This is a genomic window from Prevotella sp. LMAG:51 (genome assembly GCF_008680225.1).
In the GTDB taxonomy this organism is placed as follows: domain Bacteria; phylum Bacteroidota; class Bacteroidia; order Bacteroidales; family Bacteroidaceae; genus Prevotella; species Prevotella pectinovora.
The window spans coordinates 1-57,671 of record NZ_NALQ01000005.1; the positions used below are offsets into that span (position 1 = coordinate 1).

Sequence of the window (57,671 nt, forward strand, 5' to 3'; positions counted from 1 at the left end):
GGATAAAGGAGTTCTGGGTAGAACGAAACCTATCAATTTCTGAAGGTGATACCGAATGATTTTCGGAGGCATTCTGAACAGAGACAAAACGAACTTTCCTTCGGGAAAGGTCATTATAAAGATATTATACAATGGAGAGTTTGATCCTGGCTCAGGATGAACGCTAGCTACAGGCTTAACACATGCAAGTCGCGGGGTAACATCTGGTAGAGCTTGCTCTTCCAGGATGACGACCGGCGCACGGGTGAGTAACGCGTATCCAACCTGGCCCATACCACGGGATAGCCCGTCGAAAGGCGGATTAATACCGTATGCTGTCATTAAGAGGCATTTTTTGATGACGAAAGGACTGGCGGTATGGGATGGGGATGCGTCTGATTAGCTTGTTGGCGGGGTAACGGCCCACCAAGGCGACGATCAGTAGGGGTTCTGAGAGGAAGGTCCCCCACATTGGAACTGAGACACGGTCCAAACTCCTACGGGAGGCAGCAGTGAGGAATATTGGTCAATGGGCGCAAGCCTGAACCAGCCAAGTAGCGTGAGGGAAGACTGCCCTACGGGTTGTAAACCTCTTTTGTTTGGAATAAAGTGCGGGACGCGTCCCGCATTGCATGTACCATTTGAATAAGGACCGGCTAATTCCGTGCCAGCAGCCGCGGTAATACGGAAGGTCCGGGCGTTATCCGGATTTATTGGGTTTAAAGGGAGCGCAGGCCGTGGGTTAAGCGTGTCGTGAAATTCCGTCGCTCAACGGCGGACGTGCGGCGCGAACTGGTCCACTTGAGTACGCGGGACGTTGGCGGAATTCGTGGTGTAGCGGTGAAATGCTTAGATATCACGAAGAACTCCGATTGCGAAGGCAGCTGACGGTAGCGCAACTGACGCTGAGGCTCGAAAGTGCGGGTATCGAACAGGATTAGATACCCTGGTAGTCCGCACGGTAAACGATGGATGCCCGCTATTCGCCCACCTGGGCGAGTGGCCAAGCGAAAGCGTTAAGCATCCCACCTGGGGAGTACGCCGGCAACGGTGAAACTCAAAGGAATTGACGGGGGCCCGCACAAGCGGAGGAACATGTGGTTTAATTCGATGATACGCGAGGAACCTTACCCGGGCTTGAATTGCAGAGGAAGGATTTAGAGATAATGACGCCCTTCGGGGCCTCTGTGAAGGTGCTGCATGGTTGTCGTCAGCTCGTGCCGTGAGGTGTCGGCTTAAGTGCCATAACGAGCGCAACCCCTCTCCGTAGTTGCCATCGGGTGATGCCGGGCACTCTGCGGACACTGCCACCGTAAGGTGTGAGGAAGGTGGGGATGACGTCAAATCAGCACGGCCCTTACGTCCGGGGCTACACACGTGTTACAATGGGGCATACAGAGCGCCGGCGGCCGGCAACGTCCGTCCAATCGCGAAAGTGTCCCCCAGTTCGGACTGGGGTCTGCAACCCGACCCCACGAAGCTGGATTCGCTAGTAATCGCGCATCAGCCATGGCGCGGTGAATACGTTCCCGGGCCTTGTACACACCGCCCGTCAAGCCATGAAAGCCGGGGGCGCCTGAAGTCCGTGACCGCAAGGGTCGGCCTAGGGCGAAACCGGTGATTGGGGCTAAGTCGTAACAAGGTAGCCGTACCGGAAGGTGCGGCTGGAACACCTCCTTTCTGGAGATGCCTTCTGAAAAGGTGCACCTGTGATTAGAGGATACGGAAGTAAGTCTTTCCAAAAATCTTCTTGTACTCACGAACTCCTGTTTTTCAAGAATAAAGAGAGACAAGGGAAACTGGGCGGAGAAGTCCATACACCTGACCAACCTGACAGTCCTATAGCTCAGTTGGTTAGAGCGCCACACTGATAATGTGGAGGTCGGCAGTTCAAGTCTGCCTGGGACTACGTAAGAGGCGAAACGAAATGAGCCTCACTCTCCTGTATTGTTCTTCAATGTAATTTGGGGGATTAGCTCAGCTGGCTAGAGCACCTGCTTTGCAAGCAGGGGGTCAACGGTTCGAATCCGTTATTCTCCACGATTCGTGAGAATTCTGAATATTCTCAACGAAAACGATCTTTGACATGTTGTTACAGACAAAACTGTAGAAAAGAAAATTTCAATACAGCTGAAAGTATGGGCTAGGTCCCTTGTGAGTATTTATATTCACATTGGGACACAGGCGAAAGTAAGAAAGGGCGTATGGCGGATGCCTAGGCTCACGGAGGCGATGAAGGACGTGATAAGCTGCGACAAGCCCTGGGGAGGTGCAAATGACCGTTGATCCAGGGATTTCCGAATGGGACAACCCGGCAGTCTGAAGGACTGTCATCCGGACAAAAGTCTGGAGGCGAACGGAGGGAACTGAAACATCTTAGTACCTCCAGGAAGAGAAAATAAACAATGATTCCCCCAGTAGTGGCGAGCGACCGGGGAAGAGCCCAAACCGGTGTTGTCAAGGCAACGCCGGGGTTGTAGGACCGCGCTGTGGTACTTTTATCGTGAACAGAATGGACTGGAAAGTCCGGCCGTAGAGGGTGAAAGCCCCGTACGTGAAGCGAGCGAAGGCCTAGCGGTATCCTGAGTAAGGCGGGACACGAGGAATCCTGCCCGAATCCGCCGGGACCATCCGGCAAGGCTAAATACTCCCGTGAGACCGATAGTGTACCAGTACCGTGAGGGAAAGGTGAAAAGCACTTCGACGAGAAGAGTGAAAGAGATCCTGAAACCATGCGCCTACAAGCGGTCGGAGCATCCATGTGATGTGACGGCGTGCCTTTTGCATAATGAACCTACGAGTTGCCGTCGCCAGCGAGGTTAAGTCCCATGAGGGACGAAGCCGTAGTGGAAGCGAGCCTGAAGAGGGCGTCAAGTTGGCGGAGGCAGACGCGAAACCAAGTGATCTACACTTGTCCAGGTTGAAGTCCCGGTAACACGGGATGGAGGACCGCACCAATAAGCGTTGAAAAGCTTCTGGATGAGGTGAGTGTAGGAGTGAAAGGCCAATCAAACTTGGAGATAGCTCGTACTCCCCGAAAGGCATTTAGGTGCCGCGTGGGAAGGTCAGCGTGAGAGGTAGAGCGACCGATAGGTCAAGAGGGCTTCACCGCCTATCGAGACCTGACGAACTCCGAATGCTCACGCTTAGTATTCCTGCAGTAAGGGGGCGGGTGCTAAGGTCCGTCCCCGAGAGGAGAAGAATCCGGACCGCCGTCTAAGGTCCCGAAGTTCTGTCTGAGTTAGTCTAACGAAGTGTGGTCCCTGAGACAGCCAGGATGTTGGCTTGGAAGCAGCCATTCATTCAAAGAGTGCGTAACAGCTCACTGGTCGAGGGTCCGTGCATGGATAATAATCGGGTATAAGACAGGCACCGAAGGCGCGGGATAGCAAATAATAAAAGTATCGGTAGGGGAGCATTCCATCGGCGTAGAATGCAGTAGGTGACTACTGCTGGAGCCTATGGAAAAGCAAATGTAGGTATAAGTAACGATTAGGAGGGCGAGAACCCCTCCCGCCGAACGACTAAGGTTTCCCAGGCAATGCCATTCATCCTGGGGTCAGTCGGGTCCTAAGGCTAAGCCGAGCGGCGAGGCCGATGGCAGACACGGTCAACATTCCGTGACTACCGCCATCAGTGATGTCCAGACGGAGCAGTGACACCTCCGCGCCCTGACGGAATAGGGCGTTGAAGGGCGTAGGCTATGATGATGCCAGGCAAATCCGGCGTTTGAGCTGAAACCTGAAAGTACGGGGTCCCCTTCGGGGGAACCTGACAGCGAGGGTAAGCATACTCCCGAGAAAATGGGCTAAACTCATGTTGGCGGTACCCGTACCGGAAACCGACACAGGTAGTTGGGTAGAACATACTAAGGCGTTGAGAGATTCATGGCTAAGGAACTAGGCAAACTGACCCCGTAACTTCGGGATAAGGGGTCCTCACCTCCGGGTGAGGCGCAGAGAATAGGTCCAGGCAACTGTTTAACAAAAACACAGGGCTGTGCGAACTCGAAAGATGAAGTATACAGCCTGACACCTGCCCGGTGCCGGAAGGTTAAGAGGAGATGTCACCGCAAGGGAAGCATTGAATTGAAGCCCCGGTAAACGGCGGCCGTAACTATAACGGTCCTAAGGTAGCGAAATTCCTTGTCGGGTAAGTTCCGACCTGCACGAATGGTGTAATGATCCGGACGCTGTCTCGGCCATGAGCTCAGTGAAATTGTAGTATCGGTGAAGATGCCGATTACCCGCGATGGGACGAAAAGACCCCGTGAACCTTTACTACAGCTTAGCATTGACCTTGGTCATCCGATGTGTAGGATAGGCCGGAGGCTTCGAAGCGGCGTCGCCAGGCGTTGTGGAGCCATCCTTGAAATACGGCCCTTTGGCTGTCTGAGGTCTAACGCGGAGAGTCGCGGACACTGCTTGGTGGGTAGTTTGACTGGGGTGGTCGCCTCCAAAAGCGTAACGGAGGCTTCCAAAGGTGCCCTCGGGCCGTTTGGTAAGCGGCCTTCAAGAGTGCAATGGCAAAAGGGCGCTTGACTGGGAGGGAGACATCCCGAGCAGGCAGGAAACTGGGGCATAGTGATCCGGCGGATGTGTATGGAAACTCCGTCGCTCAAAGGATAAAAGGTACTCCGGGGATAACAGGCTGATCCCCCCCAAGAGCTCATATCGACGGGGTGGTTTGGCACCTCGATGTCGGCTCGTCACATCCTGGGGCTGGAGAAGGTCCCAAGGGTTGGGCTGTTCGCCCATTAAAGTGGCACGCGAGCTGGGTTCAGAACGTCGTGAGACAGTTCGGTCTCTATCTATCGTGGGCGCAGGAGTTTTGAGTGGTGCTGTCACTAGTACGAGAGGACCGTGACGGACAGACCTCCGGTGTACCGGTTGTGCCGCCAGGCGCACCGCCGGGTATCCGCGTCTGGATCGGATAAGCGCTGAAAGCATCTAAGTGCGAAGCTTTCCACGAGATTAGAACTCCATTGAGGGTCGTCGCAGACGACGACGTTGATAGGGCGCAGGTGTAAAGACGGCGACGTCAAAGCCGAGCGCTACTAATTGCCCGAGAGCTTTCGCTTTCAGGCACACACTTTCAGTTGTATTGCAACTGTCAATTCTACAGGACAAGAAGTCTGTAACATTACGCATGTCCCCCATATCAGGTGGCGACAGCGGCGGGGTTCCACCTCTTCCCATTCCGAACAGAGAAGTTAAGCCCGCTTGCGCCGATGGTACTGCAATGCAATGTGGGAGAGTAGGTAACCGCCTTTTTTCACTTTAAAGCTTGAATCCTCCGGAAGAGCAATCCTCCGGAGGATTTTTTTTGCGTCTGTACGCATCAGGGTCTTCCTTGGTCCTCATGCAGCTTTATGTCTGTTTTCATCAGGCGATAATTGAATTGTCCGGACAATTACCCGATGGTTTTTGCATGCAGAAACAGACGGAAGTGACTGAATTATAGACACTTCCGAATATGGGACCAGATGGTTGACGGTTTTTGGGAAAATGTGGGTTAAATACCAGAATTGTACACGTGTCATAAGACTGATCACTTCCTTGTCTTGTTTTTATATCTCCATTTAACCTGAAACGGTCATTAGGCCGTTCAATGGTAGTATTTTATAACTGCTTGCTGTCTTTTGATTTTTATACTGTGTCCTTAAAAATGTCTTTGCAAATATTTGTATTGCAATAAATAGTAGTTATTTCCGTTACTATGATATGCAATGGACAGATAGAATAAGGCAAGTTAAGATCATTCTCGTGTTGGCGGCTATTGTAATAGCGGTAACATCCCTGATAATCTCAAATATCTTTGTAAAGGACCTCGCCAAGGAGGAACGCAACAAGATGGAAATTTGGGCGGACGCAATGCGCTCGTTCAATATGGCCGACGAGACCACAGATTTGGGGCTTGTACTGAAAGTGATGAACGACAACAATACCATTCCCGTTATCGTGCTTGATAATAAGGGACTGGTGCAGATATGCAGAAACGTTGATGTAGGCAACCGTTCTGAGAAGGACAGTGTTGCGTATGTGTCGCATTTGGGAAAGCGTCTTTATGACGCTGGCAGATTCATCAGAATCTCTATGGATGATGCTAATAAGAAGGCTTATGTGGATGTATGCTATGATGATTCCACGATACTGAAACGTTTGGCGTATTATCCTTATGTGCAGCTTGGAGTAGTGCTTATATTTGTTGTAGTGGCTATATTCGCTTTGCTGACATCAAAGAAAGCAGAACAAAACAAGGTGTGGGTCGGTTTGTCAAAGGAGACCGCACATCAGCTGGGTACACCGATATCCAGTCTTATGGCCTGGATAGAGATACTGAAGGAGAATTATCCTGATGATGACCTTATCCCGGAGATGGACAAGGATGTGAAGCGCTTGCAGCTCATTGCCGACCGCTTCTCCAAGATTGGCTCATTGCCAGAACCTGTGCCGTCGAGTCTCAGTGATGTGGTAGACCATGTAATCGACTATATGGACCGACGGACATCATCCAAGGTTCTTATGACAAAGAAATTCCCTCAGAATGATATTATCGTGAATCTCAATGCTTCTCTTTTTGAGTGGGTAATAGAGAACCTCTGCAAGAATGCCGTTGACGCCATGGAAGGCGAGGGGCATATCACTATCGAGGTCTTGGATTTGCCCGGCAAGGCAGTTATCGAAGTTACTGACGATGGCAAGGGTATAAGGAAGAAAGACATAAGCAGCGTGTTCAAGCCCGGTTTCACGACAAAGAAACGTGGGTGGGGCTTAGGTCTGTCTCTTGCCAAGAGAATCGTTGAGGAATATCATCATGGCCGCATCTTCGTTAAACGCAGTGAAGTGGGAGTTGGCACGACGTTCAGGATTGAGATAAAAAAATAAATAATTTTTCCTGATCATACTTTTAAGTTCGGTTGTTTTTGAGTGAGGGTATTCTAAAAGGTTGCCGAAGAACAGTAAATACAATCGTGGCGACAAACAGTTGTTATTGTCATATACTTATATCAAGGTTCACAAGTTAGTGGTCCACTAACTTGTGAACCCCGATATTTTTGTTTATATTTGCAAAGTATTTACATAATACTTAGCTGCACTCGGCAAATTGAGAGTAAACTCTCTTTGCGCTCGTTTGCAAAGTATTTACATAATACTTAGCTGCACTCGGCAAATTGAGAGTAAACTCTCTTTGCGCTCGTTTGCAAAGTATTTACATAATACTTAGCTGCACTCGGCAAATTGAGAGTAAACTCTCTTTGCGCTCGTTTGCAAAGTATTTACATCGTCAATATAAGTATTTGGGATATGGAAAAAGCATTTGTTTACGGAATGTCGGTAGAGGGCAATAACTTCACCGACCGCATAAAGGAAGCCAAGCGCATAAAGCTTGATTTTGAAAACGGCATAAACGTCATCCTCATCTCGCCAAGGCGAATGGGAAAGACCTCACTGGTAAAGAAGGTAATGTCGGAAATGGACGTTCCGCAGGTGAAAACAGTGTATATGGATATATACGACTGTCGTAGCGAGTATGATTTCTACAACCGCTTTGCTTCGGCAATACTGAAATCCACGGGCAACAGGGCGGAGCAGATATTGGAAAACATAAAGCGATTCCTTGTCCGCCTTTCGCCCAAGTTCTCCTTCAGTCCTGAGCCAAATTCGGAGTTCTCATTATCGCTTGGAATAACGCCGAAGGACTATACTCCCGAAGAGATACTCAATCTTCCGGAACTCATTGCACGCGAAAAAGGCTTCCGGATAGTTGTATGTATCGATGAGTTCCAGCAGGTAGGCGAATTTCCAGGCAGCATAGAAGTGCAGAAGCGTATGCGCGGTGTATGGCAGCATCAGCAGAATGTGTCCTATTGTCTGTTTGGCAGCAAGAAACACCTGATGATGAATATCTTTCAAAGTAAGCGGATGCCATTCTACATGTTCGGCGAGATGATATACCTTGACTGTATCCCCACGGAGTATTGGGTGCCGTTCATCTGCTCCCGCTTTGAGAAATACGGAAAACGAATCTCTGACATTTACGCATCCAGGATATGTGAGTGCGTCGGAAACTATTCATCCTACGTACAGCAGTTGGCGTGGAATGTGATGGCAGAGACGGATACGGAAGTGACAGAAGAAACATTTCATCGGGGCGTTGATGCTCTGCTGGAACAATGCAACAGCCTGTTTGTGCAGCAGACGGAATCACTCACAACCTACCAGCTCAACTTCATCCGTCTGCTTTGCAGCGGCATCCACAATGGCTTCTCATCAAAGAAAGTTGACGATATTTATCCAATTGGAACGAAATCGAATGTGGAGCGCATTAAGAAAGCTCTTTTCGAAAAGGAAATCATCACCCAGACCAAGGAGGGAGTGTTTCTTGCCGACCATGTTTTCGAGGTGTGGTTCAAAAGGGAGTTAATGTAACTATTTAGGTAATTCATCATAAATATAGATTGAAAAAGCGGTACAAGAGAAGTGCAGCAGCCTAGCACCGATAGTGCAGCATAGGTATACTGACAGTATCACATAGCTATACCAGCGGTATATCGCCGCTTCACTATATGACGAGACATTATTAGCTGACGATGCGTTATCAGAAGAAAGCCCCGAAACCTATTCACAAGGTTCCGGGGCTTTCTCTATCGATTATTTATAACCTCAAAATGTGGATTCTCACCTCACGCCTACCTTAACGGTCTTGCCATTGGTGGTGCGTATGATGTTGACACCCTTCTGGAGAGTGTTCAGTTTCTGTCCGCTGATGTTGTAGCGACCTGCTACGTTGCTGCTAGAATCCTCAACGCCATTGATGCCGTCAACGATGTCGAACGGTATGTTCAAGAACTGTATCTTGCCCTTCTGTGTGGCGCTTACCACAACGTTGAAACTGTTGTAGTAGCCCTTCTTCACAGTCAGTCTGCCGTCGGCAGAGAGAGTCACGTTCTGTGCCAGTTCCTCGCTCAGAGCGTCGGCAAATGCGTAAGAAACCGTAGCCGAAGCATCATCGAACGTGAAGAACTCGCTGAGATCAATCTCGTCGCCAGCCACCTGAACCGGAGCCTCCGCAATGACACGCTCACCGTTGAAGTCATCCATACAGAAGTAAGCCGATGTATTCAATCCGAATGAACCAGTGTCAGAGCCAGAGAGGGATACAGAGATGGTTTTCACTTTGCCGAGCGGACGAAGGTCAACCCACTGCCATGTGTCGAGATAGTAGCGGTCAGCCTCCTTCGAAGCACGATAGTCAGCAAGATAGCAGTCCACTGTAGATGTAGAACCGTCAGCCCTGGTGCCAGTGAATGTCGCTATGAGATAGTCACCCTCTTCAAACTTGTGTGCCACTCCGTTGCCGTTCTTTATGCAGTCAAGAGCCCACGCGTTGTTGGTGATATAGAATCCGTTTATCACGTCACCCTCATCAGGCTTGTTGAGCACAGTTATTGTGCCCTTGTCGAATACCACCGCATAATTCTCCGACTCATCATATCCATGGCCAACAACAGAGTTATACTGGTCAGGAGTAGCGCTTGTGAACGTCGTTGCCGTACGGTTAGAATAAGCGAATCCCTGCCATGAGTTCCAGTCGAGGCTGTAGTTGTTGCTGAACTGATAAGAACCGCTCACGAACGAACCGTCGAGCTGGTTGTCGCCATATATGCCCACCATCGGTGTGCCCTTAGAGTCAGGACCGTTCCAGTAGCTCTCGCTGTTGAGATACAGGTTCTCGAATGTTGCCACCACGGCATCACCGGTCACTGCCACACGGCAAGTGTCAGAAGCCTGCTTTCCGTTTGCATCCGTCACGGTCACATAATACATGTCGCACTCCACAGGAGCATATTCCACCACAGAAATACCGAAGTCATCGAGAGAAGCCGTTGCTATCTCCTGAAGCATTCCGTTTGTCCAGGAAATGCTGAAAGGAGCCGTTCCCTCTGTCACGTTAACCTTGAGAGAAGCCTTCTGTCCGGACTCCACACTCTCAGTAGCCTCTGCAGTTGCCTTCACGTTAGGAATCTCCTTTATGACCTCACCGCCAGCGATGAACTTGCTTGAGGCATACACATCGCTTGACACGCCGTTGATGTTTGTCATCAGTGAGTAGATGACATACTCCTTGTCCTTCTCCAGACCCTCAACTGTAATCTTTGTCTCATCGTTCTTGTATGCGGTGATTACATTCTCAGAAGTCGTAATCTCGTCAACGGTAGGAGCATCCTCAGCTCCATCCTTGACCATATATTGAACGGTACCAGTCTGACTGAATCTCACCTTCATGTCGGCCGATGTGTCAGTGATGTTGTTGATTATCGGATAACCCTCAACCATCACCGGAGCTTCCGTGTTGGCATCAAACTCATAAGCACCGATTGTAGGAGTCTCGCCGTTACGTGCCTTGCCAGTGATGTCAGTCTCCACATAAGCCAGAGGCAGTGCCTTCATCAGATTGCCAGCCTTAGAGAGTTCCAGAGTGTTCTCGCCGTCGATGAAGTTCGCAGCCTCGTTCACTCCGTTCTCCTCGTTGCATATAGCCTGCCATGCCTCGTATGAAGCAACATCCTCTTTGTGACGTGCAAACACCTCACCGGTAGTGAAGCCGGCATTGTTGGCATAAGAAGCCTTTGTCATGTAGTCGGCATTGTTGTAGCTGTATACATAACCGCCGGCATTGTTCATCAGAACGTTGTTCACAACCTTCAAGTTCTCGGCAGTACTGCTGCTGATTACCATAGCCGAAGACTTGGCTTCACCCAACATGTTTACGCTGTTGTTGGCGATGTTCACGTTGGATGCATTGTTGCCGACCTTGATACCGTAGCTCTTTTCGCTGTTGCTAACCACGATGACCTCGTTGTTCACGATATTCACCGGAACCTCTTCGCTTCCCGTCATCTGTCTCAGCGTGATGGCCAGAGCAGAGTTGTTGGTGTTGAGATGGAACTTGTTTCCGCTGATTTCGAAGCTCTCGTCATACAGGTCTCTCACCTGTGCGTCGATACCGTCAAACTCCTTCGTTGTGGCGTTGTTTTCTATGCGGTTGTTGCGAATCTTCGTTCCCAACTCGTCAGACACATACAGAGACTTGGAACCCTGGTTGCGCAGGATATTGTTCTCTATCACTCCGCCTACTTCCTTAGGCAGAGCCACATAGCTTGTTCCGCCCATTCTCACACCGATGTATCCACCCTCGAGCAGACAGTTCTTCACTGTGAGATAGTCGTTGTTCTGGTAAGCCAGGTTCTTTGTATAGGTATATATCAGGTTGATGTCCTCTGAATAAGTCACCGTCATGTCTGCATGGATATAGCAGTTGTCGATAGTCACGTGGCGGCTCTGGTTCTTGATGTGTATCACACCAGGGAAATTGGTGTCTGTCGTTGTCACCTCCACACCGCGCAGCGTGAACCAGTCAGCGCCGGCAATGGTGAACGTACCAAATTCATTGAACATCTTGTCGTCAGAATATTGCGGCTCGTTATACAAGTCGTAATATATCTTCACGTCGTGCCAGTCGCCGCTTTCGCTCTGCAGCGTCACGGTATTGTTCTCCGAAGCTCCCGGAATCTCAGGCACCGTCACGTTCTCGTTGTATATACCACGCTTGATGTTGATGGTCACAGGTCCGTCGATACCGTCCTTCAGAGAGTTCACGGCAGCCTGTATCGTGCCGTAGTCAGCGCCCGCGCCCACTGTTATTGTGCCGCTCACGCCCTTTACCACCTTGGTGGAAGCCGCTGCCGCCTCTTCAACGTTTGTTGTCGTCTCGTTTGCCGTGATGCTCTCCAGCTGGGCACATGCCGTTGCCTCAGGAGCAGCCTCAGTGCTGATGTCGCCGGCGAGCCAGAAGTAGTAAGTGCCAGGCAGCGTGATCTTGTAAGAACCATTGATGGAAAGCTGACCGCCCTCCTGCTTGCCGAAGAGGTCTACAGGTGCGAACTCGGCGCTTGTTCCTGTAGCATAGATTTTTGCATTGGTGAGGGCATTGTCTGCCTGATCGATGGCAGCGAGGTTGAATTTCTGTATGTCCAGAACGTTGAGGTCGCCGTCAGCAACCACCTCAATCTTCTGCAGCAGCGTCTCGGCACCCTTCATCGTAGTTTCAGGAGCCACGGCGGTAGTCGTTACAGAAGCCACGCTGATAGGCTGTTTCTCGTATGCCGTCACCTCGATTGCGAAACCAGCCTTTGAGTATTTCGTCACGAATTTTACGGTCACCTTGCCGTCCTCGGCATCAGAGAGGAAATAAGTCGGTTTGTCATACATGCTGTATTTGGCATCCTCCTTTTCCTTCACCTCTCCGCCATGATATACATAGAACTTGTCCTGTGCCGTCACAGTCCACTCCTTGAATGTGAGCTTCACGCTCTGTCCAGGAGTCTTAGGAGCGAATGTCACAGTTCCTTCGAAGTCCTTCGAATAATCACCGTCCACACCGCCATCGTCGTAGAACAAGAGAGGAGCGCCCTCGTTGATGAGAATCTCACCATTGTCGCCCGCCATCATGTTGTATATGTTCTTTATCATTACCGCACCCTCAGGGTCGCCGTTCTCTGTAGTCAGAGTCTCACCGTCGGCAGTGATGCTCTTTATAGCGGCGTCGATAATGTCGCCCGCCTTAGCGTCGTCAGATATATCGTAGCGCAGACGGAAGTGGTTGTCGCCTTCTGCCAGTGCCACCGGCTCGTCGAGAGTCAGTGTAGCCTCCGTTGCAGTTCCGTCGATTGTAGCCGTAGCCACAGGAGCCTTGTCGGCGGCAATCTCCTCGTCAGCCTTTGCCAGCGAGTAGAGCTTGATGGCAGCGATGCTCTTCTCCGTTCCCTTCATGTCTACAGTTACGGCAGAAAGTTTCTTGGGATTCTCGTTGCCCTCGGTAGTGATGTTGATGTTGAGGATGTCGAGATCCTTTTCGCCCACCTTTGCAATCTCCTTTGCCGACTGTGTAGCAGTAGTTGCTGCCACTTCCATTGGTTTGGAGAGATATTCGCTCACGGTAGCCACAAAACCGTTCTTTGTGTTCCATGATGAAGTAACGCCGGCGTTGAACACCACTGTCAATGCTCCGTCGGCAGCAGTAGAACGGATTACGCCCTCCGGTCCCTTGGTGTAGTTGTTCTTTGTGGTCTCCCACAGCAGTTCACCTGTAGTGCCCTTGCCGCTGTAGATCTTCAGCGAAGCATGTTCAGAGCTGCTGTAGGTATTCCAGTATAGGTCAAATTTGGAGAATTCAATCTGGCATATCATACCCTCGTTGTAAGGCAGGAAGATATTGATGCGGTCGTCCGTGCCACTCTCATAGTCAGAAGAATATTCATTCTTGTTCTGTGTCTTGAAGCCCATCGAACCGTTCACCTTCTTTGTAACCGTGCCCTGGTCGGAATGCGATACCACCTGGTTCAGCACCTCGCGGTTGCCCTCTGGATTACCATCCGCAACGGTGTGGGTGGCATCACTGAGTGTAACAGAAGTCACTGCGGCATCAATCTTCTGTCCGTTGACGGCCGTTTCCTTGATGTCGTAGGCAAGCCAGAAATAGTTGTCGCCCTCAACAAGTGACACCTCGTCGGTTGCTGTTATTTCGATAGCGTCGCCAGTCACCTCAGCTTCGCCCACCTTTACAGAAGTTGAGAAGCTGGCCGCTGACTTGGTATAATATACAGTAGCCTTGCTGATGATGTCATTCGTGCCGTTTGTGGTGAATGAGAATTTCTTTGCCGTCAGTGCCGGATAGTTGTTCTCTGTCTTCACGTTCAGTTTCAGTATTTCCTGATCTGTATCGCCGGCAGCCAGAGTCTTTGCAGATGCTTGTGTCGTCTCAACCGCCTGTGTCGTCATTGGCTGTGGGATAAACAGGGAAACCTCAGCTTCGAAACCGTCACGGGTATTTGACAGTTCGCTGCCGGACACAAACTTTATTGTCAATGCTCCGTCTTCCGAGTTGGAACGTACGAATGGAGTCTCAGTCTCTCTGACGGTTCTGATAAGATTGGTTTCATCGTCCGTCGAACCGTTATATATAAGGATGTATTGTGATTTGGCGTCGTCGTGCAGAGAACTCTCGAAGATATTCATCTTTGAGAAGTTTATCATCACCTTCTTGTCGGGAGAAGCCGGTTTGAAGGTCACCATACCGTTGAATCCGATGGTTACCTCTTCTGTAGGTCCTCCATCATCATAGAAGTTGAGAGGTGTGTCGGTCACCGTGATTGTCTTGTATTCCGCTGGGAATGTCACAATAGCCGGGTTCACCAGTCCTACTGCCTCTGCTGCCGTGAATGTAGCAACGCCGTCGGGCTGGTTTGTAGTGGTTACGCCGGTAACCTCCAGTTTCAGTTTCGCACCGATGGAAGCCTCTGTATTCAGGTCGCCAACGATGGTAAACTCATTCTTACCTTCGCTCAGCTTATGGTCGAGCGTCATTGTGTATATGCCGTTGTCCTCCGTTATCGTAGTAGCGATAGGGGTAGCACCCTTGTATGAGTCGGCGCTTCCGGCGAACAGTTTCAGAGAGAGAGGGTCTACCACATTCTCGTTCTCAGCCATTCTGAATTTGATGGCTGTCAGGTGGTCAGCGTTCAGCACTCCGCTGGCGTTGACATACAGTCCGGCGATATTCACGTCTGTAGTCATCTCTGGCTTCTTCACGTTGTCATACTGCGATCCGGCGTCAGTAACACTCATGTTTTCGAGTTTCACACATTTCACCTTTGCCACCCATCCGTCAGCTTTGAATGAGTAGCGATATATGAATCCTACCGACAATGCTCCGTCGGTTGTCGTAGAGTAGAACGACTTCCTGTCGTAGATGCCGTCGAGAGTTTCAATCACGTTGCCCTCGGGCAGCTTGGTGTCTTTTGTCACTTCGTTTGTTTTAGTGGCCCAGGTGAATCCCGTGTCGTCCACTTCACCGTCGTAAACCTTCGCATATCCCTGATATGACCCCATCTGGGTCCTCACGTCAAACGACTCGAAGGTAATCATGATAGAATACCCTTGTTCTGCCGGTTTGAACACGAGAAGGGAGTGCGAGTTGCTTGAATTGGAACTCATAATCGACCCTGTGCCTTTGTAGTCGTAGTACGTGAGTTCCTGATCCGTTGCCACTGTCACTGTCTGCTTGCCGAACTGCGGCTGCAGCACTGTGTTGCCGTCTTGTGCCATCAGCTGCATTGGCAGCCATAACATAGACAACAGTAGTGCCAGCATTAGATAACTGTACTTCTTTTGCATTTTGTTTATAAAGTTAATGAATGAAAATGTTGTTGTTTCCCAAGCATCATGATTCCCTCGTGCGCCTTCCTCGAAGCCCATGAGAGACAGCAATGGCATTTTCTCCCACCATATATATAATGGATACTATACGCCATGTGTCGCAATGGCAGGTCTTCTGACTTGCCGCCCGGTATCGAACGCCTTCCCGTTAACCTCCAACAATCGTTAGACTTCATAATAACTGATTGGAGCTATATGAATTTCCAGTGGCTATTGTTCGACCCTTTTATAAGGGGCGGCTCACAGCAGCGGGACTGTCCGGGATTTCCACCCGATTCCCTTTTAATCACCCGTGAGGGCAAACCGCTTGCGATATACTTTGCAAAGATATGCTTATTTTCTTTCTTGTCCAAATCTATGCTGACATTTATTTCTGCCGACTATGTTCCAGTCTTGTTACAATAAAGCGCCGGAACACGTCAATCACTGATTGAAACGTGTTCCGGCGCTATGTGTATAGAGCTTGTCTGCCCTTTGTCTTCCTGTTGTTCTGATAGGATGGTCAGGTTTCCTGTCGGCGCTGTAGATGGTCCTTCTCTATAGGCTATGGTTATCCTCGCATCTTTCGCCTTATCCCTTTTTCTTTTCCTTCATTTCCTTCATCTCGCTCTCCTTCATCTTCTTGAGCAGGTCGCTGGCAAAGATGAAGTCAGTCAGTTTTTTGTTTGTCGAGCCCATGATGTCGGCGCTCTGGCCTTGCCATTCCTTCTCGCCTTGGTATATGAAGATGATGTTCTCGCCGATACCCATCACGGAGTTCATGTCGTGGGTGTTTATTATTGTGGTGATGTCAAATTCCTCAGTGATGCCGTGTAGAAGGTCGTCGATAACGAGCGATGTCTTAGGGTCGAGACCGGAGTTCGGCTCGTCGCAGAACAGGTATTTAGGGTTCAGCGCTATCGCTCTGGCAATCGCCACACGCTTCTGCATACCACCAGAAATCTCGTCGGGGAATTTCTTCTCCGCATCCACGAGGTTCACTCTGTCGAGGCATTCCTGTGCGCGGCGAACACGCTCGCGGTAGTTCATGTTTGAAAACATGTCGAGTGGGAACATCACGTTCTCCAGCACCGGTAGCGAGTCGAAGAGGGCGGCGCTCTGGAATATCATTCCCATTTCGCGTCGCATCATCACCTTCTCCTTCTTGGACATCGTCACGAAGTCGCGACCGTCGTAGAGCACCTCGCCGCTTGTCGGCGTGAGCAGTCCCACCAAGTTCTTCATCAGCACCGTCTTGCCGCTGCCGCTCTGTCCGATGATAAGGTTCGTCTTGCCGCTGTCGAACACGGTGCTGATGTCTTTCAGCACCACCTTGTCGCCAAACGACTTGCATAAGTTCTTTATCTCTATCATAAATCAGTACCTTTCGCCCTCCTTATGTTGTGTTCTCTCTTTCTCTCTGTATGTTCTCGTCTCTCCGTTCCATCAGCTCAGCAGCTGAGTGAGGAACACGTCGGAGCAGAGTATCAGTACGCTGCTCGTCACCACAGCGTTGGTGCTCGCCTTTCCCACCTCCACTGAACCGCCTTCCACGGTATATCCGTGGTATGACGACACGCTCGATATTATGAATGCGAAGAAGAGGCTCTTGATGATGCTCATCCACATGAACCATGGATTGAAGCTGTGTTGCAGTCCGGCAGTCAGGTCGTCAGGACTGAGCACCTGTCCCACGTATGCTGTGGCGTAGGCGCCTAATATTCCCGTTGCCGACGAGAATATCACGAGGAACGGCATTATCGTTATCAGTCCCATCATCTTTGGCAGAATGAGATAGCTGGCAGAGTTCACTCCCATTATCTCCAGTGCGTCAATCTGCTGCGTCACTCTCATCGTGCCGATTTCCGAGGCGATGTTCGACCCCACCTTTCCGGCAAGGATAAGACACATGATTGAAGATGAGAACTCCAGGAGCAGAATCTCTCTCGTGGTATATCCTGACACCCAGCGTGGCATCCAAGGACTCTGGATGTTGAGTTTCATCTGTATGCAGATCACGGCTCCTATGAAGAATGAGATGAGGAGCACGATGCCGATGGAGTCAACTCCCAGTCCGGACATCTCCTTCACGTATTGTTTCATGAACATACGCATCCTTTCAGGGCGTGCGAACGAGCGTCCCATGAGGATGAGGTATTTGCCGAAGCTCGTAAGATATTTGTGTATTAGCATTTTATTCTTTTTGTTGATTTGTCATCTCATCATCCACTTCTCCCCAATCTTCACCATCGGCACCACCACTTCCTCTTTTGTACTGTCGTTGAAGCAGAGCAGCAGGAAGGCGTTTGCGTCGACGGATGATCTGGCGCTGTCAGTGCGGCAGTCGACAATCTGTATGTCGTGGATACCTCCATGGTCTTTCTGCATCTGAAACAGGAACATCTTGGAGTTCATGACGAGCTGCTTGCGGTAGTTTTCCGGTATGCGCCCGTTGCGGTATGTCATATCGGTGAAATATTCATATCCGCCGTTTCTCAGACTGTCGTATATTTCCTTTGCAGCTTCTGCGGCAGCCATATCCTTCGTCTTGCCGCCTTCCGACGACGAGCACGCCGACATCACTGGCGCGGGCAAAGTAAAAATCAGGGCTGCAATGCATGCCATAAGACACGCCTGCAGCTTTGCTGTTATTCTGTTTGTCATCGTATCCGTTACTTCTGACGTATGAAGATGTTTATTGGAGACCCCGTGAGCTTCCAGTTCGAACGTATCTTGTTCTCCAGGAATCTCTTGTAAGGCTCCTTGATATACTGAGGCAGGTTGGCGTAGAACACAAATGATGGTATCTGTGTGTTAGGCAGCTGCGTGCAGTATTTTATCTTTATGTATTTTCCCTTTATTGATGGTGGCGGATAAGCCTCTATCAGCGGCAGCATCATCTCGTTGAGCTTTGATGTGCCTATCTTTATCTTACGGCTCAGGTACACCTCCTTGGCAGTCTCCAGCACACGGAAGATGCGCTGCTTCGTCAGTGCCGAGGCGAAGATGATAGGGAAGTCAGTGAATGGAGCCATGCGGTTGCGGATGGCGTTCTCGAAGGTGTCCATCACCTTCTGGTCCTTGTTCTCCACGAGGTCCCACTTGTTCACCACTACCACGAGCGATTTGTTGTTCCTCTGAATGATCTGGAAGATGTTCATGTCCTGTGCCTCGATGCCTCTCGTTGCGTCGATCATAAGGATGCAGACGTCAGAATGCTCGATGGCGCGGATGGAACGCATCACGGAGTAGAACTCCAGGTCTTCGGTCACCTTGTTCTTGCGGCGGATGCCGGCGGTGTCTACGAGATAGAAGTCGAATCCGAACTTGTCGTATCTCGTGTAGATGCTGTCGCGGGTCGTTCCGGCAATCTCCGTCACGATGTTGCGGTCTTCGCCGATGAATGCGTTGATGATGCTGCTCTTTCCGGCGTTCGGTCTTCCCACCACGGCAAAGCGTGGTATGCCTTCTTCGAGCAGTTCGCCGCTGTTGTCTTTCAGTTTCGCCACCACGTCGTCGAGCAGGTCTCCCGTGCCGCTTCCCGTAGCCGAGCTGATACACATCGGGTCGCCGAGTCCGAGCTTGTAGAACTCAGCCGCATTGTATATCAGGTCGTTATTGTCTGTCTTGTTTGCCACGAGAATCACCGGCAGCTTCGTGCGGCGCAGAATCTGTGCCACGTCCATGTCCCAGTCTGTCACTCCCGTGGTGATGTCCACGAGGAAGAGGATGAGGTCAGCCTCCTCAGTGGCGATGAGCACCTGCTTGCGGATTTCCTCCTCGAAGATATCGTCGGATTTCACTACCCATCCGCCGGTGTCCACCACTGAAAACTCCTTTCCGTTCCAGTCGCATTTGCCGTATTGACGGTCGCGTGTCGTTCCTGCCACGTCGCTCACGATGGCTTGGCGGGTCTTCGTGAGGCGGTTGAACAACGTTGACTTACCCACGTTGGGACGTCCTACTATTGCTACTAAATTTGCCATATTCTGTTTTTCGTTTTCTTTTTGTTGTTTTCTTTCCGGGATTCTTGGATGCTTTCGGATTGCCGGTTCAGAATGTCGCTCCGTCAGTGTCCTGTTTCACCTCCCGTTTTCCTCAGAGTTCCTGTTTCCTCAGGTTTGTCCCCGTCTCTCCGGCTTAGTCCGGATTATATCCGAAGCTGTCCAGCTCCCTCTTAGAGCTGCGCCAGTCTTTGTCCACCTTAACGAACAGTTCCAGATAAATCTTCTTGCCGAAGAACCGTTCGAGCGACTTGCGCGCTTCCGATCCCAGCTTCTTCAGTGCCACACCTTGATGTCCGATGATGATGCCTTTCTGTGAGTCGCGTTCCACATAGACTACAGCGTGGATGTTGATGCGCTTCTCGTCCTCCTTGAACGACTGCACCGATACTTCCACCGAGTATGGAATCTCTTTGTCGTAGTAGAGCAGGATCTTCTCTCTGATTATCTCGCTCACGAAGAATCTCGCCGGCTTGTCGGTCAGCTGGTCCTTGTCGAAGTAGGGTGGGGAGTCGGGCAGCAGCTCTTTTATGCGTTTGAGCAGCATGTCCACTCCGAACTTGTTCTTTGCCGAGAGCGGCAGTATCTCTGCATAGGGCAACAGAGAGTGCCATTTCGTTACGAGCGTTCCGAGCGTCTTCTGGTCGCTTTGGTCAATCTTGTTGATGAGCAGTATCACGGGGATGCTCATCTTCTGCACCTTTTCCAGAAACTCCATGTTCTTCTCCGGATTCTCCACCACGTCGGTGACATAGAGCAGCACGTCGGCATCCGTCAATGCCGATTCAGAGAAGGCGAGCATCGACTCCTGCAACTTGTAGTTCGGTTTCAGTACTCCTGGGGTGTCGGAGAATACTATCTGTGCGTCGTCGCTGTTTACGATGCCCATTATCCTGTGTCTTGTGGTCTGCGCCTTGAATGTGGCGATGCTGATGCGCTCGCCCACCAACTGGTTCATTAGCGTGGATTTTCCCACATTCGGGTTTCCCACGATGTTCACGAATCCTGCTTTGTGCATTTTATCTGTCTTTTTTATTTGCAAATATACTGAAAAATTGTTGTACGCCAAACATTTACCTTTCAATATGCGCCATTTTGACCTTTCATTGCCTTTTGTCGGACATCCTTTCCGTTGTTTTTGTGGTAAGTTATTATGTTTACGTCACTAAAATGGCGTTCTGACAAAAAAACGCATCTGTATGACTTCCGTCATTGCAGATGCGCTTTATCTGATATAAAGATTTTTTGTTTCAGTCAAGGAGTGTGTTATCCCTGCTCCACGGTGCTGCCGTCGTATCCCCATTTGTAGTATGAAGCTCCGTGAACGAAGCCTGCTCCGAAGGCAGTGAAGATAAGGTTGTCGCCCTTCTTCAGCTTGCTCTCGTTCTCCCAGAGAGCCAATGGAATAGTGGCGGCAGAGGTGTTTCCGAAATGCTCGATGTTCACCATCACCTGCTCCATAGGAAGCTCCAGACGCTTTGCCACAGCCTCAATGATGCGGATGTTAGCCTGGTGAGGCACCACGAAACGGATGTTGTCCTTGTTCAGTCCGTTGCGCTCGGCGATGAGTGCACAGTCGTTGCTCATGCTTGTCACTGCATAGCGGAACACGGTGCGTCCCTCCTGATAGAGGTAGTGCAGACGGTGGTCCACAGTGAAGTGGGAAGCCGGGCATACAGAACCGCCAGCTTTCAAGTGCAGGAATGGCAGTCCATGTCCGTCGCTGCGGAAATAAGAGTCTTTAAGACCCACGTCTTCTGTCGTTCCCTCCACGAGAACTGCAGCTGCTCCGTCACCGAAGAGAGCACAAGTGCTGCGGTCGGTATAGTCAACCACCGACGACATCTTGTCGGCTCCGATAACGATAATCTTTTTGTATCTTCCGCTCTGGATCATTGAAGCGGCAGTATCGAGCGTATAAATGAATCCACAACAAGCCGACCACATGTCGAACGCGAAAGCGTTCTTCAGTCCGAGCTTGCCCAACACGATGGATGCTGTAGACGGGAACTTGTAGTCCGCCGTACTTGTGGCTACGATAATTGCGTCGATGGTGTCCGGGTCAACTCCCGTTTTCTTCAGGAGCTGTTTTGCCGCTTTGCGTGCCATATAAGAGGTGCCGATACCCTCTTCGGTGAGAATTCGGCGCTCTTTTATTCCGACACGCGTCATAATCCATTCATCGTTGGTGTCGACCATTCTCGACAACTCCTGATTGTTCAGCACATAGTCAGGAACGTACCCTCCGATGCCTGTGATTACTGCGTTTATCTTTTCCATGACGGTATTATTCTGCAGTCTCCTTTACGATAGCAACCTTGCCTCTGTAGTAACCGCAAGTAGAGCATACTGTGTGATATACATAGTAAGCGCCGCAGTTAGGGCATACTGCCAGTGTAGGAGCTACTGCCTTATCATGAGTTCTTCTCTTGAGTGTACGAGTCTTTGACTGTCTTCTTTTAGGATGTGCCATTTTTCTTTAATCTTTAATTATTGATTTTAATTTTTCTAATTCACTCCATCGTGGATCCACTGCCGTTTCGTTTTCCTCCTCCGAGCTTCGGGCTGCGGAGTGCTCCTCGAGAGCCTTTATCATTGCAGGATTGCATTTTCCAGGTGCATGCACATGCTTGATGGGAATGTCGAGGGCTATGGATTCATATACGAACCATGCGGTGTCGAGCACTGCGTCGTCCTTTTCCACCGTCACGATGTCGTCTTCGTCTGAGTATTCTTCTCCGAGCTTAGCCAGCAGCCTGTTGTCTGTGCATATCGGCTGGTCCATGTCGTCGAGACAAAGGTCGCAAGGCACTTTCACAGTGCCCTCGGCATGGAAGTCTATCTCGTATAGTCCTGACACACTTTTGCGTGCCGAAATAGAGAGCATCACATCGCCGCTCTTTATCTCGTCACTCTCTGCCGCCTCAAAGAATTCGTCTCCCAAGTGGCAGCTGGTGCTCAATGCGCCTGTGTCCAGACTCTTCAGGTCTATCTTCAAAGACTCTAAGCTTTCCATCTGTTTTATCAGTAATGTGTAAATGTACTATTTATACATTTGGGTTGCAAAGTTACAAATATTTTTTGACTTGATTAAACTTTTGTGTCTTTTTTTACTTTTTAGGGACAAAATGGGGCCTTTCGCCAAGTTCTTGCTGCATGATTTGTCCTAAATCGGTCGTCAACGCTTGCATGTTTTTTGTTTTTTTTTAGAAGAGGGATTTCGTCGGTTCTACAATATGTCCATTATCCTTCATCGATGCCCTCTGGTCAGAAATGAAAACCGATATCACTCTAAATGGAATATATAAAAATGAGGGTATGTCATATAGACACACCCTCATTCGAGATTATTTCAGATTATAGTTTATCCGAGTCTTACTTGATGACAGCAATCTTGATAGACTGCTTGCCAACCTTAACGATGAATGAGTTGTCAGCAGGCATAGCCATCTTGATAGAAGCGTTGCCGCTCTTGTCAGCGTTCAGCTCAGCACCGTTCATGCCGAAGATGTGAACCTCCTCACCGGCAGGGTTGTTGATAACGAGGTTGTCGCCCTGCATGAATACAGTAGCAGACTTCTTGCCTACCTCAGTAGTCTTCTCGATACCAGTAACCACATTCTCAGCTACGAGTGTAGGTTTGCTCCACTGGCTTTCGCAGAATGTAGCACTTGTGAACTGGCTAGCTGCCTGTCCGAGACGTACAGACTGCATGCGGTGGTAAACATCCTTGCCGGCTGTCTCGCCAACCAATGGAATCTCCAGTGAGAGATACTTCTCGCCGTTCTTCTCTACTTCCACACCCTCTGTGCGGTAGTAGTAGTCGAATGACTTCATGAATGTGTCGCCAGCCTTGTAGTTCTGCTCGATCTTGATGTCATGGATATACAGGTTAGAAGGAGCGTATGTAGCGAATACACCGAATATCATGTCCTCTGAACCGTTAGAGAAGCTACAAGTAGTGGTCTTCCACTCCTTGTCGTTTGTATCCGCGATGAACTTTGTCTCACCCTGTACGTAGTCGTCAAGCTCCTGGTCGTATACGAATGTTGCCAAAGCAGCGTGAGCATATACAGGATTGTTGTCCTGGTCTACATAACCTTTAGCGCACTCACCCTTCAGAGTGATGGTAACGTCGAACTTGCCGTTGTCCTTAGAGAGGTCCATTGGAGCACACTGCAGGGAAGCGTTGTCGTGGTTGATGACTGACTGGTAACCGTCGATTACGAGAGCGTCCTTATAGAGAGCCCAGTTGTATGCCGTCCATCCAGACATCTTGTCAAGACAAGTGTAAGTACCTGTTAAATTGCTTGGGTCTGGCTCGGTAGTAGAATACTTAGGAGTGTCATACTGCTCTACTATCTCGCCCCAGCTTGTCACCTTCCACTCGAATCCGTGGTTGTAAGGCATGCCCTCGAAGTTGGTGTTCACAACTGCCAACTTTGTGTCCTCAGTGATCTTGTTTGCAGCGAATGCCTGATAGCTGTAGCGCTCAGCTCCAGGAACCGGCTTCCACATTGCTGTGTACTTAGAGTCGGCATAGCTGTCAACAATCTCCAATGTAGGAGCTACAACGCCGAGAATCTTCTTCTCCTCATTAGACTCCATAGAAACATGGTTGCCCTTCATCGCGCGAACTCTGTAGTAGTAAACCTCGCCGTTCTTTGCGTTGTTCACCTGGAGGAAGTTGTCAGTTGTCTCCTCGTCCTGCAGCAGGTAGTCGCCGATAGTCTCCTGGGTGCCGCCCATGTTGTTCTGGATAACCTGCTTTGTGTAAACGTCTACGAGATACTTGTCAGCGCCGTCCACCTTGTCCCAAGCGAGCTTGAAGTTGTCTCCCTTGTAGTATTTCATCTTCAGGTTCTCAGGAGCGTTCACGAATGGCTTCAATACAGAAACCTTGATGTTGTCGATATAGAAAGAGTTTCCGTAGATATCGCCGCCACGCTCTATTGCGCCACGCTGTCCTATGATGTTGAAGATAGTAGACTTGTCAGCGCCGCGGAAAAGGATTGTGTAAGTCTTTCTCTCGCTGTTGATTTCGGGAAGAGTGAGACTTCCCAATATGTCCCAATTTGGCCCCATGCCTTTTGTCTCTGCGGCTTCTATCATAGAGATGAAGTTTGTGCTCTCAGGGTTGTCTGTAAATGCGTCGAACTGGAGGAGAACGTCGCCCTGATACTTAGAGCAGTCGATGAGGCAGGTATTCACGTGACACTGTGAGTATTCGCAATCCTCATCGTCGTCCTGCAGATACATGTAGAGGGCACCGCCGGCAGGGAAACCGTTGTTTACACCCCAACGGCTTACAGAACCGTGCTTCTCGTCATAAACACCCTGTGTGTTCAGATAGTCAGGGTTGAAGCTGTACCATGGAATTTCGTATTTATGTCCATCGTAGTCGTCAACCTGTGTAAATGCCTTATACAGGTTTGTGTTGAAATCAGGGTTGCCGACGCTACCTGTCGTCAGCTTAGAGAAATCCTCATAGAGCAACTCCTCGAATTCACCGTACTTGGCGTAAGGGTTGGTGCCGTCAGCCTTCTTTACAGAGAGAAGCTGCATCTTGAATCCCTGCTTCTTGCCTTCGGCAGCCTTCTTTACGACAGGAGCCTCAGACTGAAGTGAAACCGGGGCTGTCACCTTGTTCTGTGAAGCCTTCTCTCTTGCCAGGAACTGTGCACTTGCAGGGGTGAACATCAACGCACATACACCTGCAAAAAACATTTTTTGGGTAAAGTTTTTCATCACGTAAGTTTTAAGTTTTTCTTAAATTGTGGAGACCGAGAATGAGTTTACCGTCGTGTTGCTCCCTGCGCCTAAGCGCAAATGTTTATTGTCTTTTATGCTAATTAATTATACTCTGGAATGCTGCCAAGACATGCAATAAACGGATGATACAAAACCATAGCCGTCTCCAACACCATGAATTTGCTGCAAAAATACAAAAGTTTTTCAATTAATTACAACTATTTGGAAAAAAAATATAACTTTGCATCAAAATTACCTTTAATATTTAAACTATGTCTGCATTAAAAAGATTTTCATTGACATTTGGGTGTATGCTTACAATTTTGGCTGCCCCCATGGCACAGAACGCAGTGCCGGCACGCCAGGTAGGCAATATCTCTGGCGATTTTATACCGAATCAAGTAGAAAAAGGCTTGCGCCCACAGTGGGCTAAGAGCATCATGAAGGCAAACGCCGACCGCCCTTATATATATAATGTAAAGGATGGCGAGGCAGACATCTTCGGACAGATGCGCTACCAGAAGAACATGAAGGGAATGGGACTCATCAAGCTCACTTCAGACAATCCCGGAAAGTTCGAGTGGATTCGCGACTATGGCTACATCGCCGGTTCTACACCTATCCTCACCGCCGGAACATACGTGGGCGACGAGTATTACGCTTTCGAGACCACATTCTACAACAATATCAACATGCCGAAGGCAATCAGCGTGGTGAACATCAACACCGGTGAGTATGTGGCAAAGAAGATGATACAGAATCCTACAGACAGGAGACCTCTCATCCTCGACGAGATGACCTACGACCCCAAGACAGACAGAATCTTCGGTCTGAACTACGACACCGACGCACAGACGTCTTACATTTATGAAATCGACCGTACATCCCTCGAGCTGAAGCACGTGGCCACCATACCATCGCTGATCTTCACACTCGCTGCCGACAACGGATGTCTCTACGCCATGAGCATGACCGCCAGAGGAAGTATGCTCAACAAGATTGAAATCTCGAGCATCAACGCTGCCTCCAAGACCTGCACCATGACAAACACCGGTGTGGATACGGGAGTGAGAATGGGCGACTACAGCCAGTCCATGGAGTTTGACAAGACCACACACCGTCTGTGGTGGCTGGCACAGACAGAAGACGGCGGTGCATCTTTCGTGGAGCTTGATGCAGAGACCGGTGAGGCAAAGAGCAAGACCTCTCTGAGCAACGACCTGCAGCTCCTTGCCATGGCAATACCTTATCAGTATGTGCCAGACGCAACACCGTCTTATCCGCGCAACTTCACCGTTGCCGCCGATGCCAATGGCGCTCTCAGCGCTTCGCTCTCTTTCACTACACCAAACCTGAACTACCGCAACGGCAGCCTCGCAGACCTCTCTGGTGTGAAGGTGTACCGCAACGGCGAACTGGTGCAGACCATATCAGAGTCATCACAGAACAAGGCTGTCACATGGACAGACACACCGTCTGCTGACGGATACTATATATATAAGGTGGTGCCGTACAACGCTTCAGGCGACGGAGTATACAAAGAGTATGCTGCTTTCGTGGGCGAGGACCTTCCGGGCGAACCACAGAACGTCACCGTTTCTGCAATCGGCGCCAACGCCACAATCTCTTGGCAGGCTCCGGCAGCAGGACAGCAGGGCGGATATTTCGACGCGGCGTCTCTGAAATACGACGTTGTGAGAATGCCTGACAACGTGACCATCGTATCCGGAACTACATCGACAAGCGTTACCGACGCCGTGTCTGAGACAAAGGGTTATACATACGTTGTGACTCCGGAAAACAGAAAAGGCAAGGGAACAGCAGCCACATCAAACAGCTTGAGCTTCGGTCCTGAGGGCAACATCCCGTTCACATCATCGCTCCAGTCCAAGGAGGAATTTGAAAGATGGCTCGTTGTAGACAAGAACGAAGACGGTGGCACATGGTATTTCGATGACCAGACAAATACCACTACCTACGGACGAACAAACAACGATGCTGACGACTGGCTCTATACACCGGCCTTCACATTCGACAAGAACAAGGAATACCAGGTGCGCTACACATACTGGACCATCAACTGGGTGTTTGACAACATGGATCCAATCATGGAGAAGATGAGAGTGATGCTCTGCCAGGAGCCTGTCAACACCGGCAAGCAGCAGCTTATCTGGGACTGCGAGGAATTCCACACCGCATCGGGAATCTATTTCCACGGCAAGGACAACTTCCAGCCAGAGGAGAGCGGTTCAGCCCGCATCGGCTTCCAGGCTTACAGCGATGCTGACCACGGATTCATGTATCTCAAGGACGTTTCAGTTCGTGAATACAGCACTTCTGACCTCAGCGCCCAGCTGCTCACAGGTTCTAACGAGGTGAACTGCAACGTTCCGCAGAGATTCACCGTTGAAGTTAGAAACGAGGGTTCTGCTGTTGTAAACGACTACAAGGTAGTTCTTCTTGATGCCGACACACACGTTGTTATCGGTGAGAGCAAGGGAGTGGCAGTGGCTCCGGATCAGACTGTAGAGGTGCCTGTAGAGTGGTATCCAAGCGCTGAAGGCAAGATCAACGTTACAGCACGAGTAGAACTCGCTACTGACACATATCCGGCTGACAACACTATTGAGACACCAATCGCAGTGACCGTTCATTCAGAGAACGACGCAAGATGGATCAACCTGAATAACGCCAACAACCAGGGATGGCATACACCGTTCTATCTCTTCGACCCATACGCTGAGTGTCAGGCTATCTTCCTCGAGAAGCAGTTGCAGAAGAAGGGCGTGAAGTTCACAGGCATGCGTATCCCTTACAACGGCAACAGCGCTTCAAGCTTTACCTTCCCTGCCAAGATCTCTTTCAAGGAGACATCACGTTCACACGTGCTCAACGATGCAGGAACAAAGGCACTGTTTGAGACCGACGGCTTCACTACTGTATACGACGGCGACTTGACAGTATCCGGCGTTGGCCAGGGCAAGTATCTGGTAATCAACTTCCCTACACCTTATGAATATAAGGGTGGCAACATCTGCATGGATTTCGTTAGTCCATTGGGCAGCAATGTCATAACAAGCAATAGCGAACATCCGGATTGGCTCACTGACTATGAGTTCCAGATCGAGTATCCTCGCACGGCATTCTGCAACGGCAAGTCAGAGCAGTCAGCATTGGCAGAAGTTTACGGTACAGAGCACACACCGGTAATCAGCCTCTCTTACGAGGGAATCGGTGAGACTGGTATAATCACTGTTTCAGGCAATGAGCTTGGCATCACACGCAACGGCAATGTGCTCAACTTCGCTGTAATCTGCGATGAGGCTCAGCTCTTCAACCTCGCTGGTAGCCAGGTGGCTGGTGCAAGCAACGCTTCATTACTCAACGTGGCTGGTCTGTCGAAGGGCGTTTATCTGCTGAAGGTCAAGGTGGACGGCGCTGTGAAGACAGTGAAGGTGACATTGTAAGCCGGTTGACGGATATGCAAGTTGACAGACAAGTTGGTTGACATGCTGACTCTTTGATTAAAGAATGTCGATACAACCAAGTATATGATAAAGGCAAGGCATAATATATGTATATATATCAGCCTTGTCTTTTTTTATGCATCTTAAATGTTAATAATTCGCCAAACTCTTTGACTTTTAAAAAGAAATTCATACATTTGCGAAAAATTTAATTATATTATGAAAAAACAGAAATCATGTTTGGTGGCATTGGCTGTGTTTGCCTCCGCTTCGGCATTTGCCGACAATGCGGAGTCTCTCGTCTTCTATGGCGTCCAGGGAAAGGCCGACAATGCAGTTGAGCTTACCAATTTTAGAAAGATCACGTTCGGTGAGAACGGCTTCAACGTGCTGAGTCAGGATGGCTCAACGCTGCAGCTCAACTACGGCGACGTGAAATCAATCAAGTTCAAGGATCTTGTAAACGGCATCCAGTCCGTTACGAATGGCAATGCGTCCGAGATGATGCTGCATTTCGATGGACAGTATGTATGGGCAGACGGTGCCAACGGCCAGCAGGGTGCTGTGTATAGCATCAATGGTCAGCAGATGATCGGTGCCCGTCTCGACGGTTCGCGTATCAGCGTGGAGAGCCTGCCGAAGGGTGTCTACGTGTTCAAGGCTGGCGGCAAGTCTATCAAGTTCGCCAAGTAAGCCAAGTTAATAACCAGTTCAATATTAAGGAAAACATTAATAATTAAAGATAATGAAAAAACTATACTTCACAATAGTATTCGCGCTGCTCGCATTGGTAGGCAACGCACAGACAAACCCTAACCGTGTGCTTGTAAGAGACGTTAATGGTGCGATGACCGGCTACCTCGCAGAGCGCATCGACAGTATCTTCTTCGGTAAGGTAGAAGGTAAGGTAGTGGCTGAGATCACTTTCGACAGTTTCACCAAGACAGACGAGGGTGCTGAAATCCAGTGCAAGGTAAAGAACAGCCCGGCCTGCAAGGGCTTCAAGCTCGCTTGCGTTGCTACAAACGTTGCAAAGAACATGACTACAGAGGCTCAGAAGGCCAATTATATCGACAAGTATGGCACACCTGTCATGTATGATGATTTCTCTAACGGTGCCAAGGTGACAATCCCTTCAGCAGACCAGAAATTCGTTGATGATTCAGAGTATACTCTTATGACTCTCGGTTTCGATGAGTATGGAATCGGTTGCGGTGTGTCTGAGGTTACTTTCAAGACTCCTAAGGCTGCCCTCGCCGGCAAACCTACTGTTACTGCAGAGGTGTCTGAAGTTACTACAACTTCTTTCAAGATCACCGTCACTCCTAACGAAGACTGCTACGGCTACTATGCTTGTTCATTCGATGTTGCAAGCGGTGGTATCCTCGGTACATTCAATACAATGGGCTCATTCTTCGGCTTCGCTAACGTTGGCGATATGATCAAAGGATGGGGCCAGATTGAGCATAGCGGTGTTGAGACTATCGAATGGAAGAACCAGGAGCCTGGCTCTGAGTATGAGGTTGCCATCGTTCCTGTCGACATGAACGGTAACCTCGGTGACTATATAATTGTCAAGGTTAAGACTGTTGGTGCCGGTGGTGACGGAGCCGCTTTGGTTTCTGCTGAGGTTCCAGCTGACGAGTTCTACAAGTACACAGCTGAGGATCAAACAATACAGTATGTACAGCGTGTGATCTTCACTCCTAACGATCAGACAAACATCTATCGTGACGGTCTTGTTGAGGCTGATGAATATGACAAAGACCCTGAGTTCTACAACAACATTGTTCTCTTCCCAGAGCAGACCACAGCTTACACCAATCACACCGGTGTTGACAGCTTCTTGTGGAACGTTAAGGCAAGCACAAGATACTATGCCATCTCTGTAGGTCAGAACAATAAGGGCGAGTGGGGCGAAATCTGCAAGTTCGAGTTCACCACTCCAGATGCTTCAAAGGCTGAGTGGCTCCAGGGTGAGGCTAAGCCTAAGGCAGTAGTTGCAGGTGTTTCTGCACGCCAGTATTCTGCCACTACAACAGTTTCCAAGGGTGCTGTAGCTCCAAAGACTCTTGTTAAGGGCGGAATCACAATGACTGTTAAATAAACAGAACTATATCAACCTTGGCTGCCGGGCGAATGACCTCTGGCGGTCAAGGGTTCCTTTTAATATCTCAATCGACTTTTTTTTCAGGGCAATCGACATTAGTAAACCCTATATCCTTGGTCCTGGCATAACGTCGGTTCTGATTTAAAGGAACGTTCCACGACATAACACTGCAAGTCTGACCGACATATCAGCTTGCGTTCCGCAGGATTTCAGTGGTGACACTGTGACCGGTAAATGAAAAATACAAGTAAAGAAGGCAAGTGATGACACTACCACCTGCACACAACAAAATACACGAATGAGTTTTCGTTTAATATGACACATGTTTAATCAATTAACCTTTAAGAAAATGAAAAAAACATTTCTTACTTTCCTCTTTGCTGGGGTTATGGCCTTCTCCGCATTCGGACAGCAGAAGGTCAAGACATTCCCGACACTTGAGCGTACCAAGGCTAAGTCGCCTGCTAAGGTGGAAGCCCCGTCTTACGCTCCTTCGGGAATCGACGACAAGGCACTCGGAACCAAGATCTACGCAACACAGATCGAGGACGAGTCAAAGATGCGTAGCTGGCTTTATTTCAATACCTCTTACCCAGGTAAGCTGAACCGCATCAGAGAGTTTGAAAATGCTATCGGTGAGCAGCTGTATGGTCTCTTCCTTGGTTGCTGGGGTGGCGACAAGTATTATGGATTCTATGGTGCGGCTGGCCTGAATCCCAGCATGCCTAACTTCGAGTGGCGCGGCTTCCAGGATTTCGTGTCCCTCGATGTCGAAACCGGTGAGACTACCTCAATCAAGAATTTGCGTGAGGGTGAGGAACCTTATACCGTAATTTGGTATAACCAACCTGGTGATCAGGCTTTCCCTGTCATCCAGGACATGTCTTACAATCCTTCAGAAGACCAGGTCTATGCAATGGCAAAATATCAGAAGGATGAGAATACAGATGCTGTTTCTATCCTTTATACTATAGACAAGGAGACTGGTGAACTGAGTGAAGTTAAAAGATTCCAAGAGCAGATTCTTGATTTCTGCTTCGACTACGAAGGCAACATGTATGCCGTAACTATTTATTGGACTAATGCTGAGGACGGAGGCTTCCAGTGGTCTGGTACGCTTCTCAACAAATACGATGCACAGTTCGAGAAGGTTGACGGCAAGCCAATGCGTATCAAGGATATGGACAAGAAGGACGTACTCGTAAACGGTTACGGCTCTCTCTCGTTCGACTATACGACAGGCGACCTCTACCTCGCTTCCCTCATCGCAACTACAGATGGTTCAAGCAACTACGACCGTTTTGTGAAACTCAATCCTGAGACCGGCAAGTATGTTGACTATCCACAGTCTTTCTTTCCTGGCAACATGATCGTTGGTATGTATATCCCTTACTTCGTGGCTGACAACCGTGATGCAGCAGGTCGCGTTACCGACCTCACAGCTACACCTAACCCACAGGGTGCTACCGACATTACACTCGCTTGGAAGAACCCTACCACAACATGGGCTGGCGACGAGCTGAAGGAACTTGCCAATGTGCAGATATATCGCAAGAACGCTTCTTATACCAAGGGCGTGACTTCTTCAGAAGAGCTCTTTGCCAATTCCAAGCTTATCGCTACCGTTGCTGCTACAGCAGAGAACATCGGTAAGGAGATGACATGGAAAGACACTGAGCCGGAGACTGGCATCAACACATATTATATCGTGCCATGCCGTGTGGACGGTGAGAAGGGTGTGCCAGACAGCATCCGTGCCGTTGCCGGTAATGATATCCCTGTCGTTGTGACAAACTTCACTGCCGCTCTCGATGGTGAGAACGTCAAGCTCACATGGGATGCTCCGGTTGACGGAAAGAACAACGGTTACGTTGACCCTGCTTCTCTGAAGTATGACATCGTTCGTAACCCGGGCGAGAAGACAGTTGCTTCTGACCTCGCGGCTACTACATTCACCGATGAGGAGGTTGCTTCTCTCGTTAGAGGCAAGTACTCATACACTATCGTTGCCAAGACACCGGCAGGTGTGAGCGACGCTGTGGTTTCCAACGATGTTGAGGCTGGTATTCCACCACTTCCACCAGTGAAGTTCGGTACAGAGACTGAGGATGAGGCTGGACAGTGGACAGCATTCGAGAACCCGATGACTGGCGATGGCAATGTATGGAATTATGCAGATTGGAACCACACATATCAGCTCACTGTTTACGCTGGAGTAGGTGAGGACTGGACTGCATCTCCTGCATTCCGTATGGAGAAGGGTAGGACATACCTCTTCACTTCTAAGTTCAACAACGGTTGGCCTGAAGTTGGTCACACAATCGGCCGCTACGTTGGTACAACTCCTACTCTCGAAGGTATGACAGAGAAGATCGGTGAGGAGACTGAGTATAGCGCTTCTGGTTACGTCAATCCGATCGTGACATACGAGGACAAGTTCACTGCTCCTGAGGACGGTACTTACTACTTCGGTTTCCGTATATCAGACAATACAGATTACGATACATTCAACTTCTATGGCGTAGAGATTGAGCCTATGTTTGCTAACGACATCAAGGCTCTCGACCTCGAGATCTTCGGTGGCGACGCTGTGAGCGGCAACTACAACAAGTGCAAGGCTAACGTCAAGAACAACGGTAGCGAGATTGTCGAGGCTGGTTCTTACAAGGTTGAGGTACTCCAGAACATCGACGGCGTAGAGACTGTTGTTGGTTCTACAGAGGAGACTCCAGTCGTTCGCGCTGAGTCTACAGCTGATGTTAATGTAGAGTTCATACCGCAGGGCGAGGGTGACTATAACTTCTCATTCCGCGTCGTTTACTCTAAGGACGAGTTCAACGGCAACAACACTTCTGAGGCTAAGAAGGTAAATGTTATCCCATTCGGCGACGCTACTCCATGGTCTATGCTAATTACTGGCGACGATGAGTGGGATGCTACTTACACTCCGACTTGCTGTTCAGGCGGCGTCAGCGGTTCACAGTCTATCTATCTGAAGTCAGACTTCGCCGAGAAGCCAAGCGACTCTAACATTATCGAGCGTATCGGTTATGAGTATGACAGCTACGGCTTTAATGATGCTCTTCCTATCGGTACATTCACCGTATGGATGGCAAACAGCGACCTCACAGAGTTCACTGATGCTTCTCAGTGGCTTGATGAGTCTACTATGACACAGGTCTTCAACGGTCCTGTTACTCTCTATCCTGGCAATGACAACATGCTTTCACTGCAGCTCGACACTCCATTCGAGTATGACCCAACCAAGAGCCTCGTTGTCTGCGCTCAGCAGGAGGGTTCTGTAGATCCTCAGTTCCCTGCACTGTGGAGAGTATTCAACTGGGGTGGTGCTCGCAACAGATCACTCCGCTTCTGGGCTCCTAAGTCAAAGTGCACATTCTGCGAGGCTTCTGCAGCAGCTCTCTTCGTAGGCTTCAAGCAGAATCTCACTGGCATCCAGGATGTGAACAACGGCGCAGCCGGCAATGTTTACTACAATGCTGAGACTGGCAAGCTCGTTCTCGGTGGTGCTCAGGCTGATGTGTTCGACCTCAGCGGTAAGCTTGTCCGTTCTTACAACGGAGTATCTCAGGTGGCTCCAAGTCTCCCAGCAGGTATGTATGTTGTAAAGGCTCGCACTGCCAATGGCACACAGAGCGTAAAGGTGAGCGTGAAGTAATCTTTTGATAAACAATACAATCTATACGGACCTGTCCTTTCCTTCGGGTGAGGATAGGTCTTTTCCGTTTCTGTCCATGCCGTAGGCTGGGGACACAACGACTTCATCCACCCTTTCATCTGTCCTATCCTTCCCACAGTAGAGGCTTATTACTCAGCCACAGACATCAGCCCCCTCTCGTTCTCCCCCGAAGGGGAGATGCAGGTTACTCTTGGTTATGGGTAAGCCCATTGAATATCAGACAACCGAGAGTATCTGTCCCTCCCCTACGGGGGAGGCTAGGTGGGGGCTGAATCCAATAGCAGGTGTAACCATGCAGATGGAACCAGACATACATTTAGTTTTTTGATACACAATAAACAATCTATACGGACCTATTCTTTCCTTCGGGTGAGGATAGGTCTTTTCCGTTTCTGTCCATGCCGTAGGCTGGGGACACAACGACTTCATCCACCCTTTCATCTGTTCTATCCTTCCCACAGTAGAGGCTTATTACTCAGCCACAGACATCAGCCCCCTCTCGTTCTCCCCCGAAGGGGAGATGCAGGTTACTCTAGTTTGTGGGTAAGCCATTTAATATCAGACAACCGAGAGTATCTGTCCCTCCCCTACGGGGGAGGCTAGGTGGGGGCTGAATCCAATAGCAGGTGTAACCATGCAGATGGAACCAGACATACATTTAGTTTTTTGATACACAATAAACAATCTATACGGACCTGTCCTTTCCTTCGGGTGAGGATAGGTCTTTTCCGTTTCTGTCCATGCCGTAGGCTGGGGACACAACGACTTCATCCACCCTTTCATCTGTCCTATCCTTCCCACAGTAGAGGCTTATTACTCAGCCACAGACATCAGCCCCCTCTCGTTCTCCCCCGAAGGGGAGATGCAGGTTACTCTTGTTTGTGGGTAAGCCATTTAACCCAAAACGGTCATTAGGCCGTTCTATGTCATATTTTATAACTGCTTGCAGTCTTTTGCTTTTTATAAGGCGTCTTTTGCTTGTTTTTAATTCGTAATAGCCCGCTATTACTCATTAAAAGACAAACAAAATCCGCTCTTCTAAAAAACAAAATCCAAGCAAGCCCTAATGGCCGATTTGGGTTTAATATCAGACAGCCGAGAGTATCTGTCCCTCCCCTACGGGGGAGGCTAGGTGGGGGCTGAAGTCAATAGTAGGTGTAATCAAGGTATCTGAAGAGGTAGCACCATAGTGCTCGCAAATCCGGCTTAATCCCCCTCCCCCAAAAAATCCAAGCATCATTAACCAATAAAATCAAAAAATTATCCGTGAAAGACCAATCCGTGCTCCTCGGTGTTATCAGTGTTTAATTTTTTGATTTGTGGCCCTGCCGAAGGCCAGGGACACAACTTCAACACGGAACTAATATATCAGTGATAATAAATTTGTCCTTCAGCCTTCGGCGATGGACAAAAAATTAAACACGGATTTAACGGAGAACACGGATTTGACTTTTTCACTGATTTTTTTTCTTAAACCCAAATCGGTCATTAGGGCTTGCCTGGATTTTGTTCTTTTAGAAGAGTGGATTTTGTTTGGCTTTTAATGAGTAATAGCGAGCTATTACGAATTAAAAACAAGCAAAAGACGCCTTATAAAAAACAAAAGACTGCAAGCAGTAAATATAAAATACAATAAACGGCCTAATGACCGTTTTGGGTTAAACCTGTATTCTTTGGATTTATTTGTGGATTTTCGTGGATTTGCGAGTGCTTGTGGCACTCCCTTTTTCTGAAAAGCATCTGATGATTCTTAGCCAGTGGAAATCTCACCCCAATTCACCTAAAATGACATAAAACCTAAAATCGGTAAAAACTGTCAGATTATCTGGTTTTTTGTTGTAATGCTCTGACAAATAGACAGTTGACTACCTGGCGATTGTCAGCCAATTGTCTGGATGGTTTGCTGGTGAAAAGAATTGTCAGGTGTGAGCAATCGTCAGATGAAAGTAATTGTCAGATGTTAGGAATTCAGACAACAGAGATTGTCTGTGTTGGCAGAATCCTGAAAACAGGGATATGAGTATGCAATATGAATTAGTTGGGCAGACGTCTGACAGCAAATCTGCCCAAGTGGGGCAAGCACGTTGCCCATGTTGGGCAAGCACGTTACCCCCGTTGGGCAAGCACCGTGCCCAATTTTAGCCCAAAACCGTCATTAGATCAAATAATGGTCATTCGAATTAAGTGTGCACTGATTTAACCCAAATCGGTCATTAGGCCGTTTAATGTCATATTTTACAACTGCTTGCAGTCTTTTGCTTTTTATAAGGTGTCTTTTGCCTGTTTTTAATTCGCAATAGCTCGCTATTACTCATTAAAAGCCAAACAAAATCCACTCTTCTAAAAAGCAAAATACAAGCAAGCCCTAATGACCGCTTTGGGTTAAAAAAGTATTTAGCGTGATTTCTAATCGTCTGATTTGCCGTAATATAATGTTAAAAAACATTACAAACTATTTGCGGTATTGAAATTAATTCCTATTTTTGCAACGCTATTTCGGAAATATTATGAACAAACAATAAAAACACTTGTGATTGTCGTAACCTTAGACGCTTCCAAAACAGTCATTGTACTGACATTATAGGGTTATCGGCTTTCGATGGTTTTCCCGTGGAAATAGTTCCTGCGGTATCGACCATTCAAGTATTCTAAATATTGTGAGATAAAACAACGAAACTTTTTTTTTTATTTATATAACTGTTAAAAATGTGAAAAATATTTACTTTACTTTTTGTTGTCTGCCAGTTGGTATGTATATCATCAAGGTGCACACGGCAGACGGCAATGTAGAGAGTGTAAAACTTAATATCAATAAATAATCATTATGAGAATCAACAGAAATAAGTTGTTTCTGTTATCCATCGCAAGTCTTCCCCTCTTTGAGGGGGACTTGTTTGGCATGACAGGAACTCCATTGATGCCATCCCCACAGGCTGTTATCACCAAGGCAACAGTAACAAAGAAAGATGCAGGTATGCGTCTCGGTCCGAGTGAGACATATAAGAGCATTGGCAAATACTGTATCCCTGTATCACAGGTTGAGGAAGCCACTCCAGTGTCTCACACCATGTGTCAGGCTATCCGCCTCCCGGCAAGCCTGCTCAACAAGTATGTCGGCTGCAAGATCGACTCTATAGAGGTTGTGCTCGGTGCAAGAACCGGTAATGGCCTGTCTCCTGACGACGAGGCAGTAGAGGGTGTGAAGCGTGGCAATGGTCTCACTGCTTTCGTATGTAAGGATCTTGACAAGGTAATCGAGGGAGATGTCCTCACTTCGGTATCTACACAGGATTACGCTTCCGGTTACAACAAGTTCAAGTTCAACAACTCTGTGACCATCGAGAAAGACCAGGATCTCTATCTCGGTTATTATATCACCCTTACACCAGGCGAGAACCTCGACGCCGTCGCTTTCGACGATCCTATCGTGATGGGTTATTCCGGTGAGAAGGGCAACTCGTTCATCGCCTTCGACTTCTACTGGCAGAGCAACAGCAGTTTTCCTACGGCTGTGAACGGACAGCCATATTATATGAACGCTGCCATCCGCGGTATCGCTTCCGGCGACAAGTTCCCTGACGGTGACGTAGGTCTCATCAGCCTCTCTTCTGGCAACGACTACTACGTGGAGTGCAATTCACCAGCCACATATCAGGCTAAGATCCGCAACTACAGTCCTGAGACTGTGAAGAGCATGGAGTTCTCTGTATCAGTAAACGGCAAGGAGTCTGACAACGTAGTGTTGAACGACCTCAACGTGCCGAGTCACGAGATCACCACTATCGACGTGCCAGGCGTGAAGATCAACCAGGAGGGTAACCTCGACGTGAAGCTCACTGTAAAGAAGGTGAACGGTGTTGACGATTCGGATGTTGCCGACAACGAGATGACTTCAAGCAGCTTCGCATATCGCGAGGGCGGTCAGATCCTTCGTCGTAACGTGCTCCTCGAGCAGTTCACATCAGAGGGCTACAGTGAAGCAGAATTTGTGGACGAGTCATACAAGGAGTTCCTGGCAGACCAGAGCAACGTTATCTGGGTTAAGCACCATGTCAAGACTAAAGGTGGCTTCATAGACCAGTTCGTTACCGACTTCGAGAAGAAATATGTTTCTCTCTATGGCGGTGCTTCAACATTCTTCCCGGCAGCTTGTTTCGACCGTATGAAGTTCCTCGGCATGGAAGATCCAGGTCCTGCTTACTTTGTAGAGAGCAATGTGGCATTTGAAGCTATGCTCGGCAACGTGAACATGATTCCTTCGTTCGCAGAGCTTAACGTCCGTCCAAAGCACAACGAGGCTGACAACACTATCACCGTCAAGGTGAACTTGAACACTCAGGCTAATGTGATGCCTGGTCAGACAGACCTCCGCCTCACTACATGGCTCGTTGAGGACGGTATCGTGAGCACAGAGCAGAAGGGCGTAAGCGGTGAGTATATCCAGGACGGTGTTATCCGTGCCGTGCTCAGCGAGGACGTTTGGGGTGACAAGGTGGACATCAGCAGCTACTCTGCAAGCAAGGAGTACAGCATCGCCGTTGATCCAAAATGGAACCTCGCAAACATGCGCGTCGTTTCATTCCTGAGCAACTACGATCCTTCAAACAAGGTTTACCAGCTCTACAACAGCCGCGAGTCTAAGGTACAGGTGTCTTCAGGCATCAGTTCTGTAGTCCGCACCCCAGACTCTATGGTAACAGTGACCGACGGCAACGTTGAGGCTATCAACGGCAACACACTGGTTGGCGTTCACGACCTCTCCGGCCGTAGCTTCACTGGCAAGAACCTGCCTAAGGGTATGTACATCGTTACAGTTTCTGACGGCAAGCAGCAGTCTGCTGTCAAGGTTGTAGTGAAGTAATATGAACGACCACGTGATGAATGATCCGCGCCGCAAGTGATTGCAGAATCCGGCGGAGTGGATGATCAGAAGAACGAAAAGCGACGGATAATCAGTTTTCCGTCAGCTACAGATACAAGTCTAAGCTCCAGGGTGAAAATTCCCTGGGGCTTATTCCCCAAACACACGCACAGACACAGTCAACTTGCTCGTCTCAAGTTATGCTTATTGACACAAGAAGACATTACCTTTATTAGTAATAACTAACAATACTTTCACAATGAGAAAAAACTTACTTATATTCCTTTCTCTCTTGCTCTTCTCCACGTCAGCACTTGCAGTGGAAAGAGTGATCAAATTATACAGCGAACGGCGAGCAGGTGGAGAATACCAACCTCAAGAGCGGACTCTATGTGGTGAGAGTGGTGAAAGACGGAAATATAATGACAAAGAAAGTGTTAGTGAAATAATTAATCCTTTATTTAATCTATAAGAACTTAAAAATGAAAAGACTATCATTGATTCTCATGGCAGTGCTCATGTCAGTTACCGTAGCGCTTGCCGATCAGTATTGCTTCTTCGGCTACGGCACAACCACACAGACTGGTGTGCTCACGGAGAACACATCAGCTAAGTGTGCTATCTACATTCCGGCAGAAGTGGCAAGCCGCTACAAGGGATGCTACATCAACAAGGTGAGAGTGGGTCTCGCATCAAGATCCACCACTCTGAAGGTGTTTATCACCAAAGACCTCAACTCTTATGACGTTACAGGTACATCAGACGCAGCATATAGCGGAACTAACGACGTGCAGACAACAGAAAAGTTTCAGATCAGCGGAGAAGAGGGCTTCTACGTAGGTTATGAAGTGACAGGTACAGCTCCTATCGTTGCCGTTTCTAACGTGTACAACGAGAACGGTTGCTGGGCTGACCTCGGCGACGGATGGAAGAACTATGCTGCAGAGGGCGAAACAAAGTCTCCAGTGCTTTGTCTCGACGCTCGTATCAGCGGTGAAAAGGTGCCACTGGACGCTTGTCTGATATCTGCAAACAGCACAGTTTCTGCAGTCGGCGAGCCAGCAACACTCTCTGCTACAGTAAAGAACCAGTGCTATACCAAGATCACGAAGCTCAGCGTGGCTTACTCTATCGACGGTGGCGAGGAGAAGACAGCCGAGAGCGGCAAGATAAGCATCCTTACAGGTAAGGACGCAGTCGTTACATTCACTGCCCCGGAGGCTAATCTGGCTCTTGGCGTGCACGACGTGAAGATGCGTATCCTTCAGGTAAACGGCAAGGACGACGAGGTGGCTGACAACAACAGCGGTGAGTCTCTCATCAACGTTCTGCAGTTCGTTCCCGGCAAGCGTCTCTTCGTTGAGGAGCAGACCGGTATCGACTGTGGCTTCTGTCCACGTGGTATCGTAGGATTCCAGTATATGAGCGAGAAATATCCTTCACAGTTCGTTGGCGTTGCAGTACACTGCTATGACGGCAATGGTCCTCTCGCTCCATCAGACTATGCTGATTTCGTAAGAAATCTGATCAACGGCGGTTTCCCTGGCTCTACAGTAATGCGCCAGAACTCGACATCTCCATCAGGCGACAACCTGGAGGCAATCCTGAAGAACCTCAGCAAGATTACTCCAGAGATGCACATCGATGTAGAGTCTAAGCTCTCTGCAGACGAGAAATCTGTTGACGTTACAGCAATGGTAACTCCTCTCATCAAGAAGGCAGGTGCACGCTACAAGCTTGGTTTTATCCTCACTGAGGACAATGTGACAGGTTATAGCCAGGCAAACTACTTCTCAGGTGGCTCATACGGCGAGATGGGTGGCTGGGAGAACAAGGGTGGATATGTAAGCGATCCTTTGCAGCATGTTGCCCGTGCTACCTTCGGTTATGAGGGTATTGAGGGAAGCATTCCCACAGAGTTCAACCTCAACGAGGTAATCAACTACAACGTTCAGATTCCTATTCCTTCAACAGTTCAGAACAAGAAGAACCTCAACGCTATCGCTATCCTCATCGACTCTCTCACAGGTTATGTAGACAACGCCGCTGAGGCACACGTTGGCGCTAACTCTGCAGACTGCATCGAGACAACAGAGAATGTCGCTTCACCAGTGGTACGCATCCAGAACGGCAACCTCGTTGTTGACGGTTACAACGGAAACGTTAAGGTTTATACCCTCGACGGAACACAGGTTGCTCCAACATCTCTCTCTCACGGCATCTACGTAGTGAAGGGTGAGGGCGCCCAGCAGTTCGTAAAGCGTATCGCTTACTAATCAGATATCAGTGCGTCGCTTACTAATCAGATAAAAAGCGCATCGTTTCATAACCAGATAGTTTTCTCTATCAGTTAGGAAACTTCTCGCAATACTTTAAAGTGTATCAAGTTCGGGACCGTCCCGTTTCTTGATACACTTTTTCAGTTCAACCCGAATCGGTCGTTAGGGCTTGCTTGGATTTTGTTCTTTTAGAAGAGTGGATTTTGTTTGGCTTTTAATGAGTAATAGCGAGCTATTGCGAATTAAAAACAGACAAAAGACGCCTTATAAAAAACAAAAGACTGCAAGCAGTAATTAAAAAATACAATAAACGGCCTAATGACCGATTTGGGTTCAAAGACTACTCTTCGTGTCATGGTGATTCTTAGGGGGCAGCTGCAAGCAAACCATTCCCTCCCCAACGGGGGAGGACAGGTGGGGGCTGATGCCGGTTACTTTCCCGTCCAAGAACTGCTGCCATTGGGGGCATTCAGCTTTATTTGCGGTCAATAATGAATGTTGAATATTGAATTGAAAACCATAACATTATTCTTGTTCTAATGCCATTTTTTTCAAATAAACCCAAGAAAGAAACAATTTTTATGATACATTTATCTCATATAGATAGGAAATACAAATATTAATTAGTAAATTTGCAGCCAAATACGTATTACTTTTTTAAATTATGACACTTGACGCATTGACAGCCGTATCACCAATCGACGGCCGCTATAGAGGAAAAACAGAGAAATTGGCAGATTATTTCTCAGAGTATGCTTTGATAAAATACCGCATCCGTGTGGAAATCGAATATTTCATAACGCTTTGCGAATTGCCTTTGCCACAGCTGGCAGACTTCGATCACAAACATTTCGACAGCCTCCGCGACATATACCGCAAGTTTGACGAGGAGGGCGCATCGCGCGTCAAGGATATCGAGAAGATAACCAACCACGACGTGAAGGCCGTGGAATATTATATCAAGGAACAGCTCGACAAACTCGGAGATTTCGAGAAATACAAGGAGTTCATTCACTTCGGACTCACATCGCAGGATATTAACAACACATCCGTGCCTCTCTCCATCAAGGATGCCCTCAACGAGGTCTACATCCCGCAGATTGAGGAACTGACAGAACAGCTGAAGACCTATGCTGAGGAGTGGAAAGACGTGCCTATGCTCGCCAAGACCCACGGTCAGCCGGCTTCTCCAACCCGTCTGGGCAAGGAAATCATGGTCTTCGCATATCGTCTCGACAAACAGGTGGAGATGCTCAAGGCTTGTCCTATGACAGCCAAGTTCGGAGGCGCTACCGGAAACTTCAACGCCCACCACGTGGCTTATCCGGAATACGACTGGCGCGAGTTCGGCAACAAGTTCGTAAGCGAAAAGCTCGGTCTGGAGCGTGAGCAGTATACCACACAGATCAGCAACTACGATTGCCTCGGTGCCGTGTTCGACGCTTTACGCCGTATCAACACTATAATCATCGACCTCGACCGCGACTTCTGGATGTATATCTCAATGGAATACTTCAAGCAGAAGATAAAGGCAGGCGAAGTAGGCTCAAGCGCTATGCCACACAAGGTGAACCCTATCGACTTCGAGAACAGCGAGGGCAACATGGGAATGGCAAACGCAATACTCCAGTTCCTGGCTCAGAAGCTCCCTGTAAGCCGTCTGCAGCGCGACCTCACCGACTCTACGGTGCTCCGCAACGTAGGCGTACCGATGGGCCACGGCATGATTGCAATGCAGAGCACCCTCAAGGGACTCCGCAAGCTCATCCTCAACGAACATAAGATAAGCGAAGACCTCGACAACACATGGGCCGTGGTGGCTGAGGCAATACAGACAGTATTGCGTCGCGAGGCTTACCCACATCCTTATGAGGCACTCAAGGCCCTCACCCGTACCAATAAGACAATGACGGAGGAGACAATCCATGAGTTCATCAAGACTCTTAATGTCAGTGATGCCGTGAAGGCTGAGCTGATGGCAATCACGCCACACTCATACACTGGCATCTGATTATAAACAATATCTTTTTATTTACAGCCGTGAGGCTATTTCAACAAACAACTATTAATTATTATGGCAGAAGAATTCGACAACAAGACGGAGAACACATCCGCACAGAGTAACGGGGGTGGCCGCGAGGGCTATCGCTCGAATGATTATCAAGGTGGAGGCTATCGCAGCAACGGCGGACGTACCATGCGTCCTCGTATCGGCGGAGCCCAGCGCGCCTACAGCACAAATCGTAGCTATGACAACAACAATGACGGCGGCTTCCGTCCGGAAGGTTTCGGCGCAGGTTTGCAGCACGACAACAACGGCGGCGGCTACCAGCAGCGTGGCGGTCAGGGCGGCTATCGTCCTCGCTACAACCAGGGCGGCGACAACGGCGGCTATCAGCAGCGTGGCGGTCAGGGCGGCTATCGTCCTCGCTACAACCAGGACGGCGACAACGGCGGCTACCAGCAGCGTGGCTATCGTCCTCGCTACAATCAGGACGGCGACAACGGCGGCTATCAGCAGCGTGGCGGTCAGGGCGGCTATCGTCCTCGCTACAACCAGGACGGCGACAACGGCGGCTACCAGCAGCGTGGCGGTTATCAGCAGCGCGGCGGTCAGGGCGGTTATGGCAACCGTCAGGGCGGTTATCAGCAGCGCGGCGGTCAGGGCAGTTATGGCAACCGTCAGGGCGGTTATCAGCAGCGCGGCGGCCAGGGCGGTTATGGCAACCGTCAGGGTGGCTATCAGCAGCGTGGCGGTCAGGGCGGTTATGGCAACCGTCAGGGTGGCTATCGTCCTCGCACAGCCGACTACGATCCAAATGCAAAGTACAGTCTCAAGAAGAGAATAGAATATAAGGAAGTCAACGTAGACCCGGATGCACCGGTACGTCTGAACAAGTTCCTCGCCAACGCCGGCGTTTGCAGCCGTCGTGAGGCCGACGCATTCATCCAGGCAGGTGCGGTTACCGTCAACGGACAGGTAGTCACAGAGCTCGGTACAAAGGTGAAGCGCAGCGACGAGATCAAGTTCCACGACCAGAACGTGTCTCTCGAGAAGAAGGTCTACGTGCTCCTCAACAAGCCAAAGGACTATGTTACAACAAGCGACGACCCACAGCAGCGCAAGACTGTGATGGACCTCGTGAAGAACGTTTGTCCTGAGCGTATCTATCCTGTAGGACGCCTCGACAGAAACACCACCGGTGTGCTTCTGCTCACCAACGACGGCGACCTCGCCAGCAAGCTCACACATCCTAAGTTCTTGAAGAAGAAGGTCTACCACGTATACCTCGACAAGAACGTCACTGCCCACGACATGCAGCAGATTGCAGAGGGCATCACTCTCGACGACGGTGAGGTGCATGCAGACGCCATCGAGTATGCTCATCCTACAGACAAGAGCCAGGTGGGCATCGAGATCCATAGCGGCCGCAACCGTATCGTGCGCCGTATCTTCGAAAGCCTCGGCTATAGAGTGGTGAAGCTCGACCGCGTGCAGTTTGCTGGACTCACAAAGAAGAACCTGCGTCGTGGCGACTGGCGCTTCCTCACCGAGAAGGAGGTTGACATGCTGCGCATGGGAGCGTTCGAATAATCGAATACAACTATAAGGAAGGCTCAGAGAAGGACTCTGGGCTTTCTGAGTTTTTCTTCACAGCGGCGGATTGTCACATCCGGCAGCTGTGACAAAGAATAGCAAAACAACAAGAAATCAACTCAATATGAAAAGAACAAAAGTTGTTGACGCGTTGAAGCTCACCGATTTCGGTTCAACGGTCAACGTGAAAGGCTGGGTTAGGACACACCGCAGCAGCAAGGCTGTAGACTTCATCGCCCTTAACGACGGTTCTACGATAAAGAATATACAGGTTGTAGTAGACCCATCAAAGTTTGATGCCGAGATGCTCAAGAAGATCACCACAGGTTCGTGCATCAGCGCCACCGGTGTTCTCGTTGAGAGCCAGGGTGCCGGTCAGACGGTAGAGATCCAGTGTGAGAGCCTCGAGGTGTATGGGCTTTGCGGCAGCGACTATCCGATGCAGAAGAAGGGACAGAGCTTCGAGTATATGCGTCAGTATGCCCACATGCGTCTGCGTACCAACACTTTCGGTGCCGTGATGCGCATCCGTCATAACATGGCGATGGCTATACACACATATTTCCATGAGCATGGATTCTTCTATTTCCATTCTCCTATCATCACGGCGAGCGACTGCGAGGGAGCCGGACAGATGTTCCAGGTTACCACAAAGAACCTCTACGACCTGAAGAAGGACGAGGACGGCAAGATAAAGTATGATGACGACTTCTTCGGAAAGCAGACATCGCTTACGGTGAGCGGACAGCTCGAGGGTGAGCTTGGAGCAACGGCTCTCGGCGCTATCTATACCTTCGGACCTACCTTCCGTGCAGAGAATTCCAACACTCCACGCCACCTTGCAGAGTTCTGGATGGTGGAGCCGGAGGTGGCATTCATCGACCTCGCCGACCTGATGGACCTTGAGGAAGACTTCATCAAATATTGTATCCGCTGGGCTCTCGAGCATTGTCAGGACGACCTGGAGTTCCTCAACAAGATGATAGACAAGGGACTCATCGAGCGTCTGAAGGGCATTCTCGAGTCAGACTTCGTACGTCTGCCATACACCGAGGGTATCAAGATTCTGCAGGACGCCATCGCCAAGGGCAGAAAGTTCGAGTTCCCATGCGAGTGGGGCGACGACCTCGCTTCTGAGCATGAGCGCTACCTCGTGGAGGAATACTTCAAGAAGCCTGTCATCATGACAAACTATCCTAAGGCTATCAAGGCATTCTATATGAAGATAGACGATGAGGAGTCTGGATTCGGCGGCAAGAGCGGCCAGACCGTTCAGGGCACCGACGTTCTCTTCCCGCAGATCGGCGAGATTATCGGCGGTTCCGTACGTGAGGAGAGCCTTGAGAAGCTGACGGCAGAAATCAATGAGCGCCATATCCCGATGAAAGATATGTGGTGGTATCTCGACACACGTAAGTACGGAACATGTCCTCACGGTGGTTTCGGACTCGGTTTCGAGCGTCTCATCCTCTTCGTCACAGGTATGCAGAACATCCGCGACGTGATTCCTTTCCCAAGGACACCTAAGACGGCAGAGTTCTAATCGACAACGTACATACTTTTCTTTAAGACTATTAATAATGAAGCCTGGGAATCGCACCGCTTGCGATAACCCAGGCTTTTTAGTTCATTAGGGATAAAAATACTACATTGAATGTCCTGATGGCCGTTTCGTTTTAACCCAAATCGGTCGTTAGGGCTTGCTTGGATTTTGTTTTTTAGAAGGATGGATTTTGTTTGGCTTTTAATGAGTAATAGCGGGCTATTGCGAATTAAAAACGGACAAAAGACGCCTTATAAAAAGCAAAGAACTGCAAGCAGTATTAAAATACTACATTGAACGGCCTAATGACCGTTTTGGGTTTAAATCCATTATCCATACAATTACGCCGACAGAAATATATGTCCGGATTTTCCCCCACAGCGTGGGGAATGAAACCCCACATTAGGGGGTGTTGTTCCCCACGCTGTGGGGAGATTTCGCGGTAATCCTTATCGTAGTGTCGTTCCAGTCGGTTATCCCTCTATTTCTCCACCAATACGATACCCATGCCGCCCTCTTCCAGCGTTATGATATGGCGCTTATACAAGTCGCCTATAGCCTTCTTGAAAGTCTTCTTGCTCACCTGGAAGCGGTCGTAGATATCTTCTGCGTTGCTCTTGTCGCCAAGGTTGCAGTAGCCGTTGTTCTCCTTGAGGTAGTCGAGCAGGGCGTCGGAAAATTCTCTCGACAGCTTCTTTCCCGTTGGCTGCAGCGTAACGTCGATCTTGCCGTCAGGACGCACGGTGCCGATATATCCCTTCATGCGGTCGCCGGTGTGGATATATTTGAATATCTGGTCCTTGTATACCAGTCCGCCGTATTTGTTGTCTATAATCACCTTGAATCCCAGATCCGTCTTCTGCCATACCAGCAGGTCCACCTCCTGTCCGTGTCTGTAGTCGGGAGTCTCCTCGCTGAGATAGCGCTCCACCTTTGCCGAAGCCATGATGCGGTAGCTCTCCTTGTCGAGGTGTATGTGTACGATATACGAGTTGCCCCTCACCATCTTCATCTTCTGTTCGCGGAAGGGGCAGAAGAGGTCCTTCATCAGTCCCCAGTCGAGAAATGCTCCGAACTGGTTTGTCCAAGCCACTTCGAGGTAAGCAAACTCACCCACCATCGCCTTCGGTGTCAGCGTGGTGGCTACGGGACGCTCGTCCTGGTCGAGATATACGAACACGTCGAGAGTGTCGCCCGGTTTGCAGCCCTCCGGCACGTAGCGTGTTGGCAACAGGATTTCACCCTCGTCGCCACCGTCGAGATACATGCCGAAGTCCACTTCCTTCACCACCTTCATGGTGTTCATTTCGCCTAATTTTATTCCTTTCATAGTTTGTCGCTTTTTCTTCTTTTTCGTTTACTTTCCTGACTCGCTTCCCGTTTCCGCATCCGTTCTCACTTCTGTTCCTGAATTCTGTGATGCCGGCATTTCCGTTTCTGCGTCAGTTTCAGCATCCTGTGATGCCTTCGGTTCCGTTTCCTTCTCCAGCATACCGTCCCTCATCTTTATCGTGCGGTCGGTGATGCTTGCCAGCTGTTCGTCGTGGGTCACGATGATGAAAGTCTGTCCCGTCTTGTCGCGCAGGTCGAAGAAGAGCTGATGCAGCTCCGCCTTGTTCTTGGAGTCGAGGCTTCCCGACGGTTCATCGGCGAGCACCACAGCCGGGTTGTTCACCAGAGCCCTTGCCACTGCCACACGCTGCTTCTCTCCGCCTGACAGTTCGTTGGGCTTATGCTTGGCGCGGTCGGCGAGTCCCATGAAGTCCAGCAGTTCCATGCCACGTTTCTTAGCCTCGCTTTTCGACATTCCCGCTATGAAGGCAGGAATCATGATATTCTCAAGCGCCGTGAATTCTGGCAGCAGCTGATGAAACTGGAACACGAAGCCGATGTTTCTGTTGCGGAAGTCGGAGAGCTTCTTCTGGTTCAGTCTTCTCACGTCCACTCCGTCAATCATTATCTCCCCGCTGTCAGGCGAGTCGAGCGTACCGATTATCTGGAGCAGTGTGGACTTTCCCGCACCGCTCGGTCCCACGATGCTCACCACCTCTCCTTTGTCTATATGCAGGTCGATGCCCTTGAGCACCTGCAGTGAACCGAAGCTCTTTGTGATATTCTTTATGTCGATCATTGTCTGTTATAATTGTCGGTTTATTGTTGTCTTCCGTTTCCTCCCGTGGCTTGTCATGATGCGTCGGAGCGTCCTTTGTCTATCTTATTCATCACCCAGTTTACTATCGAAGAGTAAGCGCTGTCAACGGAGTGATGCTGTGGTGCCGTGAATGTCATGTCCTCTGGCGACTGTCCGTTCTGGTCGGGGAACACCACCATCAGGTTATGCTCGTGGTAGTGTCGGTATAGCTCCAGCGGCAGCCGTTCGAACACCGGTTTGTATGACACCGTGCCCTGTCTTGCCGAAATCACCACGAGCATGTGGTCGCTGCTCATCTGCTGCGCCAGCTGTGTGAATTCCTTCCAGTGTTCCATCAATACATATTCTGCCCTCACTCCCGGGTGCTGGTTGCGTATATATTCATTGATGAGCGATGTAGATTCTATCCTTCCGTGGAATATTATCCGGCAGCTCAGGTTTTCAGCCAGTCTCGCCAGCCTCTCTATCCAGCGGTAGAAACCCTGTTCGAACTCCACTCTCGACGGCACCGCCACAAGAATCCTCCTCAGCGTGTTCAGCGGCCTGTTGCACCGGCATAGTATAATCTGCCTGTTCAGCTGGTTCACGAGGTCTGGTGTGAATATCCCCCAGAACTTGTCGCCGTCGGTCTTCTTCTCGTGCAGTCCCATTATTATTTCCGATGCGTCATACTCCTTGAAGGCGTGTATGATGCCGTTTGTGATGTTTGTGGCGAGCCGGCTCTGCGTGAGCATCCTCACGTCTACGGCACTTGCCATCTTCGCCGCTTCCTCCAGTGTGCGCTTTCCGAGCGCCTGGAATTTCTGGCTGTTCTCGTCGTCATACACCACGTTGAGACCTATCAGTCCGCGGTTCAGCTTGTTGTTGTGCATCATGAGCGCCATGCTCATCAGCGTCTCTATCTGTCCGCCCGATCTCAGCGGCACGAGAATCTTCTCGTCGTCGTTCTTCCCTTCGCTTTCAGACGCCAGTCCCTCGGTCAGCGTTATCTTCTGCGAGGCGTTGTCGGTCATCATCGATCCGAAGACACACGTGAAGAGAATCATTATCACCACGGCGTTGAGCATGTCGGAGTCAACGAGATATTCGCCCGGTGTGGTCTGCAGTTTCATTCCCACCATCACGATGGCGATAGATCCGGCGGCATGCGACGATGTGAGTCCGAACATCATGTTGCCGTTAGACCATGGCATCCTGAACACGCCCTTCATGACGTATGCCGCCAGTCCTTTGCCCAGCGTGCCGAAGAATATGATGCAGAATATCACGAAAACAGTGTGCCATCCAGTGAACAGCACCCTCACGTTTATCAGCATTCCCACTCCGATGAGGAAATATGGTATGAAGAGCGCATTGCCCGTGAACTCCAGTCTGTTCATCAGCGGTGACACGTGGGGTATGTAGCGGTTCAGAATCAGTCCGGCGAAGAACGCTCCGAACACGCCTTCCAGTCCGATGAACCCCGATACCGCCGCACTGAGGAACATCAGCGCCATCACGAAAATATACTGCGCCACGGCATCCGAATACCGCCTCAGAAACCATCGTGCCATCCTCGGCAGCAGCATTAGTCCGCCTGCCACAAACAGGAATATCTTCAGCAGGAACAGGCACCAGAATCCCACTCCGGCACCGCTGCCGAACGAGCCCACTATGGCTGCCAGCACCACCAGCGCCAGCGTCAGGGCTATCATCGAAGCCCCCACACACAGTGTCACGCTGACATGTCGCTGCAGTCCGTATTTGCATACGATAGGGTAGGCGATGAGCGTGTTTGATGCCATGATGCTGCTGATGAGCAGCGTTGCCGTGGGGTTATAGTTGAGCAGGTAGCTGCTCGCCCAGTAGGTCAGTGCGAAAGGCAGCAGGAAGGTGAGCAGTCCGAACAGCGCCACCTTCTTGCCGTTGCTCTTCAGTCCCTCGATGTCCATCTCCAGTCCGGCGAGAAACATGATATAGTAAAGTCCCACCTTCCCGAACAGTTCGAAGCTGCTGTCGCGCTCCAGAATGTTCAGACCGTATTTGCCCACTACCACACCTGCGAGCACCATTCCCACGATGTGCGGAATGCGCAGTTTCCCCATCACGATAGGTGCCGCGAGGATTATGAAGAGCACGACGAAGAAAATCATCGTCGGGTCTGTAATAGGCAGGTAATTGAAAGTATCCGGTATCATAATGCACTAAATTTAATGCAAAGGTGCAAAAAAAATGTTAGAATTGGCGAGATGTACATCGAAAGTTGTAATTTTGCAATAATAATTAAGATAAACGTGCGATTATTAAACACAAATCAAATTAAAAAGTAGATATGAAAGTAGCAATAGTAGGCGCAAGCGGTGCCGTGGGGCAGGAGTTCCTGCGTATCCTTGCTGAGAGAGATTTCCCTATGGACGACCTCGTGTTGTTCGGTTCTGAGCGTTCGGCAGGCAGAAAATACACCTTCAAGGGCAAGGAATATGAGGTGAAGCTTCTTCAGCACAACGATGACTTCAAGGATATCGACATCGCCTTCACCTCGGCCGGCGGCGGCACATCAGAAGAGTTTGCCGGCACCATAACGAAATACGGTTGCGTGATGATCGACAATTCCAGTGCCTTCCGCATGTGCGACGACGTGCCTCTGGTTGTGCCTGAAGTGAATGCCGAGGATGCCCTGAAGCGTCCGCGCGGCATTATCGCCAACCCCAACTGCACCACGATAATGATGGTGGTGGTGCTGAACCCCATCGACAAGCTGAGCCACATCAGAAAGATACACATCGCCTCATACCAGAGCGCTTCGGGAGCAGGAGCGGCTGCCATGGCGGAGCTGGAGCAGCAATACAGGGACATCCTGGAGACGGGCAGCACCACACACGTGGAGAAATTCCCTCATCAGCTTGCCTATAACGTGATTCCGCAGATAGACAAGATGACTCCTAACGACTATACCAAGGAGGAGATGAAAATGTATAACGAGACACGCAAGATAATGCACTCCGATGTACGCACGAGTGCTACCTGTGTGCGCGTGTCGTCATTGCGCTCACATTCAGAGAGCGTGTGGTTCGAGACCGAGCGTCCGCTCACCGTGGAGGAAATCCGCGAGGCACTGAAGGCAGCGCCGGGAGTGACCCTCGAAGACGACCCTCAGAACTATGTATATCCGATGCCTCTGGAGAGTGCCGGCCACGACGATGTGTATGTGGGCCGTGTGCGCAAGGATCTTGCCGACGACAACGGCAACACCCTGTGGCTCACCGGCGACCAGATTCGCAAGGGTGCCGCACTGAACGCCGTTCAGATTGCCGAATATCTCATCAAGGTGGGCGACGTGAAGTAACGGGCTCGCCTGCTTGCAGAAACAACTGATTCTGAAAAGGAATTGAAATGAAAGACATATTGCGACTTTCCGATCTCACGATCGGATATGGCAAGACGACAAACAGGCGAGTGGTGATGCAGGGTATTGAAGCTGCCCTGCATCCCGGTCGCCTCACTTGTCTTATTGGCGACAACGGAGTGGGAAAGTCCACCCTGCTGCGCACCATCTCCGCCTTCCAGCCTAAGCTCGGCGGAGAGATAATGCTTGGCGAGAGAGAGATTGACTCGTTCACCCGTCAGGAACTGGCGAGGCTCATCGGAGTGGTGCTCACGGAGCGGCCGCAGGTGCAGAACCTCACCGTGTTTCAGATGGCTGCTATGGGGCGCAGCCCGTACACGGGATTCTTCGGACGCCTCAGCGACGACGACAGGCGCATAGTGGGCGAGAGCCTGCGTATGGTGGGCATAGAGCATCTTGCCGGACGCATGGCAGGCACACTGAGCGACGGTGAGCGACAGAAGATGATGACGGCGAAGGCTCTGGCGCAGCAGACCAGCGTGGTGTTTCTCGACGAGCCTACGGCTTTTCTCGACTATGGCAGCAAGGTGGAGACACTGCAGATGCTCCGTTCGCTGTGTCATGACAACGGCAAGACGATACTCCTCTCCACACACGACCTCGAACTGGCCCTGCAGATTGCCGACGACCTGTGGGTGATGACTCATGAGCGGCTCATCACCGGACCTACCGCCGCCCTCGCCGCCGACGGCACCCTGTCGCGGTTTATCGACAAGCGCGGCATCCGCTTCGATCCCACCACGATGACGATACGTGTGGTGGCGGAATAGCTTACCCTTTTTTTTACTTGTTTTACTGAAATTGGAAGCCTGACTGTGGCAAATGGTCAGGCTTGGAATCCCTCAACGGTAATTGACTGATTGGGGTAGGAAAATAGATGCGAAATCTGCCCAATTCCGATATATATTCCTTGTTTTTTAATATCATATATTTCGATTGGTCATTTTTTTTCATTACCTTTGCCAGCACAATTTGGTACGAAGACAATTTCGATATTTTACTGATGAGGAAAGAGAAGACCCTCGTTCAGACTACTAAGAAGTATATAAAAAATTAATTTACAAACAAAATTCAGTTATCTGTTTATGAAGAAAGAAGAGCAATCTTTTGGCTGCGGCATATCCATGTCGCAGAAAGGACATGCCCTGTCTGGATGGATTCTGCGTATTGTCCCTCTCTTCGCTATGCTTTTCGCCACAGTGGTGGCAAAGGCGGCGGGCGACGGCGACGGCGTGAAGTTCAATCCGGGGGTGAGGTATTCGCAGTGGGCGATAAACTCACGTCTGCATGATTTCTATGGCAACACGAAGTTATTTGGGTTTGATGTTTATGACGCCAATAACACAAAGAAGTCTACGGTGCAGTGGAAGAACGACAAAAAAGCCAACATTGACAAAAGCTTTGATTACGTTGCCGGTCTTGTGGCAAAGGCAACACTCGAGGCGGCGGATTATTACGCAGGTTTCGACTGGTCGAAGCCATGGTTCTATTCTGCACAGGCATTTGCTGCAGAAGTGACATATTCAAATGATTCGAAGCCGACACTTGACGCTATGAATGCCGTCAAGATGTATTTCCCTATTCTTTCGAGCAGTCTGAAGAGTGACAACGTGGTCAAAAAAGCGAACACCGCTCTTGCCAATCTTGCCAATGATATGAAGAATTATAATACTAACTACTCTATCGGCGGTTCGAAATCTACTCTAAACGAAGGAAATGCAAGTGATGCACAGAAGCAGATGTTCGGTGGCTGGTTCCACAAGTCGTCAGACTATGTTGACCAGATGTGGCTCGATGGCGCATATATGGGTAGTGCCACGCTGGCACAGCTTACAGGCTATTTGGGCGACGACAAGAATATCTTCGGAAGCAAGGAGGCTGACTGGAATATGGTGGCCAAGCAGCTCAATATCGTATGGAACCAGTGTTGGGATTCCAATAAACAGCTTATGTATCACGCTTTCAGCGCAACGGGCGATGCTAAGGCTTCAACAGAGACTAATAAAACATGGGCTGGTATCAGCAACAGTGCCGATGCTCCTGTTTATCACTCTGCCGCTTTCTGGGGGCGTGCTAATTCGTGGTATTTCTTTGCCTTGGTTGACGCTCTTGAGGCAATGAAGAACGACAATCAGGAGAATACCGAAAACTATAAAACCTTGAAGAGCCATCTTGATTCCTTTGCCGCTGGAATCGTAAAGTGGCAAGACCAGACAACTGGCGGTTGGTATCAGGTGATGGACGAGAAAGGTGATTATAAAGCAAGCAATTATAATTCTAGCTATCGTTGGACTACCTCTTACAATAATTATATTGAGACATCCGCTACAGCAATTTTCTCTGCAGCCCTTTTCAAGGCTGTCCGCTTGGGATTGCTCGGAGACACATACAAGGAAGCCGCCAAAAAGGCATTTGAAGGAATCGTGAACAATTTTGTCGCTCCAAAGGCTGACGGTACTATAAATATATGGAGTAGCTCCCGTTCTGCGGGATTGGGTGGTAAAAACTATCGTGACGGTTCGAAGATTTACTATATTCTTGGCACGGATACAAAAATTGTGACAAAGGAAGACAACCTCACCGAGGGCAAGGTGCTCGGCGGTTTCATCATGGCGGCAACAGAATATGAGCGCGCTTATCAGAATCAGGACGGTAGTGCTCAGATTCTCTTCTCTTATGACCTGCAGCCTTCTTACGATTTGACGCAGTCGGCTGCTACGGCTCCCAAAGTGGAGGTGTGTGGCACAGATGCAGCTAATGCGACATACCAGTGGTATGACGCTACGACAAACACTGCCGTTGAGGGAGCTACGAAGGCTCAGTTTACTCCTCAGACCACAGGCAACTATTACTGCGAGGCTACTGTGGGCAGCACAAGCATAAAGACGAGTGCGACGAATATCAAGGTTAATTCCAACTCTTCTGCCGACAAGCAGAAATTCACCGTCACTGCTACGGCAGAAAACGGAACAGTGGAAATCAAGGACGGCGCCGGCAATGTGGTGACCTCCGGAACACAGGTGGAGGAGGGCACCAAGCTGATCTTCACCGCTAAGGCAAACACTGGATATGTGTTTGACAGCTGGACGGCAACCGGTGGTGAGGCATCCGACAATGTATATACCATCAGTTCCATCGCTGCCGACGTCAACGTGAAGGCTAATTTCAAAAAGGAAAATACTGGAGGTGGCGATACCATGGAGACGACATTGTTTTCGATGGTGACTACGACTACAAATAAAGTCAGAGTAGCTAGCAAGACTATACAAACTCTGGATAACTATGCTAATATTACAGGAGGAAGCGCAGTATTGTATAATGGTCATGATACAGATGAAAAGGAAATGATTTCCAGTACTGATGGCGTGAAGCTTAATGGCAGCAACATGTCATATATGAAAGTCACTCTCAACAAGCCGCTTGCCAAAGGAGATGTAATCGCAGCGCCGGATTGTGGTTCTCCCTTCTATGTTACCTCGGCTGATACTAAAACTACAGATGCACCGGAGGTAAATGCTACTGGCTTTACTATTCCAGAGAATAGTGATTTGATTGGAAAGACCGTGATTTATTTCTGGAGAGGAAAAGGCAAGTCCATCACCATCACCCGCAAGACCACTACTCCGACGACCTCTCCGTTGGTTATTGCAGTGGAAGACGTGGAGATGAATGTCACCGACGAAGAGACACGGCAGCCGGAAGTGAAAGTGTATGGCATTGGCGACAAACTGCTTACTCTCGACACAGACTATAAACTGTCTTTCTCTACCGACAACGACAATGTGACCATCAATGACAAAGGTGTGTTCACGGCGGCTGGAAGCCAGTTCAATTATACTGAAGGCGTCACCACCGTTACCGTTACGGCTACACCGTCGGCAGCGCTTGCCGGACAATATACCAAAGCAACAGAGAACTTCACGTTCACCGTGAGGAAGGGCAAGATGAAGCCCGTGTTCATGCCTGCATTCAAAGGCGCTACCATCAAGGTGGCAAAGGGTACGAAGAAGACCATCGAGGTGCCTCTCAATTATGGAGGAGAGAACGTGAGCGGATATTTCGATGTGGAATACTCTTGCTCTCCTTCGTTAAAGCTGACAAACTCGAATAACACGATGACATGCACCTTCAGCACAGTAGGTACATACACTATAACTGTCAGCGCCACTCCTAAAATCATCAATCAAGGCAAAGACGATGAGTTCAACTATGCTGATGAGTATGACGCTCCGGATGCTGTGACATTCACCGTTGACGTGAAAGATACTTATACCGTTCCTAAAGTCACTCTCAATCCTTCTGCCGACAAGACAATCTATGTTGGCGAAGTAGTGGATGCTCCAGCTGTAAGCGTTACTGATGCACAGGGTACGGCAATCGACAAGAGCAAATACACTATGGAGTGGACATCCTTCGCACCCGACGTTTGTAAGGTGGATGCCACAACGGGCAAGATTGAAGGCGTGAGCGTCGGCGACAAGTTGAAGATACAGCTGAAAGTGAGCGGAGATGGCTTTGAGGATGTGTTCGCATATCTCCTCGTTTCTGTTGACGACCCAGCGAAATATCGCGTGAAGGCTCCTGGTTCGGGAGTGACATACAGTCCGATGACACCGTTCTTCAATGGGGACAATACCCTCGCCGTGACTCTCGGCGGATGGAGCTTCACCGACCGCGACACGGCTCCCGTGTCGAAAGAGGGACTCACCTATGGCGATAAAAACAAATGGGCTGATGACTCTTCTAAGGCAACCTGGGTTATCAAGGGCTTCGACTATTATCTCCCCGGTCTCACATGTCAGAATGCTCGTCAGGAAGACGGTGCCTGTCCGTTGCCAAGCGAGACGCAGTGGTATGACGGAAAACTGCAGAAGGTAAAGGGCGGCACGGTAGATCCGATGTTCTATGTGCCATGCTCGGGAGCATATCTCACGGTGGAGCCAAAGACCAACGGAAAGGTCAGCGTCAGCGTGTTCCAGAACGGAGTGTTCGACAAGTCGGGTGGCGTCTACGCCTATCGTCCGCAGCGCCGTGTGTTCGTGTTGGACGAGGCGGGAAAGGTGGTGGCTTCTGAGGCAACTATCAGCGCTACCGGCGGTAAGCTCTCTGTGGCAGACAAGAAGGCTACCGACAAACTGGCAAATCCATACGATATAACAAACTATCCTTGTAATATCACTGGACTTGCAACCGGTCCTGCCACAACGGGTGGCGGAAAGGACAGCAATCCTTCTCCTAAAGTGGAGGAAGTTATGAAGCATTTCCGCGGCATGACATCCTTTGTGATGACAGAAGCTGGATTCCAGAACAACGTGTATGAGAGCAACATCGACAACAAGGACACGTGGGGCGAATCAGCCACGCCAAACAAAGGTGCCGACGATAATGTGATGGGTTCTCACGGATGGTCGGTGCTGGTGGATGCGGCTGTGACTTACACCTTCGATGTGAAGGCTGGCAAGACATATTATATATATAACTATGGTTCGAAACTCGGTTTCTATGGATTCTCATTTGATGAGGCTAAGGGACAGACGGTGAAAAACTATGAATTTGATGAGGCTGCTGCAAACACCATCGAA

General features: G+C 49.6%; 27 protein-coding genes, 2 tRNA genes, 3 rRNA genes, 1 pseudogene and 1 riboswitch (1 of these 34 running past the window's edge). Of the genes and pseudogenes, 20 read left to right on the forward strand and 13 right to left on the reverse strand.

Annotation, left to right across the window (positions count from 1 at the left end; genetic code table 11):
• Positions 1-128 precede the first annotated feature (128 nt).
• The 7 genes from CCC32_RS01885 to CCC32_RS01915 all read left to right on the forward strand — a co-directional run bounded on the left by CCC32_RS01885 (position 129) and on the right by CCC32_RS01915 (position 8,411).
• Positions 129-1,659 (forward strand): 16S ribosomal RNA (locus tag CCC32_RS01885).
• Positions 1,660-1,814: 155 nt separating this feature from the next.
• Positions 1,815-1,888 (forward strand) — tRNA-Ile (locus CCC32_RS01890).
• A gap of 57 nt (positions 1,889-1,945) precedes the next feature.
• Positions 1,946-2,019: transfer RNA gene (locus CCC32_RS01895), tRNA-Ala, on the forward strand.
• Positions 2,020-2,163: 144 nt separating this feature from the next.
• Positions 2,164-5,059: ribosomal RNA gene (locus CCC32_RS01900) — 23S ribosomal RNA — on the forward strand.
• Between the two features lie 80 nt (positions 5,060-5,139).
• Positions 5,140-5,252 (forward strand): 5S ribosomal RNA (rrf, locus tag CCC32_RS01905).
• The 16S, 23S and 5S rRNA genes sit together here with 2 tRNA genes alongside, the layout of an rRNA operon.
• A 450-nt stretch (positions 5,253-5,702) precedes the next feature.
• On the forward strand, positions 5,703-6,866 hold the full coding sequence (locus CCC32_RS01910; protein ID WP_022316061.1) for a sensor histidine kinase: 1,164 nt from the start codon (positions 5,703-5,705) through the stop codon (positions 6,864-6,866).
• A 420-nt stretch (positions 6,867-7,286) separates the two neighbouring features.
• Positions 7,287-8,411 carry an AAA family ATPase gene (locus CCC32_RS01915; protein WP_022316060.1) on the forward strand — a complete coding sequence of 375 codons (1,125 nt, stop codon included), beginning with the start codon at positions 7,287-7,289 and terminating at the stop codon, positions 8,409-8,411.
• Positions 8,412-8,660: 249 nt separating this feature from the next.
• Here the strand turns inward: CCC32_RS01915 and CCC32_RS01920 are convergent, their stop codons facing one another.
• The 10 genes from CCC32_RS01920 to CCC32_RS01965 form a co-directional block, all read right to left on the reverse strand.
• The gene (locus CCC32_RS01920; RefSeq protein ID WP_287071907.1) at positions 8,661-15,218 is read right to left on the reverse strand and encodes a DUF4465 domain-containing protein; all 6,558 of its coding nucleotides are present in this window, start codon (positions 15,216-15,218) and stop codon (positions 8,661-8,663) included.
• Positions 15,219-15,348: 130 nt separating this feature from the next.
• A riboswitch (cobalamin riboswitch) is annotated at positions 15,349-15,584 on the reverse strand.
• A gap of 246 nt (positions 15,585-15,830) precedes the next feature.
• Positions 15,831-16,613: an ABC transporter ATP-binding protein gene (locus tag CCC32_RS01925; protein ID WP_022316058.1), complete on the reverse strand. Its 783-nt coding sequence runs from the start codon at positions 16,611-16,613 to the stop codon at positions 15,831-15,833.
• A 72-nt stretch (positions 16,614-16,685) separates the two neighbouring features.
• A complete protein-coding gene (locus tag CCC32_RS01930; RefSeq protein WP_022316057.1) occupies positions 16,686-17,432 on the reverse strand; it encodes an MlaE family ABC transporter permease in 747 nt (248 codons plus the stop codon).
• A 21-nt stretch (positions 17,433-17,453) separates the two neighbouring features.
• The gene (locus CCC32_RS01935) at positions 17,454-17,903 is read right to left on the reverse strand and encodes a hypothetical protein (protein WP_287071912.1); all 450 of its coding nucleotides are present in this window, start codon (positions 17,901-17,903) and stop codon (positions 17,454-17,456) included.
• A gap of 8 nt (positions 17,904-17,911) precedes the next feature.
• Positions 17,912-19,225 (reverse strand): ribosome biogenesis GTPase Der, encoded by a 1,314-nt coding sequence (der, locus tag CCC32_RS01940; RefSeq protein WP_022316055.1) that lies wholly within the window; start codon positions 19,223-19,225, stop codon positions 17,912-17,914.
• Positions 19,226-19,379: 154 nt separating this feature from the next.
• Positions 19,380-20,261, reverse strand: a complete 882-nt coding sequence (gene era / locus CCC32_RS01945; protein WP_287071915.1) for a GTPase Era — start codon at positions 20,259-20,261, stop codon at positions 19,380-19,382.
• A 248-nt stretch (positions 20,262-20,509) separates the two neighbouring features.
• Entirely contained in the window at positions 20,510-21,523 is a 1,014-nt protein-coding gene (locus CCC32_RS01950) for a beta-ketoacyl-ACP synthase III (protein ID WP_022316053.1), read from the reverse strand.
• Between the two features lie 7 nt (positions 21,524-21,530).
• Entirely contained in the window at positions 21,531-21,716 is a 186-nt protein-coding gene (gene rpmF, locus CCC32_RS01955) for a 50S ribosomal protein L32 (RefSeq protein WP_022316052.1), read from the reverse strand.
• 6 nt (positions 21,717-21,722) lie between these two features.
• The gene (locus tag CCC32_RS01960) at positions 21,723-22,259 is read right to left on the reverse strand and encodes a YceD family protein (RefSeq protein WP_022316051.1); all 537 of its coding nucleotides are present in this window, start codon (positions 22,257-22,259) and stop codon (positions 21,723-21,725) included.
• A gap of 359 nt (positions 22,260-22,618) precedes the next feature.
• Positions 22,619-24,970 (reverse strand): fibronectin type III domain-containing protein, encoded by a 2,352-nt coding sequence (locus tag CCC32_RS01965; RefSeq protein ID WP_287071918.1) that lies wholly within the window; start codon positions 24,968-24,970, stop codon positions 22,619-22,621.
• A gap of 335 nt (positions 24,971-25,305) precedes the next feature.
• On the opposite strand from CCC32_RS01965, the gene CCC32_RS01970 reads away from it, so the two are divergent.
• From CCC32_RS01970 to asnS, 10 genes and pseudogenes are all read left to right on the forward strand, one after another.
• Positions 25,306-28,461 (forward strand): hypothetical protein, encoded by a 3,156-nt coding sequence (locus CCC32_RS01970; protein ID WP_287071920.1) that lies wholly within the window; start codon positions 25,306-25,308, stop codon positions 28,459-28,461.
• 219 nt (positions 28,462-28,680) lie between these two features.
• Positions 28,681-29,154 carry a hypothetical protein gene (locus tag CCC32_RS01975; protein WP_044073598.1) on the forward strand — a complete coding sequence of 158 codons (474 nt, stop codon included), beginning with the start codon at positions 28,681-28,683 and terminating at the stop codon, positions 29,152-29,154.
• 52 nt (positions 29,155-29,206) lie between these two features.
• The gene (locus CCC32_RS01980) at positions 29,207-30,568 is read left to right on the forward strand and encodes a hypothetical protein (RefSeq protein WP_287071923.1); all 1,362 of its coding nucleotides are present in this window, start codon (positions 29,207-29,209) and stop codon (positions 30,566-30,568) included.
• Positions 30,569-30,920: 352 nt separating this feature from the next.
• On the forward strand, positions 30,921-34,250 hold the full coding sequence (locus CCC32_RS01985; protein WP_287071925.1) for a T9SS type A sorting domain-containing protein: 3,330 nt from the start codon (positions 30,921-30,923) through the stop codon (positions 34,248-34,250).
• A gap of 2,845 nt (positions 34,251-37,095) precedes the next feature.
• Positions 37,096-39,132 (forward strand): Omp28-related outer membrane protein, encoded by a 2,037-nt coding sequence (locus CCC32_RS01990; RefSeq protein WP_287071928.1) that lies wholly within the window; start codon positions 37,096-37,098, stop codon positions 39,130-39,132.
• Between the two features lie 350 nt (positions 39,133-39,482).
• Positions 39,483-39,581: pseudogene (locus tag CCC32_RS01995) on the forward strand (T9SS type A sorting domain-containing protein); the annotation flags it as partial.
• A gap of 33 nt (positions 39,582-39,614) precedes the next feature.
• Positions 39,615-41,408, forward strand: a complete 1,794-nt coding sequence (locus tag CCC32_RS02000; protein ID WP_287071930.1) for an Omp28-related outer membrane protein — start codon at positions 39,615-39,617, stop codon at positions 41,406-41,408.
• 667 nt (positions 41,409-42,075) lie between these two features.
• Positions 42,076-43,422: an adenylosuccinate lyase gene (purB, locus tag CCC32_RS02005; protein ID WP_022315848.1), complete on the forward strand. Its 1,347-nt coding sequence runs from the start codon at positions 42,076-42,078 to the stop codon at positions 43,420-43,422.
• Positions 43,423-43,485: 63 nt separating this feature from the next.
• Positions 43,486-45,006 carry a pseudouridine synthase gene (locus CCC32_RS02010; protein ID WP_287071933.1) on the forward strand — a complete coding sequence of 507 codons (1,521 nt, stop codon included), beginning with the start codon at positions 43,486-43,488 and terminating at the stop codon, positions 45,004-45,006.
• A 127-nt stretch (positions 45,007-45,133) separates the two neighbouring features.
• Positions 45,134-46,552, forward strand: a complete 1,419-nt coding sequence (asnS, locus tag CCC32_RS02015) for an asparagine--tRNA ligase (RefSeq protein ID WP_287071935.1) — start codon at positions 45,134-45,136, stop codon at positions 46,550-46,552.
• Between the two features lie 481 nt (positions 46,553-47,033).
• On the opposite strand, the gene CCC32_RS02020 is transcribed toward asnS, so the two are convergent.
• The 3 genes from CCC32_RS02020 to CCC32_RS02030 are packed head-to-tail and all read right to left on the reverse strand — an operon-like array spanning position 47,034 to position 50,881.
• A complete protein-coding gene (locus CCC32_RS02020) occupies positions 47,034-47,882 on the reverse strand; it encodes a CvfB family protein (RefSeq protein WP_022316677.1) in 849 nt (282 codons plus the stop codon).
• Between the two features lie 27 nt (positions 47,883-47,909).
• Positions 47,910-48,683, reverse strand: coding sequence for an ABC transporter ATP-binding protein (locus tag CCC32_RS02025; RefSeq protein ID WP_042517380.1), 774 nt, complete (start codon positions 48,681-48,683; stop codon positions 47,910-47,912).
• Positions 48,684-48,736: 53 nt separating this feature from the next.
• Entirely contained in the window at positions 48,737-50,881 is a 2,145-nt protein-coding gene (locus CCC32_RS02030; protein WP_287071939.1) for a cation:proton antiporter, read from the reverse strand.
• 134 nt (positions 50,882-51,015) lie between these two features.
• Here CCC32_RS02030 and CCC32_RS02035 point away from each other — a divergent pair, with 134 nt between their 5' ends.
• The 3 genes from CCC32_RS02035 to CCC32_RS02045 form a co-directional block, all read left to right on the forward strand.
• On the forward strand, positions 51,016-52,029 hold the full coding sequence (locus CCC32_RS02035) for an aspartate-semialdehyde dehydrogenase (protein ID WP_044065787.1): 1,014 nt from the start codon (positions 51,016-51,018) through the stop codon (positions 52,027-52,029).
• A 47-nt stretch (positions 52,030-52,076) separates the two neighbouring features.
• Positions 52,077-52,859, forward strand: a complete 783-nt coding sequence (locus tag CCC32_RS02040; RefSeq protein WP_042517374.1) for an ABC transporter ATP-binding protein — start codon at positions 52,077-52,079, stop codon at positions 52,857-52,859.
• 315 nt (positions 52,860-53,174) lie between these two features.
• Positions 53,175-57,671 carry the 5' portion of a glycoside hydrolase family 88 protein gene (locus CCC32_RS02045; protein WP_287071943.1) on the forward strand. 735 nt of this gene lie beyond the right edge of the window, so 4,497 of the gene's 5,232 nt are visible here — the first part of the coding sequence; the start codon lies at positions 53,175-53,177; its stop codon lies off the right edge, out of view.

Bases quoted from the DNA above. Each gene is read 5' to 3' on its own strand.
- CCC32_RS01910 (WP_022316061.1), top strand. From the start codon at position 5,703: ATGCAATGGACAGATAGAATAAGGCAAGTTAAGATCATTCTCGTGTTG.
- CCC32_RS01915 (WP_022316060.1), top strand. From the start codon at position 7,287: ATGGAAAAAGCATTTGTTTACGGAATGTCGGTAGAGGGCAATAACTTC.
- CCC32_RS01920 (WP_287071907.1), bottom strand. From the start codon at position 15,218: ATGCAAAAGAAGTACAGTTATCTAATGCTGGCACTACTGTTGTCTATG.
- CCC32_RS01925 (WP_022316058.1), bottom strand. From the start codon at position 16,613: ATGATAGAGATAAAGAACTTATGCAAGTCGTTTGGCGACAAGGTGGTG.
- CCC32_RS01930 (WP_022316057.1), bottom strand. From the start codon at position 17,432: ATGCTAATACACAAATATCTTACGAGCTTCGGCAAATACCTCATCCTC.
- CCC32_RS01935 (WP_287071912.1), bottom strand. From the start codon at position 17,903: ATGACAAACAGAATAACAGCAAAGCTGCAGGCGTGTCTTATGGCATGC.
- der (WP_022316055.1), bottom strand. From the start codon at position 19,225: ATGGCAAATTTAGTAGCAATAGTAGGACGTCCCAACGTGGGTAAGTCA.
- era (WP_287071915.1), bottom strand. From the start codon at position 20,261: ATGCACAAAGCAGGATTCGTGAACATCGTGGGAAACCCGAATGTGGGA.
- CCC32_RS01950 (WP_022316053.1), bottom strand. From the start codon at position 21,523: ATGGAAAAGATAAACGCAGTAATCACAGGCATCGGAGGGTACGTTCCT.
- rpmF (WP_022316052.1), bottom strand. From the start codon at position 21,716: ATGGCACATCCTAAAAGAAGACAGTCAAAGACTCGTACACTCAAGAGA.
- CCC32_RS01960 (WP_022316051.1), bottom strand. From the start codon at position 22,259: ATGGAAAGCTTAGAGTCTTTGAAGATAGACCTGAAGAGTCTGGACACA.
- CCC32_RS01965 (WP_287071918.1), bottom strand. From the start codon at position 24,970: ATGTTTTTTGCAGGTGTATGTGCGTTGATGTTCACCCCTGCAAGTGCA.
- CCC32_RS01970 (WP_287071920.1), top strand. From the start codon at position 25,306: ATGCTTACAATTTTGGCTGCCCCCATGGCACAGAACGCAGTGCCGGCA.
- CCC32_RS01975 (WP_044073598.1), top strand. From the start codon at position 28,681: ATGAAAAAACAGAAATCATGTTTGGTGGCATTGGCTGTGTTTGCCTCC.
- CCC32_RS01980 (WP_287071923.1), top strand. From the start codon at position 29,207: ATGAAAAAACTATACTTCACAATAGTATTCGCGCTGCTCGCATTGGTA.
- CCC32_RS01985 (WP_287071925.1), top strand. From the start codon at position 30,921: ATGAAAAAAACATTTCTTACTTTCCTCTTTGCTGGGGTTATGGCCTTC.
- CCC32_RS01990 (WP_287071928.1), top strand. From the start codon at position 37,096: ATGAGAATCAACAGAAATAAGTTGTTTCTGTTATCCATCGCAAGTCTT.
- CCC32_RS02000 (WP_287071930.1), top strand. From the start codon at position 39,615: ATGAAAAGACTATCATTGATTCTCATGGCAGTGCTCATGTCAGTTACC.
- purB (WP_022315848.1), top strand. From the start codon at position 42,076: ATGACACTTGACGCATTGACAGCCGTATCACCAATCGACGGCCGCTAT.
- CCC32_RS02010 (WP_287071933.1), top strand. From the start codon at position 43,486: ATGGCAGAAGAATTCGACAACAAGACGGAGAACACATCCGCACAGAGT.
- asnS (WP_287071935.1), top strand. From the start codon at position 45,134: ATGAAAAGAACAAAAGTTGTTGACGCGTTGAAGCTCACCGATTTCGGT.
- CCC32_RS02020 (WP_022316677.1), bottom strand. From the start codon at position 47,882: ATGAAAGGAATAAAATTAGGCGAAATGAACACCATGAAGGTGGTGAAG.
- CCC32_RS02025 (WP_042517380.1), bottom strand. From the start codon at position 48,683: ATGATCGACATAAAGAATATCACAAAGAGCTTCGGTTCACTGCAGGTG.
- CCC32_RS02030 (WP_287071939.1), bottom strand. From the start codon at position 50,881: ATGATACCGGATACTTTCAATTACCTGCCTATTACAGACCCGACGATG.
- CCC32_RS02035 (WP_044065787.1), top strand. From the start codon at position 51,016: ATGAAAGTAGCAATAGTAGGCGCAAGCGGTGCCGTGGGGCAGGAGTTC.
- CCC32_RS02040 (WP_042517374.1), top strand. From the start codon at position 52,077: ATGAAAGACATATTGCGACTTTCCGATCTCACGATCGGATATGGCAAG.